This is a genomic window from Ensifer adhaerens (genome assembly GCF_002940685.1).
Lineage (GTDB): Bacteria > Pseudomonadota > Alphaproteobacteria > Rhizobiales > Rhizobiaceae > Ensifer > Ensifer adhaerens_E.
Window position 1 is genome coordinate 171,831 of the sequence record NZ_PNFP01000011.1, and the last position, 56,140, is coordinate 227,970.

Annotated in this window: 52 protein-coding genes (1 of these 52 running past the window's edge); 33 read left to right on the forward strand and 19 right to left on the reverse strand. The window is 62.9% G+C overall.

The features are described 5' to 3' along the window. Positions 1 to 326 precede the first annotated feature (326 nt). The 8 genes from C1A35_RS21670 to C1A35_RS21705 all read left to right on the forward strand — a co-directional run bounded on the left by C1A35_RS21670 (position 327) and on the right by C1A35_RS21705 (position 9,446). Positions 327 to 1,889, forward strand: coding sequence for an ABC transporter substrate-binding protein (locus tag C1A35_RS21670; protein ID WP_104666320.1), 1,563 nt, complete (start codon positions 327 to 329; stop codon positions 1,887 to 1,889). Positions 1,890 to 1,947: 58 nt separating this feature from the next. Then, a complete protein-coding gene (locus C1A35_RS21675; RefSeq protein ID WP_104666321.1) occupies positions 1,948 to 2,919 on the forward strand; it encodes an ABC transporter permease in 972 nt (323 codons plus the stop codon). 10 nt (positions 2,920 to 2,929) lie between these two features. Continuing rightward, positions 2,930 to 3,880, forward strand: a complete 951-nt coding sequence (locus C1A35_RS21680) for an ABC transporter permease (protein WP_104666322.1) — start codon at positions 2,930 to 2,932, stop codon at positions 3,878 to 3,880. A 3-nt stretch (positions 3,881 to 3,883) separates the two neighbouring features. Beyond that, positions 3,884 to 5,077, forward strand: coding sequence for an amidohydrolase family protein (locus C1A35_RS21685; RefSeq protein ID WP_104666450.1), 1,194 nt, complete (start codon positions 3,884 to 3,886; stop codon positions 5,075 to 5,077). After that, the gene (locus C1A35_RS21690) at positions 5,074 to 6,558 is read left to right on the forward strand and encodes an amidohydrolase family protein (RefSeq protein WP_104666323.1); all 1,485 of its coding nucleotides are present in this window, start codon (positions 5,074 to 5,076) and stop codon (positions 6,556 to 6,558) included. The genes C1A35_RS21685 and C1A35_RS21690 overlap by 4 nt, the downstream gene beginning before the upstream one ends. Further along, complete coding sequence (locus tag C1A35_RS21695) at positions 6,555 to 7,541, forward strand: ABC transporter ATP-binding protein (protein ID WP_104666324.1); 987 nt, start codon at positions 6,555 to 6,557, stop codon at positions 7,539 to 7,541. The genes C1A35_RS21690 and C1A35_RS21695 overlap by 4 nt, the downstream gene beginning before the upstream one ends. After that, on the forward strand, positions 7,538 to 8,518 hold the full coding sequence (locus tag C1A35_RS21700; RefSeq protein ID WP_234822939.1) for an ABC transporter ATP-binding protein: 981 nt from the start codon (positions 7,538 to 7,540) through the stop codon (positions 8,516 to 8,518). The genes C1A35_RS21695 and C1A35_RS21700 overlap by 4 nt, the downstream gene beginning before the upstream one ends. Positions 8,519 to 8,798: 280 nt before the next feature. After that, a complete protein-coding gene (locus C1A35_RS21705) occupies positions 8,799 to 9,446 on the forward strand; it encodes a YceH family protein (RefSeq protein WP_104666326.1) in 648 nt (215 codons plus the stop codon). 66 nt (positions 9,447 to 9,512) lie between these two features. Here the strand turns inward: C1A35_RS21705 and C1A35_RS21710 are convergent, their stop codons facing one another. Beyond that, entirely contained in the window at positions 9,513 to 10,244 is a 732-nt protein-coding gene (locus tag C1A35_RS21710; protein ID WP_104666327.1) for an aspartate/glutamate racemase family protein, read from the reverse strand. A 3-nt stretch (positions 10,245 to 10,247) separates the two neighbouring features. Beyond that, a complete protein-coding gene (locus tag C1A35_RS21715; protein WP_104666328.1) occupies positions 10,248 to 10,892 on the reverse strand; it encodes a flavin reductase family protein in 645 nt (214 codons plus the stop codon). A gap of 191 nt (positions 10,893 to 11,083) precedes the next feature. Between C1A35_RS21715 and C1A35_RS21720 the strand changes: the two genes are divergently transcribed. Further along, positions 11,084 to 11,770, forward strand: a complete 687-nt coding sequence (locus C1A35_RS21720; RefSeq protein WP_104666329.1) for a GntR family transcriptional regulator — start codon at positions 11,084 to 11,086, stop codon at positions 11,768 to 11,770. Positions 11,771 to 11,839: 69 nt separating this feature from the next. Then, on the forward strand, positions 11,840 to 12,667 hold the full coding sequence (locus tag C1A35_RS21725; RefSeq protein WP_104666330.1) for a bifunctional allantoicase/(S)-ureidoglycine aminohydrolase: 828 nt from the start codon (positions 11,840 to 11,842) through the stop codon (positions 12,665 to 12,667). A gap of 133 nt (positions 12,668 to 12,800) precedes the next feature. On the opposite strand, the gene C1A35_RS21730 is transcribed toward C1A35_RS21725, so the two are convergent. Then, the gene (locus C1A35_RS21730) at positions 12,801 to 14,609 is read right to left on the reverse strand and encodes an ABC transporter ATP-binding protein/permease (RefSeq protein ID WP_104666331.1); all 1,809 of its coding nucleotides are present in this window, start codon (positions 14,607 to 14,609) and stop codon (positions 12,801 to 12,803) included. A gap of 237 nt (positions 14,610 to 14,846) precedes the next feature. Here C1A35_RS21730 and C1A35_RS21735 point away from each other — a divergent pair, with 237 nt between their 5' ends. Together C1A35_RS21735 and C1A35_RS21740 are read left to right on the forward strand one after the other, a co-directional pair. Further along, on the forward strand, positions 14,847 to 15,701 hold the full coding sequence (locus C1A35_RS21735) for a class I SAM-dependent methyltransferase (protein WP_104666332.1): 855 nt from the start codon (positions 14,847 to 14,849) through the stop codon (positions 15,699 to 15,701). Between the two features lie 25 nt (positions 15,702 to 15,726). Further along, a complete protein-coding gene (locus C1A35_RS21740; RefSeq protein ID WP_104666333.1) occupies positions 15,727 to 17,205 on the forward strand; it encodes a pyridoxal phosphate-dependent decarboxylase family protein in 1,479 nt (492 codons plus the stop codon). Between the two features lie 26 nt (positions 17,206 to 17,231). On the opposite strand, the gene C1A35_RS21745 is transcribed toward C1A35_RS21740, so the two are convergent. Further along, positions 17,232 to 18,530 (reverse strand): S41 family peptidase, encoded by a 1,299-nt coding sequence (locus C1A35_RS21745; RefSeq protein ID WP_104666451.1) that lies wholly within the window; start codon positions 18,528 to 18,530, stop codon positions 17,232 to 17,234. A 236-nt stretch (positions 18,531 to 18,766) separates the two neighbouring features. Here C1A35_RS21745 and cmoA point away from each other — a divergent pair, with 236 nt between their 5' ends. The 5 genes from cmoA (at position 18,767) to C1A35_RS21770 (ending at position 22,914) form a co-directional block, all read left to right on the forward strand. Continuing rightward, positions 18,767 to 19,534, forward strand: coding sequence for a carboxy-S-adenosyl-L-methionine synthase CmoA (gene cmoA / locus C1A35_RS21750; protein ID WP_104666334.1), 768 nt, complete (start codon positions 18,767 to 18,769; stop codon positions 19,532 to 19,534). Positions 19,535 to 19,546: 12 nt separating this feature from the next. After that, positions 19,547 to 20,281 (forward strand): methyltransferase family protein, encoded by a 735-nt coding sequence (locus tag C1A35_RS21755; RefSeq protein ID WP_104666335.1) that lies wholly within the window; start codon positions 19,547 to 19,549, stop codon positions 20,279 to 20,281. A 139-nt stretch (positions 20,282 to 20,420) separates the two neighbouring features. After that, positions 20,421 to 21,074 (forward strand): response regulator transcription factor, encoded by a 654-nt coding sequence (locus tag C1A35_RS21760; protein ID WP_104666452.1) that lies wholly within the window; start codon positions 20,421 to 20,423, stop codon positions 21,072 to 21,074. Between the two features lie 22 nt (positions 21,075 to 21,096). After that, positions 21,097 to 22,395 (forward strand): ATP-binding protein, encoded by a 1,299-nt coding sequence (locus C1A35_RS21765; protein ID WP_440271550.1) that lies wholly within the window; start codon positions 21,097 to 21,099, stop codon positions 22,393 to 22,395. A gap of 114 nt (positions 22,396 to 22,509) precedes the next feature. After that, positions 22,510 to 22,914, forward strand: coding sequence for a VOC family protein (locus C1A35_RS21770; protein ID WP_104666337.1), 405 nt, complete (start codon positions 22,510 to 22,512; stop codon positions 22,912 to 22,914). Between the two features lie 83 nt (positions 22,915 to 22,997). Here C1A35_RS21770 and C1A35_RS21775 read toward each other — a convergent pair whose 3' ends face one another. Continuing rightward, complete coding sequence (locus C1A35_RS21775; protein WP_104666338.1) at positions 22,998 to 24,323, reverse strand: MFS transporter; 1,326 nt, start codon at positions 24,321 to 24,323, stop codon at positions 22,998 to 23,000. A 294-nt stretch (positions 24,324 to 24,617) separates the two neighbouring features. Between C1A35_RS21775 and cyoA the strand changes: the two genes are divergently transcribed. The 7 genes from cyoA to C1A35_RS21810 all read left to right on the forward strand — a co-directional run bounded on the left by cyoA (position 24,618) and on the right by C1A35_RS21810 (position 32,998). Next, positions 24,618 to 25,736: a ubiquinol oxidase subunit II gene (cyoA, locus tag C1A35_RS21780; protein WP_199772993.1), complete on the forward strand. Its 1,119-nt coding sequence runs from the start codon at positions 24,618 to 24,620 to the stop codon at positions 25,734 to 25,736. Positions 25,737 to 25,816: 80 nt separating this feature from the next. After that, positions 25,817 to 27,820 carry a cytochrome o ubiquinol oxidase subunit I gene (gene cyoB, locus C1A35_RS21785; RefSeq protein ID WP_104666340.1) on the forward strand — a complete coding sequence of 668 codons (2,004 nt, stop codon included), beginning with the start codon at positions 25,817 to 25,819 and terminating at the stop codon, positions 27,818 to 27,820. Between the two features lie 4 nt (positions 27,821 to 27,824). Continuing rightward, positions 27,825 to 28,445 carry a cytochrome o ubiquinol oxidase subunit III gene (gene cyoC, locus C1A35_RS21790; protein ID WP_104666341.1) on the forward strand — a complete coding sequence of 207 codons (621 nt, stop codon included), beginning with the start codon at positions 27,825 to 27,827 and terminating at the stop codon, positions 28,443 to 28,445. Further along, positions 28,442 to 28,846 (forward strand): cytochrome o ubiquinol oxidase subunit IV, encoded by a 405-nt coding sequence (gene cyoD / locus C1A35_RS21795; protein WP_104666342.1) that lies wholly within the window; start codon positions 28,442 to 28,444, stop codon positions 28,844 to 28,846. Before cyoC ends, cyoD begins: the two co-directional genes overlap by 4 nt. Positions 28,847 to 28,866: 20 nt before the next feature. After that, positions 28,867 to 29,610, forward strand: coding sequence for an SURF1 family protein (locus C1A35_RS21800; RefSeq protein WP_104666343.1), 744 nt, complete (start codon positions 28,867 to 28,869; stop codon positions 29,608 to 29,610). Between the two features lie 124 nt (positions 29,611 to 29,734). Next, positions 29,735 to 30,619: a helix-turn-helix domain-containing protein gene (locus tag C1A35_RS21805; protein ID WP_104666344.1), complete on the forward strand. Its 885-nt coding sequence runs from the start codon at positions 29,735 to 29,737 to the stop codon at positions 30,617 to 30,619. 174 nt (positions 30,620 to 30,793) lie between these two features. Continuing rightward, on the forward strand, positions 30,794 to 32,998 hold the full coding sequence (locus tag C1A35_RS21810; RefSeq protein ID WP_104666345.1) for a TonB-dependent siderophore receptor: 2,205 nt from the start codon (positions 30,794 to 30,796) through the stop codon (positions 32,996 to 32,998). A 218-nt stretch (positions 32,999 to 33,216) separates the two neighbouring features. On the opposite strand, the gene C1A35_RS21815 is transcribed toward C1A35_RS21810, so the two are convergent. From C1A35_RS21815 to C1A35_RS21825, 3 genes are all read right to left on the reverse strand, one after another. Then, on the reverse strand, positions 33,217 to 33,699 hold the full coding sequence (locus C1A35_RS21815) for a GlcG/HbpS family heme-binding protein (RefSeq protein ID WP_104666346.1): 483 nt from the start codon (positions 33,697 to 33,699) through the stop codon (positions 33,217 to 33,219). A gap of 88 nt (positions 33,700 to 33,787) precedes the next feature. Further along, positions 33,788 to 34,396 (reverse strand): response regulator transcription factor, encoded by a 609-nt coding sequence (locus tag C1A35_RS21820; protein WP_104666347.1) that lies wholly within the window; start codon positions 34,394 to 34,396, stop codon positions 33,788 to 33,790. Beyond that, positions 34,393 to 35,592, reverse strand: coding sequence for a sensor histidine kinase (locus tag C1A35_RS21825; RefSeq protein WP_234822940.1), 1,200 nt, complete (start codon positions 35,590 to 35,592; stop codon positions 34,393 to 34,395). Before C1A35_RS21825 ends, C1A35_RS21820 begins: the two co-directional genes overlap by 4 nt. 153 nt (positions 35,593 to 35,745) lie before the next feature. Here C1A35_RS21825 and C1A35_RS36765 point away from each other — a divergent pair, with 153 nt between their 5' ends. Next, entirely contained in the window at positions 35,746 to 35,898 is a 153-nt protein-coding gene (locus tag C1A35_RS36765; protein ID WP_234822941.1) for a hypothetical protein, read from the forward strand. Between the two features lie 204 nt (positions 35,899 to 36,102). On the opposite strand, the gene C1A35_RS21830 is transcribed toward C1A35_RS36765, so the two are convergent. From C1A35_RS21830 to C1A35_RS21840, 3 genes are all read right to left on the reverse strand, one after another. After that, positions 36,103 to 36,564: a MaoC family dehydratase gene (locus C1A35_RS21830; protein WP_104666349.1), complete on the reverse strand. Its 462-nt coding sequence runs from the start codon at positions 36,562 to 36,564 to the stop codon at positions 36,103 to 36,105. A gap of 30 nt (positions 36,565 to 36,594) precedes the next feature. After that, a complete protein-coding gene (locus tag C1A35_RS21835; RefSeq protein WP_104666350.1) occupies positions 36,595 to 38,187 on the reverse strand; it encodes a DHA2 family efflux MFS transporter permease subunit in 1,593 nt (530 codons plus the stop codon). Positions 38,188 to 38,259: 72 nt separating this feature from the next. Further along, positions 38,260 to 39,462 (reverse strand): HlyD family secretion protein, encoded by a 1,203-nt coding sequence (locus C1A35_RS21840; RefSeq protein WP_104666351.1) that lies wholly within the window; start codon positions 39,460 to 39,462, stop codon positions 38,260 to 38,262. A gap of 233 nt (positions 39,463 to 39,695) precedes the next feature. On the opposite strand from C1A35_RS21840, the gene C1A35_RS21845 reads away from it, so the two are divergent. From C1A35_RS21845 to C1A35_RS21855, 3 genes are all read left to right on the forward strand, one after another. Beyond that, a complete protein-coding gene (locus C1A35_RS21845; RefSeq protein WP_104666352.1) occupies positions 39,696 to 40,205 on the forward strand; it encodes an RNA polymerase sigma factor in 510 nt (169 codons plus the stop codon). 108 nt (positions 40,206 to 40,313) lie between these two features. Beyond that, positions 40,314 to 41,297, forward strand: a complete 984-nt coding sequence (locus tag C1A35_RS21850; RefSeq protein WP_158665123.1) for a FecR family protein — start codon at positions 40,314 to 40,316, stop codon at positions 41,295 to 41,297. A gap of 424 nt (positions 41,298 to 41,721) precedes the next feature. Next, positions 41,722 to 44,046, forward strand: a complete 2,325-nt coding sequence (locus tag C1A35_RS21855) for a TonB-dependent receptor domain-containing protein (RefSeq protein ID WP_158665124.1) — start codon at positions 41,722 to 41,724, stop codon at positions 44,044 to 44,046. A gap of 21 nt (positions 44,047 to 44,067) precedes the next feature. Here the strand turns inward: C1A35_RS21855 and C1A35_RS21860 are convergent, their stop codons facing one another. Next, positions 44,068 to 44,964, reverse strand: a complete 897-nt coding sequence (locus C1A35_RS21860) for a LysR family transcriptional regulator (protein WP_104666355.1) — start codon at positions 44,962 to 44,964, stop codon at positions 44,068 to 44,070. A 116-nt stretch (positions 44,965 to 45,080) separates the two neighbouring features. Between C1A35_RS21860 and C1A35_RS21865 the strand changes: the two genes are divergently transcribed. Both C1A35_RS21865 and C1A35_RS21870 read left to right on the forward strand, forming a co-directional pair. Further along, positions 45,081 to 46,067 (forward strand): cyclase family protein, encoded by a 987-nt coding sequence (locus C1A35_RS21865; protein ID WP_104666453.1) that lies wholly within the window; start codon positions 45,081 to 45,083, stop codon positions 46,065 to 46,067. Positions 46,068 to 46,263: 196 nt separating this feature from the next. Continuing rightward, positions 46,264 to 46,875 (forward strand): NUDIX domain-containing protein, encoded by a 612-nt coding sequence (locus tag C1A35_RS21870; protein ID WP_104666356.1) that lies wholly within the window; start codon positions 46,264 to 46,266, stop codon positions 46,873 to 46,875. A 78-nt stretch (positions 46,876 to 46,953) separates the two neighbouring features. Here C1A35_RS21870 and ilvD read toward each other — a convergent pair whose 3' ends face one another. Next, positions 46,954 to 48,627: a dihydroxy-acid dehydratase gene (gene ilvD / locus C1A35_RS21875; protein WP_104666357.1), complete on the reverse strand. Its 1,674-nt coding sequence runs from the start codon at positions 48,625 to 48,627 to the stop codon at positions 46,954 to 46,956. Positions 48,628 to 48,721: 94 nt separating this feature from the next. On the opposite strand from ilvD, the gene C1A35_RS21880 reads away from it, so the two are divergent. After that, on the forward strand, positions 48,722 to 49,642 hold the full coding sequence (locus C1A35_RS21880; protein ID WP_104666454.1) for a LysR substrate-binding domain-containing protein: 921 nt from the start codon (positions 48,722 to 48,724) through the stop codon (positions 49,640 to 49,642). Between the two features lie 81 nt (positions 49,643 to 49,723). Here the strand turns inward: C1A35_RS21880 and ubiV are convergent, their stop codons facing one another. Genes ubiV through ubiT form a run of 3 tightly spaced genes read right to left on the reverse strand, consistent with a single transcriptional unit; the run spans position 49,724 to position 52,156 of the window. Next, entirely contained in the window at positions 49,724 to 50,650 is a 927-nt protein-coding gene (ubiV, locus tag C1A35_RS21885; protein WP_440271552.1) for a ubiquinone anaerobic biosynthesis protein UbiV, read from the reverse strand. A 19-nt stretch (positions 50,651 to 50,669) separates the two neighbouring features. Beyond that, on the reverse strand, positions 50,670 to 51,647 hold the full coding sequence (gene ubiU, locus C1A35_RS21890; protein WP_104666359.1) for a ubiquinone anaerobic biosynthesis protein UbiU: 978 nt from the start codon (positions 51,645 to 51,647) through the stop codon (positions 50,670 to 50,672). Further along, positions 51,638 to 52,156 carry a ubiquinone anaerobic biosynthesis accessory factor UbiT gene (gene ubiT / locus C1A35_RS21895; RefSeq protein ID WP_104666360.1) on the reverse strand — a complete coding sequence of 173 codons (519 nt, stop codon included), beginning with the start codon at positions 52,154 to 52,156 and terminating at the stop codon, positions 51,638 to 51,640. The genes ubiU and ubiT overlap by 10 nt, the downstream gene beginning before the upstream one ends. 115 nt (positions 52,157 to 52,271) lie before the next feature. Here ubiT and C1A35_RS21900 point away from each other — a divergent pair, with 115 nt between their 5' ends. Then, entirely contained in the window at positions 52,272 to 53,783 is a 1,512-nt protein-coding gene (locus tag C1A35_RS21900) for a UbiD family decarboxylase (protein WP_104666361.1), read from the forward strand. Next, a complete protein-coding gene (locus C1A35_RS21905; RefSeq protein ID WP_104666362.1) occupies positions 53,780 to 54,370 on the forward strand; it encodes a UbiX family flavin prenyltransferase in 591 nt (196 codons plus the stop codon). The genes C1A35_RS21900 and C1A35_RS21905 overlap by 4 nt, the downstream gene beginning before the upstream one ends. A gap of 1 nt (position 54,371) precedes the next feature. Here C1A35_RS21905 and C1A35_RS21910 read toward each other — a convergent pair whose 3' ends face one another. The 3 genes from C1A35_RS21910 to C1A35_RS21920 form a co-directional block, all read right to left on the reverse strand. Beyond that, on the reverse strand, positions 54,372 to 55,061 hold the full coding sequence (locus C1A35_RS21910; protein WP_104666363.1) for an NnrU family protein: 690 nt from the start codon (positions 55,059 to 55,061) through the stop codon (positions 54,372 to 54,374). Between the two features lie 10 nt (positions 55,062 to 55,071). Further along, complete coding sequence (locus tag C1A35_RS21915; RefSeq protein ID WP_104666364.1) at positions 55,072 to 55,500, reverse strand: hemerythrin domain-containing protein; 429 nt, start codon at positions 55,498 to 55,500, stop codon at positions 55,072 to 55,074. 239 nt (positions 55,501 to 55,739) lie between these two features. Beyond that, positions 55,740 to 56,140, reverse strand: the 3' portion of a protein-coding gene (locus C1A35_RS21920; RefSeq protein ID WP_104666365.1) for a DUF1326 domain-containing protein. 289 nt of this gene lie beyond the right edge of the window; only the last 401 of its 690 coding nucleotides appear in the window; its start codon lies off the right edge, out of view; the stop codon is at positions 55,740 to 55,742.

A 56,140-nucleotide genomic window follows, 5' to 3' on the forward strand; every position in this document is an offset into this window, starting at 1 on the left:
CGCTCCGATGGGATAAAGACCGATGGTTTTTGACGAATCCCGCTTGCACGTGGCCGCGGACGAGACTGCGCGCGCGGTTTGGGGCTGCGAATCTCCACGTTCTAGCCGCCTTATGGTTGTGGCTGATCCCCCGAATCTCCATACGCATTCTTTGACTTTAAGCCCGCGTTTTGGTGGTCGTATGCGACTTCGAACATTTATGCATACAAAATTGTCGACAAAATAGTTGACATTGTCGCCGACAGCTTCAAATCTAGGGTGGCTTGCTCACGGGTGGGCGAGGGCGCCGGGATATGGCGACTTATGAGAAAACTAAAGGGAACGACATGAAACTGAGAAAGCATCTCCTTGCGGGGTTGGCATTTGCCTTTCTCGCATCCTCCGCATCCGCCGAGACGCTGCGCTGGGGTAGCCCGCGGGATATCTTCTCGCTCGACCCCTATTCCTATGGCAGCACCTCGAACCTGGCCTTCCTCAATCACGTCTATGAGGGCCTGACCCGCTATACGCCCGAGTTCAAGGTCGAGCCGGCGCTCGCCACCAGCTGGGAGATGGTCAAGGACAAGGTCTGGCGCTTCCACCTGCGCAAGGGCGTGAAGTTCCAAAACGGCGCCGATTTCACTGCCGACGACGTCGTTGCCTCCATGGCCCGCGTCAGCCATCCGACCTCGCCGCTGCGCGGCAACATTCCGGCCTATGTCTCGACCACCAAGGTCGACGACTACACGGTCGACATCGAAGTCAATTCGCCGAACCCGCTGTTCCTCAACGACATGACCAACATCTTCATGTTCGACAAGGACTGGCTGGTCGACAACAAGTCGGAGCTTCCGACCGACGTCGGCGCCAAGGTCGAGGGCTTTGCCACCTACAACACCAACGGCACGGGTCCGTTCAAAGTCGAATCCCGCGTACCCGACAGCAAGACCGTCCTCATCAAGAACGACGGCTGGTGGGATACGCCGAAGCACAATCTCGACCGAATCGAATTCATGCCGATCACCTCGGCCGCCACGCGCGTCGCCGCGCTGCTGTCGGGCGAAATCGACCTCACCGATGGCGCTCCCGTACAGGATCTTGAGCGCTTGAAAAGCTCCCCGGACATCAAGGTTGTCGAGCGTACGGACCTGCGCACGGTGCACATGGTCTTCAACCGCCACGAGACCTTCGCGGACGGTCGTGAAAACTTCTTCAACAACATCAAGGTGCGCCAGGCGATCGACCATGCGATCGACCGTCAGCTGATCTTCAAGCGGGTGATGCGCGGCAAGTCGCATGTCGCCGGCACCATGGTCGCCCCTGAGATCCCCGGCTACAGCGCCGAGCTCGACGTGCCGACCGCCTACGATCCGGAACTCTCCAAGAAGCTGCTTGAAGAAGCCGGCGCCGTCGGCAAGGAGTTCACGCTCGTCTGCATGAACGACGAGAGCGTCAACGAGGAAGACGTGTGCAGCGCGCTGGTCTCGATGCTGTCGCGCGTCGGTCTGAAGCCGACCCTCGACATCGGCCCGCGCGCCGTGCAGGCGCCGAAGCGCGCCGGCGGCAAGTCCGACGCCTACATGATCGGCTGGGCCAACGAGCCGACGCTCGATGCCTATTCGATCCTGGTTCAGGTTCTCTCCACCCGCGAAGGGGCGGCCGGCGTCGCCAACTATGGCGGCTGGTCCTACCCGGCACTCGACGCCATGGTGAAGAAGGCGGCGCTCGAGATGGATCACGACAAGCGTCTGGCGATCGAAACCGAGGCGCTGAAGTTCGCCAAGGATGAGGTGATCATGATCCCGTTGCACCAGCAGCCGATGGCCTGGGCAATGTCGAATAACGTCACGGATGTGACCATTCGGGCCGACAACAAGCCGCGTCACTGGCTGACCCGTATCGGCGATTGAGTTTTCTTGCCCCGGCAGAGCGCGCTTTGCCGGGGCTCCTCATTCAGCGAGAAACCCAATGATTGTCTTTCTCATCAAGCGGCTGGCCAATGCCGTGCTGGTCATGCTCGCCGTCGCGCTGCTTGCCTTCCTGATCTTCCGCTTTGCCGGCGATCCGGTCGAGTTGATGGCCAACGAGCAGATGTCGCAGGCCGACCGTATCGAGTTGCGCGAAAAGCTCGGGCTCAACGATTCGTTCCTCACCCAGTTCGGTCGCTTCGTCGGCAACGCCGCCCAGGGCGACTTCGGCATCAGCTACCGCAACGGCCAGGACGTGATGAAGCTGATTGCCGAACGCTTCCCGGCGACGATGGAGCTGGCGCTGGTCGCAACCGTCCTCTCGCTCCTCATCGGTATTCCGCTTGGCGTCATCACCGCCATCCACCGAGGGCGATGGTATTCCGAGGGGTTGCAATTCATCAGCATCATCGGCGTCTCCTTGCCGAGCTTTGTCGTCGGCATCCTGCTGATCCTCGTCTTTGCCGTGACGCTCGGCCTCGTGCCCGCCTTCGGGCGCGGTGACGTGGTGCAGCTCGGCTGGTGGAGCACCGGCCTGCTGACGCCCTCCGGTCGCGCATCGCTGCTTCTGCCGTCTCTGGCGCTCGCGCTCTACCAGATCACGCTGGTCATGCGTCTCGTGCGGGCCGAAATGATGGAAGTGCTGCGCTCGGACTTCGTCAAGTTCGCACGCGCTCGCGGCGTGCCGCGGTGGCGGATCTATTTCCGCCATGCGCTCAGGAACTGTCTGATGCCGGTCGTCACCATGACGGCGATGAATTTCGGCTCGCTGATCGCCTTCGCGCTGATCACCGAAACGGTGTTCCAGTGGCCGGGCATGGGCATGCTCTTCATCCAGGCGGTGACCTTCCTCGATATGCCTGTCATGGCGGGGTATCTCTGCATCGTCTCCTTCATCTTCGTCACGCTCAATACGCTCGTCGATATCGCCTATGCGGTCATCGATCCGCGGTTGCGCGACGCAACCCGCTGAGGTCGTTGCCATGACAGATCACGTCCAGCAGACCACACCGGCACGCAAGCCTTCGCGGCTTGCACGCTGGCGCCAGAGCGATCTCTGGTGGTCCTTCACCCACAAGCCTTCGGCAATCATCGGCGCGGTCATCCTCACCTTCCTGATCGTGACCGCCTTCTCCGCGCCGCTGATCGCGCCGCAGAACCCCTTCGATCCGGCCCAGCTCGAGCTCTGGAACTCCGAGCTGCCGCCGATCTGGGAGGCCGATGGCCAATGGCCCTACGTGCTCGGCACCGACACGCAAGGCCGCGACATGCTCTCGGCCATCCTCTACGGTTCGCGCATCTCCATCCTGATCGGCGTCGCCTCGGTCGTGCTTTCGCTCGCCGTGGGCCTGAGCCTCGGTCTCGTCGCCGGCTATTTCGGACGCTTCATCGACAACTTCCTGATGCGCATCGGTGACGTGCTCCTGTCGATCCCGACCATCCTCATCGCCATCCTCGTCAGCGCCGTCGCTCGCCAGATGCTGCCGCCGGAACTGCGGGACGTCGGCTCTGCCGCCGTTCTGGTGCTGGCGATCACGCTCAGCGCCTGGGTGCAATATGCCCGCACCGTGCGCGCCCAGACGATCGTCGAGCGCGGCAAGGAATATGTGCAGGCGGCGCGCCTCCTGAAAACGCCGGCGCGGCGCATCATGCTGAAGCACATCCTGCCGAACACGCTGACGCCGATTCTGGTCGCCGCGACCTTGAACTTCGGCATGGCGATCCTGACGGAAGCAACGCTGTCGTTCCTCGGTATCGGCATGCCGCCGAGCCAGCCGAGCCTTGGAACGCTGATCCGTCTCGGCAACCAGTTCCTGTTTTCGGGCGTATGGTGGGTCGTGCTCTTCCCCGTCGTCCAGCTTTGCCTTCTCGTGGTCTCGGTCAACCTGCTCGGTGACTGGCTGCGCGATGCGCTCAATCCGAAATTGAGGTGAATGATGTCCAATCTCCTGATCCGTAACGTCAGGCCTAACGCCGGCGAAGCGACCGACATTCTCGTGCGCGACGGCAAGATCGCCGCCTTCGGCAAGGGACTTTCCGCCGAAGGTGTGGCGACGGAAGACGGCAATGGCCATATCCTGATCTCCGGTCTTATCGAGGCGCATACGCATCTCGACAAGTCGGTCTGGGGCATGCCCTGGCACGTCAACGCCAAGATTGCGACGCTGCGCGAACGCATCGATTTCGAACGCGAAAAGCGGCTCGAAATCGGCATTGATCCACACCGCCAGTCCATGCGCCAGGCAATCATGCTTGCCGCCAATGGCGCCAGCCATATCCGCAGCCATGTCGACATCGACACCACCCACGGCTTGCGCCTGATGGAAGGCATCATCGAGACCCGCAAGGCACTCAAGGACGTCATCGATATCGAGATCGTCGCCTTCCCGCAGTCGGGTCTTGTCACCCGTCCGGGCACCGTTGAACTGCTCGACCAGGCTCTGAGCAATGGCGCGGAAGTCCTTGGCGGCATTGATCCCTGCGGCATCGATCGCGACCCGAAGGGCCATCTCGATGCAATCTTCGGCCTTGCCGAAAAACATGGAAAGCCGATCGACATTCACCTGCATGAGCAGGGCGAACTCGGCGCCTTCAGCATGGAGATGATGTTCGAGCGCATTCGCACGCTCGGCATGCAGGGAAAAGTCGCGATCAGCCACGCCTTTGCGCTTGGCGCACCGGACTATCTGCGCGTCGGCGGCCTGATCGAACAGATCGCCGAACTCGATATCCGTATCGTGACGACCGGCTCGCCGTCCTCGACCGTGCCGTCGATCCTTCGTCTGAAGGATGCCGGTGTGAAGGTTGCTGCCGGCTGCGACGGCATCCGCGACACCTGGGGTCCGTGGGGCCAGCCCGATATGATGGATCGAGCCCGCATCCTCGGCATGAAGAACGGCTTGCGCCGCGACATCGATCTCGAACATGCGCTTTACGTCTGCTCCAAGGGCGGCGCCGACGTCATGGATATCAAGGGCTATGGCCTCGATGTCGGCTGTGACGCCGACTTCACGCTTTTGACCGGCGAGACACTGGCGCATGCCGTCGTCGACGTCGCGCCGCGACCGCTGGTCGTCAAGCGCGGCCGCGTCGTCGCCCGCAACGGCGTTGCGGAGGTGGCGATCCCATGACCAACATCAAGGACCTGACACTCGGTGAGCGCGCCGAAGGACGCACGCTTCTGACGGCGCAATGGGTGCTCGGGCACCGTGACGGTTCGCACCGGCTGATCCCGAACGGCGAAGTCGTCATCGAGGGCGGCACGCTGCTCTATGTCGGGCCGCGTTTCGAGGGAGAGGTGGCACGCCGCATCGATCTCGGCGCTGCCATGATCAGCCCCGGGCTCATCGACCTCGATGCGCTCTCCGATCTCGACACAACGATCCTTGCGATCGACCATCAGCCCGGTTGGGCCAAGGGTCGCGTCTGGCCGTTGAGCTACATCGAGCGTGGCCCCTATGAAATGTACACTGAGGAGGAACTGGCGTTCCAGAAGCGCTTCGCCTTCGCGCAGCTCCTCTTGAACGGCATCACCACCGCAGCGCCGATCGCCTCGCTCTTTTACCGCGAGTGGGGCGAGACCGTTGCTGAATTCGCCGCCGCGTCGGACGCGGCAGGCGATCTCGGCCTGCGCGTCTATCTGAGCCCGGCCTATCGGGCCGGCGGCATGATGGTCACGGCGCCGGGGCAGCTCGAAGCAATCTTCGACGAGGCAAGGGGCCTCAAAGGGCTCGACGACGCGATCGGCTTCATCCGCGGGCATGACGGTCGTCATGGTGGCCTGGTGAAGGGCCTGCTGGCCCCGGACCGGGTGGAGACCTGCACCGAGAAACTGCTGGTGCGCACCGCCGATGCGGCGCGCGACCTCGACTGCCCGATCCGGCTTCATGCCGCACAGGGTACGATGGAGGTCGACACCGTCCGCCGCCTGCATGGCAAGACGGCGCCGGAATGGCTGGCGAGTTTCGGTTTCTTGAGCGATCGGCTGATCGCCCCGCATGCGACGCAGGCGACCGACAACGATCTGCGGCTCTATGCCGAAAACGGCGTCAGCATCGTGCACTGCCCGCTGGTTTCGGCCCGCGGCGGCAGCACGCTCAACTCGTTCCGCTCGGTGAAAGCCCGCGGCGTCAACATTGCCATGGGCACTGACACGACGCCGCCCGACATGCTGATGAACCTGCTGGTTGGTTTGATTGCGGCTCGTGTGGTCGAAGGCGATCCATCCGCCGTCAGCTGCGCTGATCTCTTCGACGCCGCAACACTTGGCGGCGCCAAGGCGCTTGGTCGCTCGGATCTCGGTCGCCTGGAAGCGGGCGCCCGCGCCGATATCGCCGTCTTCGACCTCATGGATCATCACATGGCGCCGGCGATCGATCCGATCACGACGCTTGTCGTCGGCGGATCGGGACGCGTCACCAAGGCGGTCTTCGTCGACGGCCGCCTCTCGATGCGCGATGGCGAGGTTGCCGGCTTCGACATGAACGAAGCGCGCGCGAAGGCGCAGGTCCAGTTCGATGGCCTGATCGCCAAGTATCCGGAACGGAGCTTCGGCCACCCGCCGGTCAGCGAGATCTTCCCGCCAAGCTACCCATTGGAGGTGCAGCGATGACAGAGCATCTATCATCGGCCGTGCTCGACGTGCGCGGTCTCTGTGTCGAGTTTCCTGGCCGCCATGGAACGGTACAGGCGCTATCCGACGTTTCGCTCAGCATCCGCCCCGGCGAAATCCTCGGTGTCGTCGGTGAATCCGGCGCCGGCAAGTCGATGACCGGCCTCGCCGTTCAGGGTCTTCTCGAGCCGCCGGGCCGTATTTCCGGCGGCGAGGTCTGGCTCGGCGGCCGCCGCATCGACCAGCTCGACGACAAGCAGATGCAGCAGGTGCGGGGCCGGCAGATCGGCGCGATCTTCCAGGATCCGCTGACCTCGCTCAATCCGCTCTTTACCGTCGGCGCGCAGCTTGTCGAGACCATCCGCCTTCATCTGAAGCTTTCCAAGGCCGACGCCAAGGCGCGCGCCATCCAGCTCCTGAAGGAAGTCGGCATTCCGGCGCCTGAGGCACGCTATGATCACTATCCGCATCAATTCTCCGGTGGCATGCGCCAGCGCGTCGTCATCGCCCTGGCGCTCGCCGCGGAGCCGAAGCTGATCATCGCCGACGAGCCGACGACGGCGCTCGACGTCTCTATCCAGGCACAGATCACTTCGCTGCTTCGCCGTCTCTGTGATGATCACGGAACCGCGGTCATGCTCGTCACCCACGACATGGGTGTGATTGCCGAGACGGCCGACAGGGTGGCGGTGATGTATGCCGGGCGACTCGTCGAGATCGGCCCGGTCGCCGAGGTTCTGAAGAACGCCCGTCACCCGTATACGCGCGGCCTGATGGGCTCGATCCCGGCGCTTGGCCGCCGTGTCGAGCGGCTGAACCAGATCGACGGTTCGATGCCGCGGCTGAACGCCATCCCCGCCGGATGCGCCTTCAACCCGCGCTGCCCGGAGGCGGGGCCGCGCTGCCGCAAGGACCGCCCCGAACCGGCCCCGGTCGGGACCGGCGTCGCCGCATGCTGGCTCAATGCAGGAGGAGTGCTATGAGTGATGCCCTGACGGTCAACGACCTGACCTGCAATTTCGACGTATCGGCCCCCTGGCTCAACCGCGTCATCGAGCGCAAGCCGCGGCAGTTTGTCCGTGCGGTGGATGACATCAGCTTCACCGTGCCGATGGGCGGCTGTTTGAGCCTTGTCGGTGAATCCGGTTGCGGCAAGTCGACGGTGGCGCGGCTGGTCACCGGGCTCTATCGCGCCAGCGAAGGCGAGGTGCGGTTTGCACCGGGCAAGAACGGCGAGCCGCTCTCGGCCCAAATGATTTTCCAGGATCCCTATGCCAGCCTCAATCCGCGCTGGCGGGTGCGCAACATCATTGCCGAGCCGCTGCGCGAGCTGAAGCTGCGCAACTCCGAAGCCGAAATCATGGAACGCGTCGGTGAACTGCTGACGATCGTCGGCCTTGCGCCTTCCGACGGCGCGAAGTTCCCGCACGAGTTTTCGGGCGGCCAGCGTCAGCGCATCTCGATCGCACGCGCCCTTGCCGGCGAGCCGGAGTTTCTCGTCTGCGACGAGCCGACCTCGGCGCTCGACGTGTCGGTCCAGGCACAGATCCTCAATCTGATGCGCAAGCTGCAGGACGAGATGGGGCTCACCTATCTGTTCATCAGCCACGACATGAGCGTGGTTCGACATATGTCGGACCGGATTGCGGTGATGTATCTCGGACGCATCGTCGAGGAGGCCGACACCGAGACGCTCTTTGCCAATCCGCGGCATCCCTATACCCAGCTGCTTTTGGAGACGATCCCGGACATCACCCACCCGAAGCGTGGACGCAGCATTGCGGCGAGCGAGGTGCCGAGCCCGCTGAACCCGCCGTCCGGCTGCACCTTTCATCCCCGCTGCCCCTTTGCCGATACCCGCTGCAAGAGCGAGCGGCCGGAGATGCGCAGCTTCGCTGACGGTTCGCGTGCCGCCTGCCACCGCATCGAAGAGACGGTGAAGGCAATCAACGCAGCGTAACGCCAACCTCTTTCCCTGAAGACTTGGGCTCCGTGTCATACCAGTCGCGGAGCCTCTTTTTTGCCGCCGGCGATTTCAGTATCTGCGCCAGGCAATTCGCATGCCCCTTCGCATCGCTGTCGTGAGGCAAATGCTAGGCTGCTAACCGGAATTCAACGAAATAGACCGATGACCATTCCCGGGCTCCAGCACTCACGTTAGGGTAGGGGCCAATGGTCGGACGCTTCCCGCTCGGGACATCCGACCGGGATCGAAATGCGTTGATTTGAAGAGTTGGCTTATGAACACGACCTCCGACACCGATTTCCCCATCCTCAATGCCGTTGAAGCCCGCGTTCTCGGATGCCTGATCGAGAAGAAGGAAACGACGCCAGACGTCTATCCGTTGACGCTCAATTCGGCCCATTCGGCCGCCAACCAGAAGACAGCGCGCGATCCCGTCATGGCGCTCGAGCAGGTCGAGATCCACCGCGCGCTCTCGTCGCTGGGGCAAAAGGGATTGGTCCGGCAGGCGTTTGCGTCTCGGGTCGAGCGCTATGAGCACCTCGCAGCCAATCGCTTTTCGCTGACGTCGCCGCAGATCGTCGTGCTTGGCCTGCTTCTTCTTCGCGGCCCGCAGACGGCCTACGAACTCTGGGCGCGCAGCGAACGCATGGCGCGGTTCTCGTCGGTCGAGGAGCTGAAGGACAATCTGGATCTGATGATGGGCCGCCGGCCGCCGCTCATCGTTCAGTTGAACCGGGGGGCCGGCCAGCGCGAGGACCGCTTCGCGCATTTGTTGTGTGGTGAAGTCGAGCAGCCTGCCGAAAGGGCTGTCGTGTCGTCGGCGCCGAGCGGTTCGGCTGTGTCGGCCCTGGAAGAACGACTGGAAGTGCTTGAGCGGAAGGTGGCGACGCTCGAGGAGCAGCTTGACGCCCTGACGCGCTGACAGCGCGGCTCCGGAGAGAAAATATCCCGGGCGCCATGTACGCCCGGTGACATCGCATGGCTTGGCCTAGCCGGCGTCGACCAGCCGGCAGGCCGGCGCGTCCTTGATGCGCGGATAGTCGTAGGCACCCACCTTCGAGGTGGCATAACCGCCGCCGACCAGCGCTTCGGCAATTTTCACCGCCGCGGTCACGCCATCGATCACAGGCATGCCGGTGCGCGCCTTCAGGCGATCGCAGAGTTCGGACATGCCGGCACAGCCGAGGATAATCGCTTCCGCACCATCCTCCTGGCGTGCCTTCAGGATTTCCTGCACCAGCATTTCCTCGGTGTGCTCAAGGTCGTCTTCCAGCGCCAGCACCGGCATGTCGACCGAGCGCACCTTGCGGCAACGATGGCCGGCACCGTAGGCCTCCGCCAGGTCCTCGATGATCGGCACCGACCGGGGCAGGGTGGTGATGATGGTGAAGCGGGTCGCGATGTTCATCGCCACCTGCACGGCCGCCTGACAGATGCCGATGACAGGGCCGCGGGCGATCTCGCGCGCAGCGCCAAGTCCGGGATCGTCGAAGCAGGCGATGACATAGGCATCGATGCCGCGCGTTTCGCCCTTGCGGATTTCCGCGAGCATCGCCGGCACTGCCATCGCTTCATCCGCATGGCCTTCGATGCTGGCCGGGCTCGATGCCGGGTTGATCGATTCGAGCTGGGTGTCGGCTGCAGCGACGCGCTCGGCGCTGCGATGTGCCTGTTCCGTCATCGAGCGGGTGGAGTTCGGATTGATCAGCAGGATGCGCATGGATCAGCTCGTCTTCCGCATGGCGTTTGCAACGGGGGCATAGGCGGTGATGTCCGGCGTCGGCATGACGAACTGCCGGTCGGAGGTGATGTAGTTGTTTGCGTGCAGCCGTGCGATCGGCTGGTATTGCGATGGGTCGACATAGCGGCCTTCCTCGTCGAGGCAGTCCTTGCGCACGTGCATGTGCACGACCTCGCCGAGAACGATGACGCGGCGATCGTACTCGATCAGCCGCTCGACGCGGCATTCCATCGAACAGGGCGACTCGACGATGCGCCGGGCGCCGACCTTGGCGCTGTCGGCCGCCGTCAGCCCGGCGATTGCCACTTCGTCGACGTCAGGCTCGAACGACAGGCCGCAGACCAGCATCTGGTCGGCGATTGCCATGTCCACCATGTTGACGACGAACTCGTTGGTGCGCCGAATATTGGCGACCGTGTCCTTCTCTTCCCCGTTCGGGCGCGTCTGGATGCCGAGAATGACGATCGGCGGGTCGTGCGAGAAGACGTTGAAGAAGCTCATCGGCGCGGCATTGTCCTGTCCGCTCGGCGAGAGCGTCGAAACCAGCGCGATCGGTCGCGGACCGATGAAGTTCGTCAGCAGGCGGTAGCGGTCCTGGGCCGGCAGTTCAGTGAAATCGAAGTCCATCGGAGCTCTCAATTGGCGCCGCGGGCCGGTTTTACGCCGGTCGCACGGTCGTGTTTAAGCGGTTGCCATTGCACATCAAGTTGCGGTACACAATATTGTCTACAATTTTGTAGTCAATATCTAACTGCAGCGGATGGAATTGACTTTGAGCGCCGCACGGCGAGAGTAAGCGAACGGCTAAGGGAGATTTCATGTACAACGCGGACGAAGCCGCCGGTGCTCCGACGGCGATCATTTGCGAGAAGATCTGGCTTGCGATTGCAGAGCGTCGGCTGCGGCCGGGGACGCGATTGAAGGAAGAACAACTTGCCGAAATATTCTCCGTCAGCAGAGCGCGCATTCGTCAGGCACTGACCGCGCTTGAGCGCGACGGGCTGGTGACGATCATGCCGAACCGGGGCGCCTTCGTCTCCGAGCCTTCGGTGGACGAGGCGCGCGATGTCTTCGTCGCCCGCCGGGCGATCGAGCAGCGTGTCGTCGAGCGGCTTTGCGAGCGCGCCAATCCCAAGGATATCGTGCGGCTGCGCGCCCATATCGAAGAAGAGCGCATTGCCGGGCGATCGGGCAATCTCTCTGATATCGTTCGGCTTTCCGGCGGTTTTCACCTGTTGCTTGCGGAACTGTCGGGCTCCGCCTTTCTCTTTGGCATCCTGCGCGACCTTGTCTCCCGCACCTCGCTGATCACCGCGATGTACCGATCGAACCACCTGCACAATTGCGGGCCGGACGAGCATCTGGCCGTGGTCGAACACATCGCCTCGCGCGATGTGACAAGGGCGATCAAGGAGATGGCCGAGCACCTGAACCACGTCGAAGCGGAGCTGGATCTGGACGAGGAAAAAGACCAGCCCCGCGATCTTCGCACCGCATTGCTTTGATGCCGCGTGCGCGACCCATTGCACCGCACTTTTGAGGAGGCGGTGCCTGCCAGCAGACTGAAGGAAGATATGACCAACCGTAGTTACTATGCGCCGCATGGCGGCAACCCGCCACAAACCCAGCTCCTTTCGGATCGCGCAGTCTTCACCGAAGCCTATGCGGTGATTCCGAAGGGGACGATGATGGACATCGTCACCAGCTATCTGCCGTTCTGGGATAAGACCCGGCTGTGGATATTGTCCCGGCCGCTCTCCGGTTTTGCTGAAACATTTTCACAATATATCATGGAAATCGCTCCGGGCGGCGGTAGCGACCGACCTGAACTCGACGCCGGCGCCGAGGGCGCGATCTTCGTCGTCGAGGGCGAATTGACCATCACGCTCGACGGCAAGGCGCACAAGCTGCAGCCGGGCGGCTTCGCCTTCATTCCGCCGGCGAGCGACTGGACGGTTCGCAACGGAAGTGAGTCTCACGTTCGTTTCCATTGGGTGCGCAAGGCCTACGAATATGTCGACGGTCTGCCCGCACCGGAAGCCTTCTTTACCAACGAAGCCGAAATCACCCCGTCGCCGATGCCGGGCACCGACGGCAAATGGGCGACAACGCGCTTCGTCGACCCGGCCGATCTGCGCCACGACATGCATATGACGATCGTCACCTTCGAGCCCGGTGCGATCATTCCCTTCGCCGAGACACACGTGATGGAGCATGGCCTCTACGTGCTCGAAGGCAAGGCGGTCTATCGCCTCAACCAGGACTGGGTCGAAGTCGAGGCCGGCGATTACATGTGGCTACGCGCCTTCTGCCCGCAGGCCTGCTACGCCGGCGGTCCGGGCAAGTTCCGCTACCTGCTCTACAAGGACGTGAACCGCCACATGAAGCTGAAGTCACGCTGAGCAGTTCACCTTAGGTCAGGCAAAACCGCGCATTCCAGGGAATGCGCGGTTTTTCTTTGTTTTCCGCCGGATAAGGCCGTTTCCGCATGCCGGCTCTCAAAGCTTCGTGGTTTGCCGATCGTGGACCGGACAATCAATCCACGAGCTGCGGATCGGCCGGCTGCAGGCTGCGCGGCTGGAGACGCCTGAGTGTGTTGCCGGTCGGGTTCTTGTCGAGGTGCAGCACGCGGGTGAAGAAGTCGTTGCCACGTTCGGTGCGACCGATGTTGACGATCGCGACCCCCTGGAGCTCGTCGTCCAGGAATTTCAGCACGCGCTGGTAAGCATCGTCCTCGAGGGTGTCGAGCGCCTCGTCGATGATCAGCCAGCGCGGCTTGTGCAGGCTCAGGCGGGCAATGGCGAGCAGACGCTGCTCGGCCTCGCTGAGGTTCATCTGCTTTCGCGCATCCTGATCGAGCCGGCCGCTCAGCCGCCCAAGGCCGACCTTGGAGAGAACCGCGGCCAGCTCCCCCTTGCTGTAGCTGTCGGGTGCGCTTGGATAGGCGAGCACTTCGCCGAGCGTGCCCGGCGGGAAGTAGGGCGATTTCGGCACGAAGGCGAGACCGTCATCGACCGGCAGCGCGATGCGGCCGTGCCCCCAGGGCCACAAGCCGGCGATCGCGCGGAAGAACGGCGCCTTTTCGACCTCGGGCGCGCCGGTGACGAGCACGCGCTCGCCGGGATCTATGGTGACGGAAGGCTCGCGAAGCTGGATGCAGCCGGTGGGCGAGACGATCTCGATATTGTCGAAGCTCATCTGAGGCGTATCGGAGGTCCTGAAGTCGATGCGCTTGTCGCCCTCGTGCCGCTCGTCGGTCATCAACAGCGCCGAGCGGAAGGCGGCGACGCGCAGCAGCGTGGCACGCCAGTCGGCGATCGCGCCGATATTGTCGACGAACCAGCGCAGCGACGCATGTACCTGGTTGAAGGCGCCGACAGCCATCATCAGCCCGCCGAAGCTCAGGTCACCGGCGAAATAGACCGGTGCGGCGATGACGATCGGCGCAACGACGGTGATCCAGCCATAGCCGCCGGTCACCCATGTCAGACGGGTCACCGCGCGCAACAGGCCGTAGCTGATCTCGAGCACCGAGGCGAGATCGCGCTGCAACCGCTTCTTCTCGTTGGCCTCGCCGGACGAAAGCGAGACGGCTTCGATATGTTCGTTGACGCGCATCAGCGAAAAGCGCAGCGCAGCCTCCCGGGCGTAATGCTCGCCGTTGAGTGCCACCAGGGGGCGGCCGACGAGCCAGCTCAGCCAGGAGGCCGTGCCCGCATAGAGGATCGCGGCCCAGACCATGTAGCCGGGAACGGCGAAGGCGTAGCCTGAGACATGGAAGACGAAACCGTCAGACAGCGACCACAGCACGCCGATGAAGCTCACCAGCAAGATGCCGGATTGGAAGAGGCCGATCGAAAGTCCCGCGGAAAGATCGGTCAGGTGGCGCGCGTCCTCATGGATGCGCTGGTCCGGGTTGATGCCGATCGCTCCCGCGTTTGCCAGCCGAAACGCGCGCGTCGGGCGCATCCATTCGGCAATCAGGTCCTCGGTCAGGCCCTCGCGCAAGCGCAGCTTGATGACCTGGCCGAGCCACGTTTGCAGAACATTGAGAACGAGGAGGACGCCGGCGATCTGGGCGAAGACGACGAGCTGATGGAGAAAGGCCGGCAGGTCGCGTCGCTCGAGCGTGTCGTAGAATGGCTTGTACCATCGATTGAGGATGATCTGCCCGAAAGCCGTCACGACGATGACAACGATGATGCTTATGCTCAGCAAGATGATCTTGTTGCGCAGCGGCGAGGCCATGAAGGCCCGATGCATCATCCGCAATTGATCACCGAGGGATTGTTCGTCGTTGGGTTCTATCCGGCCGCTATTTACGCCGTTCGTCCGGTTCGACATCGGTGCGAATCTCTCCTTCCCGGTCTCCTCAAGTAGAATATAGCCTGCCTTACCCTCTCTCCCTAACGCGGATTGTCTGAGCCCACATGTAACCGCGGTCACAGCGCTGATCGCAAAATTCGTGACAATGCGGCACGCTGCCCGAATTGTGGTGGGAAAGTTGATTTGTAACCTGCCGCGGAGCGTTCATAGTTTCGTGAGCGAGGGCTAAAGCACGACACCGAGGGAGGAACCTGCATGTCGGCGCATCTCGATCAAATCCGCGATCAGCAAAGAGAGACCTGGGACCGCTTCTCGGCCGGCTGGAAGAAGTGGGACGCGCTCGTGCTTGGCTGGCTGGCGCCCTTCGGCGTGGCAATGATCCGTCAGGCGGCCATCAAGGATGGCGATCAGGTGCTTGACGTTGCCGCCGGAACGGGCGAGCCAGGACTGACAGTGGCGGCGTCGATCCCGAAGGGTCGCGTGACCGTCACCGATCTTTCGGAGCGCATGCTGCAGGTGGCGGCGGAAAACGCCGGCCATCGCGGCCTCACCAATTTCGAAACCAGGGCCTGCGACGCCGGCGCCTTGCCCTTCTCGGACGCGACATTCGACGCTGTTCTCTGCCGGTTCGGTTTCATGTTCTTTCCGGATGTGGCGGCGGCAGCCCAGCAGTTGACGCGGGTCGCAAAGCCTCACGCGCGCGTTTGCGCTGCCGTGTGGGGCGCACCGGAAAAGAACGCCTGGGCAACGACGATCATGGCGACGATCGCCCGCCACGTGGACATGCCGAAACCGCCGGCAGGCGCGCCCGGCCTGTTTCGGTGCGCGCCTGCGGGCCTGATGAAGGCGGTCTTCGAGGATGCGGGCTTGCGCGATGTCCGCGAGAAGGAGGTCACCACCACGATGGTCCATGAGACGCCGGAGGACTACTGGGCGTTCATGACCGAGATCGCCGCACCCGTGGTGGCCGGATTGGCGCAAGCGGACGATCAGGCCCGCACCCGCATCCGCGAGGAGGTGCTCGATCTGGCCGGCCAGGCAATCCGTGCCGGAAAGGTGGAGTTGCGCGCGACCGCGACCATCATCGTGGGCACGCGCCCGTCGCGCTAGGGAACGATGGGGAGGGGAGGCTTCCATGGACAAGCAGTCGGTAACATCCGGCAGGCTGGAAGAAACGCTCGACCCTGAAGACTGGGGCGAGTTGCGGGCCCTGTCGCATCGCATCGTGGACGACGCAATCGATTATCTGAGCCGCGTGCGGGAGCGGCCGGCATGGCGCAACATGCCGGAACCGGTGCGCGAAAGCTTCACGGCTCCCCTCCCCAGAACGGCAAGGCCGCTTGACGAGATCTACGCACAGGTCGTCGAAAACGTGCTCGGCTACCCCATGGGCAACATCCACCCGCGCTTCTGGGCCTGGTATATGGGCTCGGGCAATTTCACCGGTGCGCTCGGCGAGTTTCTCGCGGCAATTCAGGGCTCCAATGTTGGCGGCGGCAATCATGCTGCAGCGCTTATGGACCAGCAGGTCGTCAATTGGTGCAAGGAGATGCTGGGGTTCCCGGCATCGGCCAGCGGCACGCTCGTCAGCGGCGGCTCGGTTGCCAACATCATCGGTCTCAACGTGGCTCGCAACGTCAAGGCCGGCATCGATGTTCGCGAACATGGCATCGGGGAGCAGCCACTCTGCTTCTATGGCTCCGATCAGATCCATAGCTGCCACCGCAAGGCGGTGGAACTGTTCGGCCTCGGCGACCGGGCGCTGCGGCGCATTGCATCGGATGGCGAACTTCGCATCGACATCGCGGCATTGCGCCAAGCGATTGCCAGTGACCGCGCATCCGGTCGGCTTCCGGCTTGCATCATCGCAAATGCCGGCACGGTGAACACGGGCGCCATCGATGACCTCGAAGCCCTTGTCGATCTCGCTGCGGAACAGGACCTCTGGCTGCACGTCGATGGCTGCATCGGCGCCTTGATCCGGATCGCGCCGGAGAATGCCTGGCGCGTCGCAGGCATCGAGAAGGCGCATTCGATCGCACTCGATCCGCACAAATGGCTGCACGCGCCCTTCGAAGCGGGCTGCGTTCTCGTGCGCGACGCCGCCGCGCACCGCGGCACCTTCGCGGTCACGCCCGAGTATCTGGAGACGATGGTTCGTGGTCTCGCCTCTGCCCCCTGGCTCTATGACTACGGGCTGCAGACCTCGCGCGGTTTTCGAGCCTTGAAGATCTGGATGTCGCTGATGGAGCATGGCGTGGAGAAGTTCGGTCGCCTCGTCGACCAGAACATCGCGCAGGGGCACTATCTGAGCCGCCTGATCGAGGCCGAGCCGCAACTCGAACTCGTGGCACCGACCAACATCAACATCGTCTGCTTCCGCTTCCGCGCGGTCGACATGCCGGCCGAACGGTTGAAGGCCCTGAACACCGAAATCATGCTCCGGCTCCAGGACGACGGGACCGCCGTTATCTCCGACACGACCGTGCACGGCCAGCACTGTCTGCGCGTGGCCATCAACAATCATCGCACGCAACGAAAGGACCTGGAGCTTTTTCTGGCGGAGGTTGTCAGGCTGGGGCAGGAAATTGTCGCAGAGGGCGACGCTGCTTGAGACCATATTGGCGCGCGGCGGAAGCGCTACCGGGTGGTGGCGGGCTCGTGCTGGGACGCGGACTGCCGGCCCTTTCCGGCCTCGAGCATTCGGACCATCTCGGCGATCGCCGCTTCCCGTTGCGGATCCTTGCCCGCCGCGTAGGCGAGGGGGAAAGGCACTGCCCGATCCGGTTCGATGCCGATCCCTTCCAGGCGCAGATCGTCTGCGATGATCGCATCCGAAACCGCCAGCTCCAGCAGGCTGTCATCAGGCAGGACGTAGGCGCGTCCTGCGAGCAGTGCGCCGGCGGTGCGCTCGCCGATCAGGGGTATGGCATTCTGCCGAAGCGTATAGGCAAACAGTTCGAGGCCGCTGCGCGTGCCCCTGTCGATCAGCGCGACGACCGGCCTTTGCCATCGGAAATTGGCAAGTGTGGCTTCGCCACGGCGGGGCACGAGCCGGAACGTCGGCGTGCCACCGACCAGGAACTCGGCTGCATCCGCGGGCCCGCCGCCCCAGCGGCCGCGCAGATCGACGACGAGGCCTTCCGCATCCCTCAGGCGACCGCTCGATAGCGCCGCGGCGACGCGGTCGAGCCCGTCTCGCGTGGAAAGCGTCCACAGCCGGACATAGCCGATCTTCCGGCCACCCGTTTCGATGAGCGCGATACTTTCTTCGATCGCCCGTTCGAACATCGGCAGCGGTCGCAGACGCTCGACCGGAACCCGCAGCGACAATGGCTCGCCGTCGCGATGCCGTCTAAGCCGGATGTCGACCGTCTGACCGACCTTGTCGTCAAACGATCCGATTTCCCGATAGGCCAGCCCGTCGACCGAGAGGATCTCGTCGCCGACGAGCAGGCCGGCCTTCTTCGCTGCCGATCCGTCATAGACGTCACTGACGAAACGGTGTCCGTTCTCGACGGTCGTCACCATCCCGATGCCCGGATAGCGGGCCGCACCGTCTGGTGGAAAGAGCCGACGCATGTCGTCCCGAATGGCGAAGCGGAAGATGTCGGCGAGTTCGAAGTAGTCGATCGTGTCGGCCTTGAAGCGTCCGGTGTGCGAAACCCTAAGACTGGCGAGGACCGACGCGATCGCCGCATCGATGCCGGGATCCGTCCCCGTCTTGGATCTTGCCGTCGCTCCTTGATCGATCTCGGTCCGAACTGCCGCGTTGAAGCGCTCGAGCGCGCGGCCATCATAGAAGTTCGCATTCACCAATTCGATCACGCGGTCGAAGATCGGCTGGCCGGAGCGCGGCAGCTCGGCTGCCCGCGTCGCGGTCGCCATCGACATGGCGAGGATGACGATCAACGCTTTCCCACCCAAACGCGCACACATGATTGCTGCTCCGGTTTCGCGCCGACGATTATCGACAAAAGCGCGTGCACCTGCCGGCAAAATCCCGTGATCGCGCCGTGATGCGGTGACGAGCGCTGCAATCTGCGCAACCGCCGCCGCCAAGCCTTTCAGGTTCATGTCAGGTTCGGGTGGCTTGTGTGGCCGCATCGAACGCTCCGGGGACAGAGGCGATTAGCCTCTCCCTGGCGTGCCTCGGACAAGAAAGGAAAGTGTGAATGGTTGGCAAGGCCCCACACCTACACGTGCACGACAACAGCCACCGCAGAGATGAAGTTTTCGCTGCACCGGACCAGAACGTCGGCGATTTCGCCTTCAATGCCACGGTTGCGGCCGTCTTTGACGACATGGTCAGCCGGTCGGTTCCCTACTACGGCGAAATCCAGCGGATGGTCTGCGAACTCGCCAGCGACTTTGCCGAAGCCGATACCAATCTCTACGATATCGGTTGCTCCACGGCGACAACGCTGCTCGGGCTCGACGCCATGGTTGACCCTGCCGTGCGCTTCGTCGGTATCGACAACGCCCCCGACATGATCGAGAAGGCGAAGGAAAAGATCGTCCAGGCAAATTCCAACCGAGCGATCGACCTGAGGGGAGGCGACCTTCACCAGGGCATCGAGATCCACAATGCCAGCGTCGTCCTGATGCTCTTAACGCTGCAGTTCGTGCGCCCGCTCTACCGCGAGCGCGTCATGCGCTCGATCTATGATGGGCTGAACGAACGCGGCGCTCTGCTGCTCGTCGAAAAGCTGACCAGCGAGAATTCGACGTTCAACCGACTGTTCATCGAGCATTATTACGACTTCAAGCGCCGCAACGGCTATTCCGAGATCGAGATCGCCAAGAAGCGCGAAGCGCTTGAAAACGTCCTTATCCCCTACCGCCTGGAGGAAAATTTCCAGCTGCTCAGGGAAGTGGGCTTCCGCAGCGTCGAAGTGTTTTTCCGCTGGTACAATTTCTGCGGCATTGTCGCCATCAAGTAGGACGGACCGACCATGATCGCGATCGGCAATTTTCTCTTCCGCTTCCGCAACCAGCTGTTTCCGGCTGCTATCGTGGTCTTGTTCCTGCTGATGCCGCCGGCGGCACTCGTGTTGGACAACCCGGTGCTGACCCTCGCCAAGGATGCGGCCGCGATCCTCATCATCCTGGCCGGCCTGGCGCTGCGCGCGACGGTGGTTGGCTACAAATACATCCAGCGCGGCGGCCTGAAGAAAAAGGTCTACGCCAAGGACCTCGTGACCGAGGGCATGTTCGGCGTTTGCCGGAACCCGCTTTATGTCGGAAACATGCTGCTTTACACCGGCATCTTCCTGCTGCACGGCAATCCGTTGCTCATTGTGGCCGGCGTCAGCCTCTTTGCCTTCATGTACCAGTGTATCGTCTATGCGGAGGAAGCCTTTCTGCTTCGCACCTTCGGGGAAGCCTATCGGGCCTATTGCCGCGACGTCCCGCGCTGGATGCTGCGCCTTTCAAACTTCAGTCAGTCCACGGAAGGCATGACGTTCAACATCCGGCGTGTCGTCGGCAAGGACTATTCCACCGTCTCGGCAGCGATGATCGCGATCCTTGCGACGGAGATGTACAAGTTAGCAACCTACGAACCGTCAGGCCGGAATACCGGCGTGCTCGTCGTGCTCGGCGGCGCGATGGCGCTGGTCGGGATCGCGACGGCGGTAATCAGCTACAAGAAGAGGCGCGGAGCCTTTCGCGATCCGGTCGCCTCCTGAAATCCTCTCTTTTTTGCGCCTCGAAGGCGGCGGCCGGGGATGGACCGCCGTGGCCGCAGTTCCCCTCACGGCCGCTCAAGGACTTGACGCCCATCCCCGATCGACCATAGGCAAGGACGAACAAGTGTCCGGTGATATCTTGAGAGTCCTATTAGTCGAAGACGATCAGGTTCTGGGGGAGGCGCTGCGCGACCATGTCGCCGCCGTCGGCCATGCGGTCGACTGGTTCAAGCGGATCCTCGATGCCGTGGCGGCAACCGATACGGTATCCTACGGACTGATCCTGCTCGATCTCCGATTGCCCGATGGCGAGGGGTTGACTCTTCTGCGCTCGCTGCGCGCACGCGGCGACGGCACGCCGGTGATCATTCTGACGGCTCACGACCAGATTTCCGATCGGATCGAGGGCCTGAACAGTGGAGCCGACGACTATCTCGTCAAGCCTTTCGATCTCAACGAGCTGACGGCCCGCATGCTGGCTGTTTCCAGGCGCTACACGGGCAATGCCACGCCGATGCTCAAGCTGCCCGGCATCGAGATTGACCAGGTTCACCGCAGGATCGCCGTCAATGGCGACAGTCAGAGCCTCAGTGCCCGGGAGTGGGCCGTTCTCGACAAGCTGGTGGCTCATCCGGGCGCGCTCGTATCCAAGGCGCAGCTTCACGACGCGCTCTACGCCTTCGGTGCCGAGATCGAGAGCAATACGGTCGAGGTCTATATCAGCCGATTGCGCAAGAAGATCGGTTCCGACCGGATCGAGACCGTGCGCGGCCTCGGCTACTGCTTCAGGTGATGGCATGGCCGACAGGAGAAGCATGACACGCAGACTGGCCATTGCGCTCACCAGCGTCGTTGCCCTGTTCTGGTTCGTCGCGCTCGGGCTTGGCGTCTACGTGATGCGGGACGAGTTCACCGAGATTTTCGACAGCGGCGTGCAGGAAACCGCGGAACGCCTGTTGCAGATCGTGGCGGACGAGGCGGCGAGGGACCCGCCCGATGGCTTGTCCCAGGCGTCGGTTGTGGCGCCCGCGCTCAACTCGCAATACCTCACCTACCAGGTCCGCGATCGCGATGGCCGCATGCTGTTTAACGACGGCGCGCCGGAACCCTTCGCCGTTCCGCTTGCAACCGGTTTCTCGCAGACCCCGACCCATCGGATCTACACGGCCGGAACGAGCGACGGCTCGCTCTACGTGCAGGTTGCCGACGCGATCGAACATCGCACCGAAGCCCTCATGGAAGGCGGGACCGCGCTGCTCCTGCCGCTCTTGGTCCTGATACCGGGCAGCATCCTTGCGATCGTCTTCGTCGTCCGCAGCACGCTGTCGCCCGTCGCACAACTGCGCGACGATATCCTGAGCAAGGACAGTGGCAACCTGGCGCCGATCGACGAGGCGTCGCTGCCGCGCGAGCTGCGGGCGATCGCGCGCTCCGTGAACCTGCTCTTGGCACGGCTCAAGGCAGGGCTTGAGGCGGAGCGCGAATTCACGTCGAACAGTGCTCACGAACTGAGGACCCCGATTGCCGGCGCGCTCGCGCAAACCCAACGGCTGGCGAGCGAGGTGCCTCAGGCGTTTCAGCCGCGAACCGCTCAGATCGAACGTGCACTCGTGCATCTGAGCCGGCTTGCCGAGAAGCTGCTGCAGATGTCGCGCGCCGAGGCGGAGATTGCCATCTCGGACGAGCAGCACGATCTGTTGCCGGTGTTGATGGTGGTCATGCAGGATCTGGAACGATCGGCGCTCGGCGCCAACCGGCTGAAGGTCGAGGTCGACGAGGGCACTGTTCTCGAACGCCCGATCCGCGCGGATGCGTTTGCCATCGTGCTGCGCAATCTCCTGGAAAACGCCCTGGTCCACAGCCCGCCGGGCAGCCGCGTCGATATCCATGTCGATCCGATGGGCATTCGCGTCACGAACGAGAGTGCTGTTGTCGGCGAAGACGTGCTTGCGAATCTGACGAAGCGCTTCGTCCGTGGTCCGACCGAAGCCTCCGGCTCCGGGCTCGGCCTTGCGATCGTTGAGCGGCTGGTCGAGCAAATGCACGGGCAATTGCATATAGCTTCACCGGCGCGGGGCATGACGCAGGGATTTGAGGTCGAGGTCCGCCTCTGATCGCCGCAGATACAAGGCAGGCCAAAACTCTCCGTCGCGATCGTGAAAACCATTGCCTTCGGCGCTGCTTGCTGGATCATGCGCAGCCTTGCCGCCAATGGAGTTGAGAATCGCATGAACCAATCGCTCGCGCACATTGCCCTGGTCGTTCGCGACTACGACGAAGCGATAGATTTCTACGTCAACACGCTGGGTTTCACGCTTGTCGAGGATACGTATCAGCCGGAGCAGGACAAGCGATGGGTCGTGGTCAAGCCCGTCGGCGACGGCAACACGTCCTTGCTTCTCGCCCGCGCCTCGACGACCCACCAGCAGGATTACATCGGTGATCAGGCCGGCGGCAGGGTCTTCCTGTTCCTGCGCACCGACGATTTCTGGCGGGATTACAACAGGTATGTCGAACGCGGCGTCGAATTCGTGAGGGAGCCGAAGGAAGCGCCGTACGGCATCGTCGCCGTCTTCAGGGATCTCTATGGAAACCTCTGGGATCTCGTCCAGTTCGCCGATGCCCGCGGCTGAACAACCGTAATCGCGATCACGGCGACGAGATGACAGACAAACGATCGGGGCGCCGAAGCCGGCGCCCCGATCGCATCTTGTCTTTACTGCTGGTCGAGTGCCCGCGTCAGGCTGAGTGCTGCAATCGTGCAGATCGCACCTGAAATCAGGTAACCGCCGATGAAGATGATGCCGAAGCTGCTGGCAAGGCCAAGTGCGACGAGCGGCGCGAAGGCGGCGCCGAGGAGCCAGGCGAGGTCCGAGGTCAGCGCCGCACCCGTGTATCGGTAGTACTTCGTGAAGCGCGAGGACACGGCGCCCGAGGCCTGGCCGAAGGTGAGGCCGAGAACGGCAAAGCCGATCAGGATGTAGGCATCCTGCCCGGCTCCGCCGGCGTCGAGAAGGAAGGGTGCGGAGAAACTGAAGATCGCGATCAGGGTTGCACCGAACATCAGTTCGTTGCGGCGGCCGACGCGGTCGGCGATCACGCCCGACACGACAATGCCGATCGCACCGACGGCCGCGCCTGCGACCTGGACCAGCAGGAACCGGGCGGCCGACTGCCCCCCGTTGAGGATGACCCAGCTGAGCGGGAAGATCGTCACCAGGTGGAACATCGCGAAGCTCGCCAGAGGCACAAAAGCGCCGAGCACCACGTCCAGCGCGTGTTTGCTCAGCATCTCGAACACCGGCCGAGCCTGCAGTTCCTGCGCTTCCATGGCAGCGCCGAACTCCTTGCTGGCGACGATGCGAAGACGCGCGAACAGCGCCACGACGTTGATCGCAAAGGCGACGAAGAACGGATAGCGCCAGCCCCAGGAGAGGAAATCCTCCTCGGAAAGATTGGCAACGAAGTAGCAGAAGATGATGCTGGCGAGGGCGAAGCCGATGGGGGCTCCGAGCTGCGGGATCATCGCATACCAGCCCCGTCGGTTCGGCGGAGCGTTAAGGTTCAGCAGCGACGCCAGGCCGTCCCAGGCGCCACCAAGGGCAAAGCCCTGTCCCAGCCGGAAGAGGGCCAGAAGCGCCACCGCCCAGTATCCGATCGTCTCATACCCCGGCAGGAAGGCGATCGACGCGGTTGAACCGCCGAGAATGACGAGCGCGATGGTCAGCTTGGTGCCGCGCCCGTAGTTGCGGTCGATCCACATGAACACGAAGGAGCCGACCGGGCGGGCGAGGAAAGCGAGCGGGAACAGTGCGAAGGACATCAGCGTCGCAGTGACCGCATTGGGGGCGAACGGGAAGATCAGTTTCGGGAAAACGAGGATCGAGCCGAGGCCGTAGACGAAGAAATCGAAGAATTCGGAGGTTCGTCCGATGACCACCCCGATGGCGATGCTGCCGGGGGAGAGCGGCTTGTCGTCCTCGTGAATGCGACGTGCATCCCGCTCGAGACCAGACGATGTTGGGTTAGCGACCGAAACCATGAATTTCTCCGACGAACGAACGTCTTGTCGTTAGAGTGTTGACCAATTGGCGTCTGATATCAAGAATGCCGTGCACGTACATGCGCACATGCCTCATTCGAGTTCGTGCCTAACGTTCGCTGGAACAGCCGGTATCGAACCGACGAGAAGCCTTTGCGCCCGTACAAACGCGCATAGAGCGATAAGGCCGTCACTGCACTGCGGCAAAATGCTGCGCTGCGACGATCGACCTCAGTTCCATGCGCGATCATGCCCGAGTAATGCCGACTAGACAAAACGCAAGTTGAGGCCGCAATGCCGAAGCCATTCAGTTTAGCCGGACAATCGATGATTGCCGTCCTGTTGCTCACCGTTCTCACGGGATGCAACATGGTGGTCATGTCGCCATCCGGCGATATCGCCGCGCAGCAGCGGGATCTGATCGTTATCTCGACGGTCCTGATGCTGCTGATCATCGTTCCGGTCCTTTTCCTGACCCTTTTCTTCGCCTGGCGCTATCGTCAGTCGAACACTGCCGCCAAATATGACCCGGAATGGCATCACTCCACCGGTCTAGAAGTCATCATCTGGTCGGCGCCGCTCGCCATCATCATCGCACTCGGCGCGATCACCTGGGTCAGCACCCACAAGCTCGACCCCTATCGACCGCTCGATCGGATCGATGCGGCGCGCCCGGTCACCGAAGAGATGAAGCCGATCACCGTCGAGGTCGTCGCCCTCGACTGGAAGTGGCTGTTCTTCTATCCGGAATACGGCATCGCCACGGTCAACGAGATGGCGGCACCCGTCGACGTGCCGATCAACTTCAAGATCACAGCCTCGTCGGTCATGAACTCCTTCTACGTTCCAGCGCTTGCCGGCATGATCTACGCCATGCCCGGAATGCAGACCAAGCTGCACGCCGTCATCAACAAGGCAGGTGAATACGAAGGCCTTTCGTCCAACTACAGCGGCGACGGCTTCTCGCACATGCGCTTCAAGTTCCACGGCGTGGATCAGGCCGGTTTTGACGCCTGGGTTGCCCGGGTGAAGCAGAACGGCACGATGCTCAACCGCGACGCCTACCTGAAGCTCGAAAAGCCGAGCGCGAAGGAGCCGGTGCGCTACTACGCTGCCGTCGAGGACGGCCTCTATGAAGCCGTGCTCAACATGTGTGTTCGCGAAGGCCAGATGTGCATGAAGGATATGATGCACATCGACATGATGGGCGGAGCCGGCGTCGAAAGCCATGAGAACCGCGCCAAGCTCGAGCATGACAACCGCCACGCGGGCGGCGTGACCGAAGCGGCCGCACCGGCTGCGACCTTCCCCGAGACCGGCAATCCCGCCAAGAGCGAGGAGCCGGCAGAGGGCGTCAAGGAAGGGCAGCCGGCGGCTGAGCCCATGAACCACGACATGCACAAGACGCACTAGGACTTTCGCGCGCTCGCAGGCTTCGATCCAGCGAGCGCCAGGGCCCTTCGGGCCGCAATTCGAGACATATTGGAAGACCCATGTTTGGTGACACCAGCCTCACGCAATTCATCTTCGGGCGGCTTACCTGGGAAGCGATCCCCTATCACGAGCCGATCCTCGTCGTGACCTTCGCGGCCGTGGCCGTGGGCGGCCTCGCGATCCTCGCGCTGATCACGAAGTACAAGCTCTGGGGCTATCTCTGGCACGAGTGGTTCACGTCGGTCGATCACAAGAAGATCGGCATCATGTACATCATCCTGGCGATCGTCATGCTTCTGCGCGGCTTCGCCGACGCGATCATGATGCGCCTGCAGCAGGCGATCGCCTTCAACGGCAACGAGGGCTACCTCAACCCGCACCACTACGACCAGATCTTCACGGCGCATGGCGTGATCATGATCTTCTTCGTGGCCATGCCTTTCGTCACCGGCTTCATGAACTACGTCGTGCCGCTGCAGATCGGCGCGCGCGACGTCTCGTTCCCGTTCCTCAACAATTTCTCGTTCTGGATGACGACGGGCGGCGCGATCATCATCATGATGTCGCTGTTCGTAGGTGAATTCGCGCGCACCGGCTGGCTCGCCTATCCGCCGCTTTCGGGAGCGGACTACAGCCCCGGCGTGGGCGTCGACTATTACATCTGGGGGCTACAGGTGGCGGGCGTCGGGACGACCTTGTCCGGTATCAACCTGATCGCCACCATCGTGAAGATGCGCGCGCCCGGCATGACCTTCATGAAGATGCCGGTCTTCACCTGGACCTCGCTCTGCACCAACATCCTGATCGTCGCGACCTTCCCGATCCTGACGGCAACGCTCGCGCTCTTGTCGCTCGACCGCTACCTCGGCTTCAACTTCTTCACCAATGACCTTGGTGGCAATCCGATGATGTATATCAACCTCATCTGGATCTGGGGCCATCCGGAAGTCTACATCCTGATCCTGCCGGCCTTCGGCATCTTCTCCGAGGTCGTCGCCACCTTCTGCGGCAAGCGCCTGTTCGGCTACACCTCGATGGTCTACGCCACCTGCGTGATCATGATCCTCTCCTACCTGGTGTGGCTGCACCACTTCTTCACCATGGGTTCCGGCGCGTCGGTCAACGCCTTCTTCGGCATCACCACGATGATCATCTCGATCCCGACCGGCGCGAAGATGTTCAACTGGCTCTTCACCATGTATCGCGGGCGCATCCGCTACGAACTGCCCATGCTGTGGACCATCGGCTTCATGGTCACCTTCGTTATCGGCGGCATGACCGGCGTCATGCTGGCGATCCCGCCGGCCGACTTCGTGCTGCACAATTCGCTGTTCCTGATTGCCCACTTCCACAACGTCATCATTGGAGGCGTGCTCTTCGGGTTGATGGCCGGCGTCGTCTACTGGTGGCCGAAGGCTTTCGGCTACAAGCTCGATTACTTCTGGGGCGCGATGAGCTTCTGGTTCTGGCAGATCGGCTTCTTCTTCGCCTTCATGCCGCTCTACGTGCTCGGCCTGATGGGGGTTACCCGCCGCGTCAGCCAGTTCGAGGACCCATCGCTGCAGATCTGGTTCATCATCGCCGCCTTCGGCGCCGTCCTGATCGCACTCGGCATCGCGTCCTTCATCATCCAGCTGATCGTCAGCTTCCTGCGCCGCGAGCGACTGCGCGAAACGTCGGGCGATGCCTGGGATGGCCGCACGCTGGAATGGTCGACCTCGTCGCCGCCGCCGGACTACAACTTCGCCTTCACGCCCGTCGTGCACGACCATGACAGCTGGTACGACATGAAGAACCGGGGTTATGAGCGCCCGCTCGAAGGCTTCAAGGCGATCCACATGCCGAAGAACACCGGCACGGGCATCATTCTCTCCGGCATCAGCGTCGTGCTCGCCTTCGCCTTGATCTGGTACATCTGGTGGCTGGCCGCGGTCTCCTTCATCGCCCTGCTCGCCGTCGCCATCGGCCATACCTTCAACTACAACCGTGATTTCTTCATTCCCGCGGAAACTGTCGCGGCGACCGAAGACGCACGCTCGAAGCTGCTTGCGGAACGGACCTGAGACGATGAGCCAAACCCAAGTCCAAGAAACAGAAAAGCCGCAGTTCTACCTGACGGAAGAGCATCATCCGGAACACAGCACCATGCTGGGTTTCTGGCTCTACCTGATGAGCGACTGCCTGATCTTTGCCGTGCTGTTCGCTACGCATGGCGTTGTCGGCCGCAACTACGCGGCAGGGCCATCACCGGCCGACCTGTTCGACCTTGGCCTCGTCGCGTTCAACACGGCGATGCTGCTGCTCTCGTCGATCACCTATGGTTTTGCGATGCTCCAGATGGAGCGCAACGCCAAGATGGAAACGCTGTTCTGGCTTGGCGTCACCGGCGTGTTCGGCGCGATCTTCCTCGCAGTGGAGCTTTATGAATTCTATCACTTGCTGCACGAGGGCGCCGGTCCGACGCGTTCGGCCTTCCTGTCCTCGTTCTTCACGCTGGTCGGTACGCACGGGCTGCACGTCACCTTCGGCATCATCTGGCTGATCACGCTGATGGTGCAGGTCAAGAAACATGGATTGAACCCGGAAAACCGCCGCCGCCTGATGTGCCTTTCCATGTTCTGGCACTTCCTCGACGTCATCTGGATCGGCGTCTTCTCCTTCGTCTATCTGTTGGGAGTACTCGGATGAGTTCGCAGCATCCTGGCCACGAAAGCGCGTTCGAGCCCCACCACGCGCACAGCCACCCGGGCGACGCAGCCGGCCACGGCTCGTTCAAGAGCTATATGACCGGCTTCATCCTGTCGGTGATCCTGACGGCCATTCCCTTCTGGCTAGTGATGGGCGGCGTGCTCGACAGCAAGTTGCTGACCGCCGTGCTCGTCATGGGCATTGGCGTCGTGCAGATCGTCGTGCACGTCATCTACTTCCTGCACATGAACGCCCGCTCCGAAGGCGGCTGGACGCTGATGGCGCTGATCTTCACGATCATCATCGTCGGCATCGCGCTCGCCGGTTCGCTCTGGGTCATGCATCACCTCAATACCAACATGATGCCGATGACCCACGAAATGATGAAGAACATGCCCTGAGCGGGGCGGGCAGACGCGAAATGACCGCTGGCCATGACGTGAAAGGGGAGGGTGCGAAGGCGTCCTCCCGCGCCCGGTTCCTTCTGACCGGCGCGCTCCTGTTTCTCGGCATCGTATTCGTGGCGCTCGGGACATGGCAGGTCCAGCGGCTCTTCTGGAAGCTCGACCTCATCGGGCGCGTCGATGCGCGCGTGCATGCCGAAGCGGTCCCGGCCCCGGCGTCGCCGGACTGGCAGGGCATTACCCGCGAGAAGGACGAGTATCGCCGGGTCCGCGCGACAGGCACCTTCGGCCATGACAAATCGGTACTGGTCCAGGCTGTAACGGAGCGGGGGGCCGGTTTCTGGGTCCTGACGCCGATGCGGCTTGAAGACGAGACGACGGTTCTCGTCAATCGCGGTTTCGTGCCCACTGACCGGCGCGAGCGGGCGGCCCGCGCCGAAGGCGAAGCGGCCGGAACCACAGAGATCATCGGGCTCCTGCGCATCAGTGAGCCGGGCGGCGCTTTTCTTCGTTCCAACGATGCGGCCGGCGATCGCTGGTTCTCGCGCGACGTGGCCGCGATCGCCACGGCAAAAGGGCTGACGAACGTCGCGCCGTATTTCATCGATGCCGATGCGACACCAAATCCCGGTGGCCTGCCGATCGGCGGCCTCACGGTTGTCAGCTTTCGGAACAGCCACCTCGTCTACGTCCTGACCTGGTTTGCGCTTGCGATCATGAGCGCCGGGGGCGCGTGGCTCGTCTGGCGGCGGGTCGCATAAACATTCACCGCTGCCCGCTGATCCGCCGTGTTGTTGGGGCTTCCGTTGAACATTAAAGATGAGTAATAGAGGAAGGAATTAGCGAGAGGCGTCGCCTCGTCCCTTCAGCATTGGATACGCGTCGATGTCGTTTCAACCGCGGATGCAGAACAAGATTTCCGGGTTCAAGGTGATCGGCGGACTGCATCGGCGGCAATGGAACGGGATTATCGCCGATGTCTGGGATGTCGAATGCGAGGCGAGGGCTGGCGGCCACTACCTGTCGGACGATCCACGCATGTTCATCGTGCTTGACGCCCAGGGCGGCAGCCGCTGCAATGTCAGGCTTTCGCCGGATGGGCGTGGCTCGGTAGAGAACGCGCGCCAGCAGGCGCTTTCCTACATTCCCGCGGGCATGGAAATCTGGGCCGATATGGTCGATGTCAGCCACATCCGCCACCTCGACCTGCATTTCAACCTCGAAATCCTCAGCCGGCGGCTGGCGGAGGATCTCGATGCGGGCCGCTGCGACACGCCGCGGCTGATGTTTCACGACGAGCGCTTTCTGCAGCTCGCGCAACTGATCGCCGCCGAATGCGTCAATCCGCAGCCCTTGCACGATCTTTACGGCGACGGGCTGACGGTTGCGCTGTTCATCGACCTGATGAAACTCAACCGTTCGGATGCCCGAAAACGCAGCCCGCTCGCCACCTGGCAGCTCCGCCGCGCCGTCGACTACATCGACGAGAACTGGGGTCGCAACATTCGCCTTGAGGAACTGGCGTCCCTTGCCGGACTGTCGCAGTCGCACTTCAGCCACGCCTTCAAGGCCTCGACCGGCATGGCGCCGCACCAGTGGCAGACCAATGCGCGGATCGAGCGGGCCAAGCAGCTTTTGCTGAAGAACGAGGCATCGCTGACGGCAGTTGCAGCCGAGACCGGCTTCTCCGACCAGGCACACTTCACCCGGGTCTTCCGCAAGGTCGTGGGCGCGACTCCGGCCTCGTGGAAGCGCAGCCGATTGAGCTGAGCAAGTTCCATCCCGAAGAGCGGTTGTTCACTCGGAATAGCCCAGAAACGTTCAATTCTCGCGGATCGCGACAAGAGTTGCCGGAATAGTTGATATAAATACTCATCTTATTAGAGGGTATAGATCGCGTCGCCTGGAAGGCCCCGCGGTGGATCGGCGCGAGACGACGGACAGATGAAGGCAAAAGGTAAGGCAGTACGGTTGGCGGAATGGCTGGCAGGTGGGGTCGCTGGCATTGCGGTCCTGGCCGCCGGTGCGGCGATGGCGCAGGATGCGCCTGCCACGCGGTTGGAAACGATCGAGGCGACCGGCACCAGGGCCGAAGATGATGCGACCGGTCCGGTCGAGGGTTATGTCGCCAAGGCGACCACGACCGGCTCGAAATCCGCAACCGCGATCGCGGAAATCCCGCAGAGCGTTTCCGTCGTCGGGCGCGAGGAGCTTGATGACCGCGGCGTCGTCAACAAGGTCGACGAAGCGCTGCGCTATACGCCGGGTGTGATGGCCGAGCCCTTCGGTGTCGATCCCGATACCGACTGGTTCTACATCCGTGGTTTCGACGCGACGCAGACGGGTGTCTTCCTCGATGGCCTGAACCTCTTTTCCTACGGCTTCGGCGGGTTCCAGATCGATCCCTTCATGCTGGAGCGGGTCGAAGTGCTGAAAGGTCCAGCCTCGGTGCTTTATGGCGGCGCCAATCCGGGCGGCATCGTCAGCCTCATCAGCAAGCGGCCGACGGAAGAGAGCTCCACCTATGTCGAGACCGGTATCAACAACAACGGCAATGCCTTCCTCGGCATTGACGTCAACCGGCCGCTGGACGATGCGATCAACTACCGCGTCACCGGCAAGGTATCCGGCGGCAACAATTACACCGATCATTCGGAGGATCTGCGTGGCTTCATCCTGCCGCAGATCACCTATCAGCCCGACGATTCGACCAGCCTGACTGTCTACGGGTTGCTGCAGGGCCTCGATCAGGTCCATACCGGCGGCGGTTTCCTGCCCTATGAAGGCTCGGTCGTCGATGCGTCCTTCGGCAAGATCGATCGCAAGGCCTTCTTCGGCGAACCCGACATCGATACCGGCACCTATGTCCAGCAGATGCTCGGCTACGAATTCAAACACGAGTTCGACAGCGGTTGGCAGTTCAGCCAGAACCTGCGCTACGGCCACCTCTACAAGCATGAGAACGGCCCTTATACCTACGGCTATTACGATCCGAGCCTTCCCTTCCCGGTTTCGACCAAGCCAGCAACTTCGGACAACAAGCTCTATCGCCTCGGCTTCGAGGCGACGTCGAAGGTGGATACCTTCGCCGTGGACAACCGCGTTGAAGGTGAGTTCGAGACGGGAGCGCTCGAGCATAGCCTGCTCGTTGGTCTCGACTACAAGTTCTTCCGGCTGGACCACGTCCAGGCGTCGTCGGCAGGAACGCCTATCAGCGCCACCGATCCGGTCTATGGCGCTCCGCAACCCGCCAACGCCATCTACATCAACCAGGTGATCACGCAGCAGCAGATCGGCGTCTACGCGCAGGACCAGATCCGCTTCGGCGACGGCTGGCTCGCAACGCTCAACGGCCGCTACGACTATGTCGATACCGGGACCGACAACGGGCCGACCTTCTGGGCGCCGACCCAGAATTCGAGCTTCGACTATAGCGAGGGTGCGCTTAGCGGTCGCGCCGGGCTTGCCTATGAGTTCGACAACGGCCTGACACCCTATCTCAGCGTCGCGACCTTCTTCAATCCGGTCGTGGCGGTGACGGCAACCGGCAACACCAAGCCGGAGGAGGGCGAGCAGTTCGAGGCCGGGATCAAGTACGAACCAACCTTCTTCGATGGCGTGTTGACGGCGTCCATCTACCAACTGACCAAACGCAACGCGCTCGTCACCGATCCATGGACGAGCCTCTCCACCCAGACGGGCGAAGTGCGGTCCCGCGGCATAGAGTTCGAGGGTAAGGTCAATCTCAACGAGAGCTGGAAGCTGATCGCGGGCCTCGATTTCATGGATATCGAGGTGACCGAGGACGCAGACCGGGCGCTTATCGGCAAGTCACCCTATCTCGTGCCCGACGCGCAGGCCTCGCTGTGGGTCGATTATACCGTGCAGCAGGGGGCGCTCGAAGGCGTCAGCCTTGGCGCCGGCGTGCGCTACCGCGGCGAAAGCTGGGCGGATAAGGAGAACACGGCGAAAGTACCGGCATCGACGGTCTTCGACGCCGCCTTGCGCTACGAAAAGGACGGCTGGGGCGCTGCCCTCAACGTCACCAACCTGTTCGACAAGGAATACGTCAGCGGCTGCAGCGGCCTGCTCGTCTGCGGATATGGCGACGCGCGCACGGTCACGCTCAAGCTCAGCAAGACCTGGTGAGACCGTTCGGCTGATCGATGTCGGTCGCACTGGCCGCCTCGACCGGCCAAAAAGCAAACATGCGCTCGACCCGTGCCGGGAAGCGCCCTGTTTTTAACCCGGAGTGCCGCCATCGCGCGCCAAGGGCGCGGACGACTGAGAGCTCTCGAAACGGGTAGTGGCCTTTAAATGGAGAGGCCTGCCGCCTTTTCAAGGGCGGGAGCCTCCCTTAGAGCGAATTACTTCGCGCCGATCGCGGCAAGGCCGGCGTTTGCGCAGTTTGCGTCAACGTCGCCCGACGGCGCGCCGCCGACACCGATGCCGCCGACGAGCGCCTTGCCGAACTTGATCGGCACGCCGCCGGCCTGGATCACCATGCGTGCGTCCATGTCGCGAAGGCCTTCGTTGGCGGGCTTCGACGCGATGAACTCGCCGAGGCCGGCCGTGTCACGGCCCATGGCGGCCGAGGTGAAGGCCTTGCCCTGTGCGCTGTTGCCGGTGTGCGGGCCGGAATTGTCGGCCTTCAACACCACCTTGGTCGAACCGTCACGTGCAACGACCGCGACGCTGACATTGTGGCCTTCGGCGGCGCATGCCTTCAGCGCAGCGTCAGCAGCCTTCACGGCCATCTCGAGCGGCAGGTAAGCGGCGGTCGGAAGCTCCTGCGCGGTGGCGGCGACGGGAGCGAGAAGAGCTGCTGCAAGCACGATATTGCGGATCATCAATCGGTTCCTTTCCTGTTGATATGGAAAGGTTATTGCGGTTCGCCGCCCGCCGGTATTCGTAGCTCTTCCGTCACCATCCGTAGTTCTACGGAGTTTGCGTTCCTTCGAGCCAGATGCGGGTCATCTCCGCCTGCGAGGTGCTGCCAAGCTTGGCGCCGATCGCCGCACGATGGCTTTCCACCGTTCGCGGCGACAGGCCGAGCCCTTCGGCGATCTGGCGGGTGGTAAAACCTGCGGCGATGCGATCGAGGACCTCGCGCTCGCGCTGCGTGAGCGCTGCCAGGAGGGCAAGCGTTTCCGCTTTTTCCGCCCGCGCCTGCATCGCGCGAACCAGCATTTCCTGCCCCTTGTGGATCGCGTCGATCAGATCCTGCTCGTCGATGGGTTTCGAGAGAAAGTCTATGGCGCCGTTGCGGAAGGCGCGCCGGCAGGCCTCGATATCGCCGTGGCCGGAGATGACGATCGTCGGCCAGTCCACCCCGCTTTCGCGGAGCTTTTCCTGCAGCTTCAGTCCGGAGATGGCCGGCATGCGGATGTCGAGGATAAGGCAGCCTGGCTCAAGGCGCGACAACTGCCCGAGAAACGCCTGCGGATCGGCGAAGGGGATGACCTTGATGCCGACCGTCGAGAGCAGCAGGCCAAGCGCGCGGCGAACCGCATCGTCATCGTCGACGAGATAGACGGGAACGGTCATGCTGTCTCTTCCTGTCGGGCTCGCGCCTTGGGCAAGGTCACCCGGAAAGTGGCGCCGCCATCGCCGGCCACCAATGCGATCTCACCGCCGGCGCGTTCCACCAGGCGTTGGCTGAGGGCCAGGCCAAGCCCCGTGCCGCCAGCCCGTGTCGTCATGAACGGGGTAAAAAGGCGAGGGCGCAAGGTTTCGGGAATGCCCGGACCGTTGTCCACGACATCGAAGACCACCGAGGCATCCTCTTCCTTCAAGGTCACGGCCACGTGGGGGCTTTCGCCTCCGTGCTCGTCGAGTGCTTCCATCGCATTGCGCACCAGATTGAAGGCGACCTGTTCGATTTCGACCGGGTCGCCAACAACCGACACAGGCGTTTCCGGAAGGTGAAATTCAAGCTGGATGCGCCGCGACAGGGCGTCCTGCTCCAGCAACGCCTCGACATTGCCGAGCGCTCGGCGGAGGTCAAAGGCGCTGGAAGGCGTCGCGTGCGGCTGCGACCAGTTGCGGAACCGTTCCAGAATGCCGGAGGCCCGGCGCGCCTGGCTTACGGTGTCGTCGAGAACGGAGGCGAGTGCGGCATGGTTCCCTTGGTTGAGCAGGCGGCGCCCGGCCTGCGCCTGGGCGAGGATCGCGGTCAGGGGCTGGGTCAATTCGTGGGCCATACCGCTCGCCATCTCTCCGAGCGCATTGACGCGCGAGGCGTGTGTGAGCCGTGAATCGAGCGCGCTCAGCCGCGCCTGCTGCTCTGCCGTGCGGGTCCGCGCCCGTTGGCGCAAGGCCGCCAGCCCCGCGAGATAGGCAAACGTGAGGGCAACGAATGTCAGGCCGGTCTGCACCGGCGGAAACATATCCGAGAGACCGATATCCATACCGGTTTCCAGCAACAGCGGTTGCGACACGCTGCTGAGCGGTCTGGAAAAGCGGATGGCATCGGGCAGTGCAGTCGGCTGAAGCAGGTTGTGTCCGTCCGGCAGCGAAAGCCGGACGGCTGTGCTCGACCGCGTCCAGAACGGCCCGCCGTCGCCGATCAGCTTGCCGGCGTCGATGGCGAGCATCAGCCCATAACGAGCCTCGTCGGTATTGGGGCTGCGCTTGACCATCATGTAATGGTCGGGGCGCTGCGGATGGGGCAGAAGCGCGATCCGGCCATCGGAGGCCTTGGCCGCCGCGCGAATGCTCTCGGCTGTCGCTGCATCGAGCACCGCTGTCCCGATCGTCTCCGCTCCTGGCTCCAGGGGGACGAGTTGGACTTCGTCGATGCGGGGATAGAAGCGGGTAATCGTGCGCGCGACATCGAGGAAGAGGTCGTGGCGACGCCCTTCGGAGGCAACCGCTACGGCCGATAGCGCGGTCAGATGGGCATCGTGCTGATCGGCGCGCTGGGAGGCCAGCCCATGGAGTACGGTGCTTTCCTGCTCCAGTTCGGCAACCAGGGTCTGTCGCTCACGGGTGCCGAGGGCCGCTGCCCCGACAAGCAGGAGAAGGCACCAGAGGGCAACAAGGTATAAGGGCCGCTCAAGAAACGGACGGTGGTTCGGTAGCATTGATCATTCTTGTCATTTGCAGGCTTGCTTGCACAGCTTTCTATCGTGCTGTTGTCCGGGCCGGTAGCGCGCGACGCGCCAGCCGGGAAAATACGATCCTGACAACGGAAAATCCAGAGCGCCCGGCGCAGAATGCCCGAGTGCGGTCGACGGGCGCTGACAGCGATTTCAGTCTGGCTTGCGCGCGACCACGAGTTTCGCCTTGAGGATCTGGACTACTTCGTTGTGCTGGTTGATCGTCTGGCTGACGACGACGGCGATGCCGCGGTCGGGTTTCGAGCGGGACGGAATGATCTCGATCACCTCGCTTTCGACATGCAGGGTATCGCCGGGCCGGGTTGGGGCCGGCCAATTGATGTCTCCGCCGGCGCCGATGAGGCCGCCGAAAAAGGGGAGGCCGGTCTCCACGTTCAGCCGCATCGTGATCGCCGCCGTGTGCCACCCGCTTGCAGCCAGACCCTTGAAGAGCGTGTCCCTGGCGGCGGCCTCGTCCAGATGAAACGGCTGCGGGTCGAACTGCGCGGCGAAAGCCTTGATCTGCTGCTCGTCGATCGTGTGCGTCGCGCTGGCAAAGCGCTGTCCGACGTGAAGATCCTCCAGGTAGAGACGATCCGGTCTGGAACCTTGCATGGGCCTTCCTCCTTCCATCGTGCCGTCGTGTTAGTGGGCGCCACCTGCACCCGCACCGCCAAGCTGGATCTTTCGGGTGAAGAGCAGCGCGATGGCGGCGAGCGCCAAGACGATGCCGATCACCGCGAAGGTATCGCTGAAACCCAGGATAAGCGCCTGCCGGCGGACTGTAGCACCGATCGCGGCAATCGCCTTGTGCTGTGCTACGGCGGCATCGGTGACGCCATGTGCCATGAAATGCCGCGTCAGGTCGCCGATCCGGTCGCGGACCTCGTCGCGATAGACGGTTACGGACTGACCGATGATGTTCGAGTGAAACTGCTCACGCTTGGTCAGGACAGTCGAAAGGGTTGCCGTGCCGACGGCACCGCCAAGGTTGCGCAGCATGTTCGACAGGCCCGAGGCGGCGGCTGCGTCGCTTGGGGCAATGCCCGCGGTGGTGATCACCGTGATCGGCGTCAGCACCAGCGCCTGGCCGATCGCACGGACGATATTCGGAACGAAGAACTGGTCGCCGGCGCTGTCGAGCGACAGCGTCGTGTTCATGAAACAGCTGGCCGCGAAGATGCTGATGCCGACGAAACCGATGTAGCGCACGTCGAACCGCTTCATCAGCGCCGGCACGAGCGGGATGATGAGGAGCTGGGGCAAGCCCGTCCAGGCGAGCACGAGGCCGATCTGCTCGGCATTGTAGCGCTGCACCTGCCCGAGATACTGGGGAAGGATGTAGACCGTGCCGAACAGTGCCACGCCGACCAGCACGTTGACGAGAACGCCGACCCCGAAATTGCGCTGCTTGAGCAGGCGCAGCTGTACGAGCGGCTTTTCGACCTTGAGCTCGATGATGACGAAGGCGATCAGGAAGGCCGCCGCCGTCAGGGCAAGCTTGACGATGAATGGCGACTGGAACCAGTCGTCCTTGTTGCCTTCCTCAAGAACGGTCTGCAGTGCCGAAAGGCCGATGGCCATGGTGACGATGCCGGCCCAATCGCCCTCCTTGAGCAAGGACAATTGCATCGGCTTCTTCTCGAGGGTGAAATAGAGCGCGACCACCATCACCAGGCTCGGCGGAGCGTTGACGAAGAAGATCGACTGCCAGCCGTAATTCTCGGTGAGATAGCCGCCGATCGTCGGGCCGATGGCCGGGGCGAAGGTGACCGAGAGCGCAAACAGGGCCAGCCCGAGGGGTTGCTGTGCCTTGGGCAACCGGGTCAGCACCATGGTGAAGGCCATCGGAATGAGCACGCCGCCGGCAAAGCCCTGCAGGCTGCGCAAGGCGATCATCGAGCCGAGATCATGGGCAAAGGCACAGGCTGCCGAAAACAGGGGAAAAAGGATGGCGTTCGCCAGCATGTAGCGCCGGAACGAGAAGACGCGGCTCAAATAGTCCGTGAGCGGGATCACGACGATCTCGCCGATGAGGTAGGAAGTCGAAATCCAGGCGCCGTTGTCGACGCCCGTGCCGATGCCGCCTTCGATATCGAGCAGCGAGGCGTTGGTGATCTGAATGTTGAGGATCGCCATGAAGGCGCCGATCAGGCCGGCAAGCACGGCGATCCAGGCCGTCGAGCTCGCCTTGTCGGGGGAGGTCGCTGCGGGCTTCGGCACGCCGGGCGAAACCATGGGTATCGTGGTGGTGGTGGACATTGCATCCTCCTGCCAGCCCTTGGGGCCGGGACCGGCGTTTGAGCGCCCTCAATTTGTGCTTACCGACACGGCGGCCACCGCTGTTCCTGCGGTCCTGGTGTCGATCGTCGGGTAGACGGACATGCCTGGACGCAACACCACGTCCAGCGGACTGTTGCGGTCGAGCACGATTTTTACGGGGATACGCTGCACCACCTTGGTGAAGTTGCCCGTCGCGTTGTCGGGCGGCAGGAGCGCAAATTCCTGGCCACTTGCCGGCGATATGCTGTCGACATGGCCCTCGAAAACCTGACCAGGGAACATGTCCACTTCGATCGCCACCGTCTGCCCGGGAACCACATCGGCGAGCTGTGTTTCCTTGTAGTTGGCGACGATATAGGCCGCATGTGTCGGCACGACTGCCATGAGCTGCGTTCCGGCCTGCACGTACTGGCCGACGCGCAAGGTGCGGTTGCCGATCACGCCTTCAATCGGTGCTGCGAGCGCGGTGTAGGAGAGGTTGAGTTCGGCCTGGTGTTCGGCCGCCCTGGCGCTGTCGAGCGCGGCCTTCGCCTGTGCAACTTCGGCCTTGATCACATCGAGTTGCTTGACCGCGCTTGCGAGCGCGGCTGTGTCGCGGGTTACTGCCGCGCGCGCCGCGGCGATCCGCGAGGCAGCCTGCTGTGCGTTCTGCAAGGTGCCGAAGCCTTGTCTTGCGAGTTCCGAATAGCGTTTGTCGTCCTGCTCGGCGAAGGTCTGGTCGGCCTTGTCGGCCTCGACCGTCGCCTTTGCCGAATCGATCACGGATTGCTGCGCCACGAGAGCCGACCGCTTGTTCGCGATGTTGGCTTCGGCGGCTTCGACGCCGGCCCGCGCCTGTTCGAGGCTCACCTTGAAATCGCGGTCGTCGATGCGGGCGAGAACCTGTCCTGCCTTGACTGGTTGGTTGTCGGCGACCAGCACCGCGGCGATATGGCCCGAGATCTTCGGGGCGATCGTCGTACTGTCCGCCTTCACATAGGCGTCGTCGGTCGACACCTCGAAGCGGCCCGTCGTCCAGTAGGCCCAGCCGAAGTCGGCCGCGCCGGCGACGGCGGCGATGGCAACGGACGCAAAAAGCAGATTGCGAAGCCAGCGCCTGTGGGCGCCCTGCGGGTTTGTGGCCACCGCGCTCGGGATGACGGGCAGCGTCCGCTGCGCGTCCATGCCGGGCACGGCCTCCATCGTTTCCACGGGCTTGGCATTTTCGATGCTGAAGGACTGCTGGCTCATTTTCCGGTTCCTTTCACCGGTGTGGCGCGCGTCGAAGCGAATGTGCGGACCAATAAGGAAACTAATTCGTTTCCAAAATATTCGTGCCTCCGACCCCTGTCAAACGAATTAGGAAAGTTTGAGTATTCCATATTCCGGAGTGTCACTCAGGTAACATGATTGCAATTGTCATGTTTTGAAACTATGAGGCGATCGGCATCGAGGGCGCCCGCCCATTCTTCAAGCGGCCGAGCATGAACCAGGAACACTACGATGATTGGCTTTCTCTATACGCTGCACAGCGCAAGCCGCTCGTCGACTACGCCACCAAGCTGACGGGCCTGCGCGACGTGGCAGAAGATCTGGTGCAGGAAGCCTTTGCCATCTGCTTGTCGAAAAATGACCGCAACTACACGATCACCAAGGCGTTTCTCTACACCGTGGTGCGCAATCTCGTGCGCAATCGCCACCGGCACATGGCGGTGCGCAAGGCCGGGCATCCGGACGACGTTCCCTGGTGGGCGAGGCATCAATGGATTGCCACGCCGGAGGCGCAGGTGATCATTCTTGATCGCGCCAGGCTGGCCGCGCGCGCCATCGAAGACCTGCCGCCGCGGACGCGGGAGGTGGTCGAGCTCTACCGGTTCGACGGTCTCACGCTTCAGCAGACCGCTGCACAGCTCGGCATGTCCGTTGCAACGGCGCACCGGCTGCTGAAGGAAGGAATGGCGAGCCTGTGGGACCAACTGGATTTTAGTACATAGAACAGCCCGATACACTGCAGCGACGACATGTCGATGCATTTCCAACCAAGCTTCGATGCAACGGGCACTTGCAGCCGCCCTCAACAATCAGGTCCGGACGATCGACCGATGATGCGCAGGAAGACAGAAGACGATGCCGGCGGCCTCAAGGATGAGGCAATCGAATGGATGATCCGGCTCAACGAGTCACCGGAAACGCCGGCGCTGAAGAGGGAACTGGACGCGTGGCGCGGTCAATCGCCCGCGCATGCCGCCGCCTGGGAGAAGGCCTGTCTCCTGTGGGTCGCGATGGGGGAGGCGCCGGCGTTTTCCGAACCGGCTGAGGTCGAGGCTGCTCCCGCCGCAGGGCGCGCGCCGCGTGGCCGCAGGTGGCCGGTTCGCGCGTTCGCGAGCGCGGCTGCCGTGTTCTGCCTTCTCGTTATGCTCGGCCCTGCGATGCTGTTGCGCATGGAGGCCGACTACCGCACGGGCACGGCCGAAATCAGGGAGGTCAATTTGCCGGATGGCAGTCGCGTGACGCTCGGACCCGACAGCGCCATCGCCTCGGACTTTGCGCCCGGAACGCGCGAGCTGCGGTTGCTCGCAGGAGAGATCTTTCTGGACGTTGCCCATGACGGCTCCAGGCCCTTTCGCGTGACCTCGCGCGACCTCGGCGTGCAGGTGCTCGGAACGGCTTTCAACGTTCGCGTCGACGGCGAGGGCACCGAGATCGGCCTCGAACGGGGCTCGGTGCGCGCCAGCGGCGCGGTTGCCGGCCACGCGGTTGACGAGACGCTTGCACCGGGCGATCTCCTTGCGGTCGACCGCCAGACAGGCGAAACGCGACGACAGGAAGCTGCGCTGGATGCGATCGGCGCCTGGCGCACGAAGCGCCTTGTCGTGACGGACGCGACGATCGGCTCGGTCGTTGAACAGATCGGCCGCTACCACCCGGCCCTTATCGTGATTGCCGACCCGAGGTTCGCGGGCCTGCGGGTGACGGGGATCTTCAATCTGACCGATCCGGACAAGGCGCTGGTCGCGCTCGTCGCACCGCACGGGGGCAAGGTTCGGCAGATCTCGCCCTATGCCCGCGTGATCACCGGCTTCTAAGAAACCTTCTTTTAATAATCAAGTTTTTTTCCCGTTCAGGTCGAATTCACGAAAAAAATCGTCTCGGCAGGTGTTCCACTTCCGAAGGCGCGTCGTTCGAGCGCTTCCTACGGGAGAGAACTTGCAAATGGCATTCGAGGTATTTCACAGCAAGAGAGCAAGCGGGCGCGAAGGAGGGAGGAGCGCCCTCCTCCTTGCCTCCACCGCGATAGCCCTGGCTATCGCCGTTGCTCCTGAAGCGCTCGCACAATCCGGGTCTGCGGCTTCAGCATCGGTTGCACAGAACGACATTCGGAGTTTCGACATTCCCTCCCAAGCGCTCCAAGGCGCGCTCGCACTCTTCAATCTCCAATCCGGCGTACAGGTCTCCCACGCCGCCGGAGCCATCCCGGCGGGGATCAGGGCGAACGCGGTTTCCGGTCGCATGACCTCTTCCGAAGCCTTGGCGCGGCTGTTGAGCGGAACCGGCGTCAGCCATCGCTTTATCGCTACCGATGCGGTTGTGATCGGCACGGCCCAGTCTTCCGCCGTCCCCGCTGCCGATGGCGCAACCATGCTCGATCCCATCGTGGCAACAGGGACGCCGAAGGGCGGAAAGTCGACCTATTCGACCCCAAGCGAATACTACGTCGTCGATGCCGAAATGCTCGAACGCGTGCCGGTCACCAGCCCGGGCGACATACTCAAAGGTGTTCCGGGCGTGCTCGCGAGCAACAACCGCTCCTCGACGGCCATCGAGCCGATGATCCGCGGCACGCAAGGGGCGGGCCGTGTCGCCCTTATCGTCGACGGCGTCGAAAACTCCTCGCACACCTATAAGGGCTACGCCGGCAATGCGCAGAATTTCTACATCGATCCCGATTTCATCAGCGGCTACACGGTCGACAAGGCGTCGTCACGCACCGGCAGCGCAGCGATCGGCGGCACCATCGAGATGCGTACGGTCGAGGCCGATGACCTGATCTTCGGCGACAAGAACTGGGGCGTGCGCACCCAGGTGGGGCTCGGCAGCAACGCCGACGACGGCAGCCGCTACGATGTTTGCACGCAGGCGGCGCACCAACCGCCGCATTGCCTGCGGCCGCAAGCGTTCAAGTTCGACCCGGCCTTGCGCAAGGGCATTCCGGACCACGACTATTCGGCAAGCACGGCCCTCGGGTGGCGCCCCAACGATATCCTGTCCTTCGTCCTTGCCTATTCGCATCGCGAGGCCGGAAACTACAGCGCCGGCAGCACCGGCTCGCTGATGCGAAAGTACTCCATACCCGGCTGGCCCGAACTGCCCGTCGAGCCGATCACGTCCTATGATCCCGGCGACGAGGTCTTCGGTACCTACAAGGAAAGCGACAACTACCTGTTCAAGGCCAGGGCCGAGTTGGAAGACGGCCATGAACTGTCCTTTGTGTTCAGCCGCATGGACATCTGGAACGGCAGCATCCGCAGCGCCGGAACGATTGCCGGTGGTTTCGATCCCTATTATCACCCCGCAACCACCAAGCAGAACAACATCGGCTTCGAGCATCGCTGGAATCCGGAAGAGGGCGGTCTGATCGACCTGCGCACCAAGGTCTGGACCGGCAAGGTCGAGGAGCACCGTTTCGCGACCGGTCTGTCCCGCGAAACCAAAAATCACGGCTTTACGATTTCGAACACCAGCCATTTCACGTTGGCTGACCTCGACGCACAATTGGATGTCGGGGTTCATGGTGCCCGCGAGGACCTCAAGGGCGAGCGCGGCCCGTTTCTGGGTGGCTTCAGTGGCGACTGGCAGTTTGCGGAGGGCCGGATGGACCGCCTTGCCGCGTTTTCGACGCTCGGCGTGGACCTGACGTCGTGGCTGCGGGTCGAAGGCGGCCTGCGCAACGATCGCTCGCACTTCAGCCGCGAACTGCCGAAGCCGCTGCCGATGAACGACAGCGGCGTTGCCGAGGCACGCTATTCCGCAACGACGGGCCATCTGCGTGCAGCGTTCGATCTGCCCTGGGAAGGCGCTGCCGGCTACATGGGATACAGCGAGGGGTGGCGGTCTCCCTCGATGCGCGAAATCGGGCTGATGAACTCCAATCCGGATGGCTCCGCCATTCGCCCCGAGCGCAAGCGCTCCCTTGAGTTCGGCGCCAGCTACGCCGGCAACGACGTCTTTCGCAATGGCGATTTCCTCGGAGCAAAGCTCGGTTACTTCGACAACCGCTACACCGATTACATCACCGGCAACGGCTTCATGCCGGGCTATGCCAACATGCCGAGCCTGACGCACCGCGGACTGGAACTGTCGCTGCGTTACGATGCGACCCGGTTCTATGCGGAGTACGGCCTGACGCATTATCTGGAGGCAAAGATCTGCGGCATGCCGCAACTTCCCTCTCTCAACGACAGCGTCGGCTGCGGTGGCGGTTATGGTGCGCTCGGAGATCTCATCGGTGTCCATGCGGTCCCGAAGAACCTGCACAATCTGACCCTCGGCGCGCGCTTCCTCGACGAGGCGCTCGACGTCGGCATGCGGGTCACGCACGCGACCGACACGGCTTTCGAACTCGAGTCCATCGGCGGCGCCAACGTCGACAATTTTGCGCCGCCCTTCACCACGGTCGACCTCTACGCGAAGCACAAGATCAATGATTGGGTGCAATTGGCGATGAGCGTCGAAAACCTGACGGACCGCTTCTATCTGGATGCGGCAACCGGGGCGGCGAATGCCGTTCCGGCGCCGGGGCGCACGTTCCGCGTGAACCTCACGACCCGGTTCTGAAACTGCCGCAGGCCGGGTTCGCTAAAGCTCGGCCTGCCGGATCTCGCTTGCAAGAAATTCGGTGAAGACCTTGACCTTCGGCAACAGCAGACGGTTGGTGGGATAGACCGCGTAGATGCCGCGCTCGGCGAGCTTGTGGCCGGGCAGGATCTGGCGAAGCTTGCCGTCGGCAAGCAATGGTTTGGCGATGAAGGAGGGTAGCACGCCAATGCCGATGCCCGCCTGGATCATCTCGCTCAGCATCAGGCTGTTGTCGGCAACGAAGCGCGCGGGCAGGTCGATCACGGCGGTGCCATCCGGCCCCTCCAGCCGCCAGCTGCCGGGCTGGTCGGCCAGGCGGTAGGTCAGGCAGTGGTGGCCCTTGAGATCGGCAACCGTCTCGGGCGTGCCGTTGTCTGCCAGATAGGCCGGGGCGGCGCAGATGATCTGCCCGATATCGCCGAGCCGCCGGGCAATCAGCGACGAATCCGTGAGCGCGGCGCGCACGCGGATGGAAACGTCGAAGCCCTCCGAAACGACGTCCAGCACGTGGTCGTCGAGCGTCATGTCGACCTTCAATTGCGGATGCAGCGACATGAAGCGCGCGAGCATGGGCGCAAGCACGGTCAGCCCGAAGGACAGGGGCGCGTTGAGCCGGAGCCGGCCGTTGATCTCGCCGGCTTCGCCCGAGGTGGTGCGTTCCAGATTGTCGAGCTCGTCGAGAAGCCTGCAGCATTCGGAAAAGTAGGCGCGTCCGTTTTCCGACAGGCTCATGCGCCGGGTCGTGCGCACGATGAGGACGGCACCGAGGCGCTCTTCCAGTTGCCGAATCTGCTTGCTGATCGAGGCGTTCGATTGTCCGAGTTCCTCGGCCGCCTTGCTGAAGCTTTGGAGCTCGATGACGCGCCGGAAGGAACGCATGGCAGCCAGCAGATCCATATTTTCTCCAGAGTGAATTATGTTTTCCGGATATCGCTGATTATTCGCGCAAACGCCAGCAATAAGGTGAGCCCAGCTTCCTGATGTCGATGGAAGACCAGAAGAAGGAGTTCATCATGTTCAAAACAGCAGCTCTCGAGCGTGCCCTGGTCGTGTCTCTTGTGGCGGGCCTGTTCGGTAGCACCGCCTTCGCACAGGAGGTCGGCAAGAGCCCATGGGGACCGAAGGACGAGATCGGGCGCCTCAACCTGATCACGCCCGAATCACGGGCTGCCATTCTGTCGCGGATCGAAGGGAGCAAGTCCTACGATCTCGCAGTCGAGTACTTCATCGGCATGCCCAGCTGGGAGGCGGCCGGAGATCCGCCCTACCAGATGTGGATGACGCACACGCCGCAGGGCACCGTGGTTTCCGACCCGATGAAGGTCGGCAAGGAAATGAACGCCCATGTCAGCTATTCGGGCTCGGCCGTTTCGATGTACGCGCACATGGGAACGCATATCGATGCGCTCAATCATTTCGGCCTGAACGGCAAGATCTGGAATGGCTATGCGGCGGCCGACCACCTTGGGGACCAGGGCTGGAATGTGACCGGGGCGGAGAAGCTGCCACCGATCGTTGCGCGCGGCGTGATGATCGACGTCGCGGCCGCCAAAGGCATGCAGATGCTTCCCGACAACTATCGGATCACCCGCAAGGATCTCGAGGAAGCGCTGAAAATCCAGGGCGTGACGCTGGCGCAGGGCGATGTGGCCCTGATCCGCACCGGGCGCATGCAGAACTACGAGGACAAGTCCGCCTACATGAGCAACCCTCCGGGCCTCGGCATCGATGCGGCGAAGTTCCTGGTCGAAGAGGGCGGCGCCATGGTGGTGGGCGCCGATAACCTGAGCTTCGAGGCCTTCCCGGCTGAGACCGAGAACAACTACATCCCGGTTCACACCTATCTGCTCGCGCAACAGGGTGCGCCGATCATCGAACTCATCAATCTTGAACAACTGTCCAGGGACCGGGTCTACGAGTTTGCCTTCGTCGGCGCGTCCCTGAAGTTCCGCGGTGCGGACGCAGCGCCGATCCGGCCGGTGGCGTTCCCGCTGCGATAGGATGGCGACGGAGTCCGTCCGCTGCAGTCGATGGCTCCAGATGCCGCAGGATCCTCCTGCGGCATCTTTGCCGTTGCGAATGCCGGGTAGCCAATCGAATGGATTGCACGAAAATCGTTGACATTGCACGAATGTGCACGATATTGCCGCCACAACGGCTGCGATCCACCCTGGACGCCTGGCCATGGAGGGCACGATGAGCATTGCGCACCGCATCCGGGTCGAGGATGTCACCATCCTCGCGGACGACTGGTACGTCCTGAAGAAGACCACATTTTCCTTCCGGCGCGGCGACGGAAGCTGGCAACGGCAGTCGCGGGAGACCTACGATCGCGGCAACGGTGCGACGATCCTGCTCTACGATCCCATCCGGCGCACGGTGATCCTGACCCGCCAGTTCCGCTACCCGGCCTTCGTCAACGGCCATGACGACCTCCTCATCGAGGCGCCGGCGGGGCTGCTCGACAATGCCGAACCGGAGGCCCGAATCCGGGCGGAAACGGAGGAGGAAACCGGTTTTCGGGTGCGCGACGTGCGGCAGGTGTTCGACGCCTTCATGAGCCCCGGCTCGGTGACGGAGCGCCTGCATTTCTTCGTCGGCGAATACCAGCCCGGCGACCGGACCTCGCCAGGCGGCGGTAACGAAGATGAAGGGGAGGATATTTCAGTCCTCGAAATTGGCATCGACGAGGCGCTTGCCATGATCGGCTCCGGCGCCATCCGTGATGGCAAGACGATCATGCTGTTGCAATACGCCGCCTTGAACCTGTTCTCCAACCGGATACTGGGAGACGCCTTTGCAGATTGAGCCTGCAACGCCTGTCGGCATTGGCATCGAGCGTCCATGGCGCGCCCCTCCACCTGCTCTCGAACCCGTGCTGCAATGTCAGCCCGTGACCGCACCTTCGCTGGCCGGGCGCACCAGGGCCGCATATTTTGCCAGCACGCCCCGCCGATAGCGCGGCTCCGGCTGCCGCCACTTTGCCCGCCGTCGCTCGATTTCGTCTTCCGGCAGATCAAGCTGCAGGAGCCGCTTTCCCGCGTCGATGGTGATCTGGTCACCTTCCTCGACGAGCGCGATGGTCCCGCCTTCGAAAGCTTCCGGAGAGACGTGACCGACGACCATGCCCCATGTGCCGCCGGAAAACCGCCCGTCGGTGACGAGGCCGACGCTCTCTCCGAGACCGCGCCCGATGATCGCTGATGTCGGGGCGAGCATTTCCGGCATGCCCGGTCCGCCCTTGGGGCCGAGATAACGAAGGACGAGGATGTCACCGGGCCTTATGCTGTCGGAGAGAATGGCGTCCATGGCGGACTGCTCGTCCTCAAACACCCGCGCCGGGCCGGTCATGACAGTGCGCTTGAGCCCACTGATCTTCGCGACAGCCCCGCCTTCGGCGAGATTGCCCTTGAGGATTGCGAGATGCCCCTCGCGATAAAGCGGTGCGCTGAGCGGTCGGATGACATCCTGCTCAGCGTGCGGCCCATCCGGCACCTGCGAGAGTTCTTCCCCGAGGGGCCGGCCGGTTATCGTAAGACAATCACCGTGCAGCAGGCCCGCGTTCAACAACAGTTTCAGGACCTGCGGCACGCCGCCGGCCTTGTGGAGGTCAACGGCCATGTAGCGGCCGGATGGCTTGAGGTCGCAGATCACCGGAACCCGGCGACGCACGCGCTCGAAATCCTCCAACGTCCAGTCGATCTCCGCCGCATGTGCGATCGCCAGGTAGTGCAGCACGGCATTGGTAGAGCCACCCGTCGCCATGACCAGTGCCACTGCATTTTCAATCGACTGCCGCGTGACGATGTCACGCGGCCTGATGCCCTTCTTCACGGCATCCACCAGGACGCGTGCCGACTCGATGGTGCTGTCGATCTTCTCCCGGTCGGGATTGGCCATGTTCGACGAGTAAAGCAGGGACATGCCGAGCGCTTCGAACGAGGAACTCATCGTGTTGGCCGTGTACATGCCGCCGCAGGATCCGGTCGTGGGACAGGCATTGCGTTCTATGCCTTCGAAATCCTCCGTGCTCATCTGCCCTGCCATGTAGGCGCCAACCGCTTCGAATGCCGAAACGACCGAGAGGCTCTGGCCCTTCCAGAGACCGGGCTTTATCGTGCCCCCATAGACATAGATGGCCGGAACATTGGCGCGCAGTATGCCGATCATGCCGCCCGGCATGTTCTTGTCGCAGCCGCCGAGCACCAGAACGCCATCCATCCATTGGCCCTGCACGGTAGTCTCGACGCAGTCGGCAATCACCTCACGCGAGACGAGGGAATATTTCATGCCCTCCGTTCCCATCGACATGCCATCCGAAATCGTCGGCGTGCCGAATATCTGTGGGTTGGCTCCGGCAGCCTTGATCGCGGCTACGGCGGCGTCCGCGAGCGGCTGCAGCCCGGCATTGCAGGGGGTGATCGTCGAGTGGCCATTGGCAACGCCGATCATCGGCTTGTCGAAGTCGGCCTTCTCGTATCCGAGTGCATAGTACATCGCCCGGTTCGGCGAACGGGCGATGCCTTCGGTGATCTGTTTGGAGCGTTGGTTGTGCATCATGGCCTCCCGAAATCGAGACCACCCTACTGGCGTGTGAAAGAGTTGTGAAATATATTTCTAACGCCAAATTAGGTCGACAGACATATCAATGAACATGGACCTGAGACAGATTCGCCAATTCGTAGCCGTTGCCGAGGAACTTCATTTCGGCCGCGCCGCCGAACGCCTCAACATGACGCAACCGCCGCTCAGTCAAGCGATCCGGGCTCTGGAAAGAGAACTCGGATTGCGGCTTTTTGATCGGACCAAACGCCAGGTGATGCTGACGATCCTCGGCGAACAGTGGCTTGCGCATGCCCGGCGCGTTCTGGCCGAGGCGACGGCTCTGCCTGATATCGCGAGAAAGCTTGCGCGCGGCGAAATGGGGCTTTTGCGCCTGTCCTTCGTCAGTACCGTCGACTATAGCCTGCTGCCAGCCGTCGTCAGCCGCTTTCGGGCTGCCTATCCAAACGTCGAGCTCTCTCTGCGTGAAGCAACAAGCGACCTGCAGATCGATGCGCTGCTGAGGAGCGAAGTCGATGTCGGCATCGTCATCGCGCCCCCATCCAGTTCGCTGAGCCAAACCCTGACCTATCGTCCGATCCTTCGTGAACCGCTGGTTGCCGCGGTTCCGTCATCCTGGATCGTCGAAAGGCGCGACGGCTTTAGCGACGGGATGCTCGAGCCCGCCGCGTTCTTCGCGGCGCCACTCATCCTCTTTCCACGGCGGTCCGCTCCGATCTTTCACGACCTCGTTTCAGGCTATTTCGCCGAGCATCGCGCGGCCTTCTGCGTCTTCCAGGAGGCTATACAGATGCAGACGATCATCGGACTGGTTGCCTCCGGAATGGGTGTCGCATTGGTTCCGCACTCCATGACCCGGCTGCAGCGAGAAGGGGTGACCTATCTGCCGCTTTCCGGGCGCGTCCCAACAGTGGAAACGGGCTTGCTTTGGCGCACCAATGAGCGGAACCCGGCATGCGCAAACTTTCTCGCCGTTGCCGGCGAGTTTCATCAGCCTGCGCAAGCGCTGTAACCGACAGGCGCGAAATCAGCGAGGATCTTGCGACCGACGCAATTCAAAAATGCTGGGCGATCGCAGTTCCCTGTCGGCTCGCTATTTTGCTTCCGCGCCGGTTTCTGCGGATATCCATGCCGCTCCGATCTGACCGTGGTGGAAGCCATTGGAAAACGGCTTGTTTGGGTAGATGCCGGCAAGTGCCGCCTGTGCCTCACGCGGCGAGCGCGTCCCGGCAATGATATCATCGAAGAGGAGGGCCACCGCTGCCATGTCGCAATCCTGTGGAGACAACCGGATGCGGGACACGCCCGCCGCCGCAAGTTCCGGCAGCTCCTGGATGAGCGCCTGGCAGGTGTGCGACATCGTCTGCACGCCGTTGAGCGCCAGGAAGGGTTGTCGATCGAGCGTCTCGACGGTCAGGCCGTCAGGGTCTTCGCGGCAGATGAACTGGCAATTGTCCTTGATCAGTCCCTTGGAGCGGGCATGGGCGCAGCGCGCCGAAATGGCCAGTGGCACGCGGCCGAAGGCAAAGACCTCGAAACCGACGCCGGGGTTCTCGGTCACGATTCCGCGCACCGATGCCATCGGCAGTTCCGGCGGCAGACAGATGCTCGTCGCTCCTCTTGATGCCAACAGCCTTGCCGTGGCGCCGTTGTAGACATTGACCAGTGGTCCGACGGAATGCGGTCTGCCGGCGAGCAGATGCAACGCGGAAAGGTCATTGGCCTCGATCGGATGGCAACTGTCGCGCACCAGCCCGCGCACGAGCTGGCTTTCGCGTTCAAGCGTCACCAGCGCCAGCGAAGTGAGGCTCACCTGCTTGCCGGCATTCTCCAGCCGTTCGATGACCTCTGCGACATGCGGCTCGATGAAATGCAGCCGCTTCGAACAGACGGCTTCGCCGATCGTGACATGGCCGATCGGCGCCTCGTCGGCGATGCGGAAGTAGAAGTCGCGCCATTTGGGGCCATCCCAGAGATAATAGACCGGGCCGAGGCTCAAGGCGGGTTTGGATGGGTTCATAGAAGTGGTCATGGGCCGATTACCTCCACCGCTTTTCATAGGCGCCCGTCGTCGTCTTCTGGCCTTCGCTGAGCGCCTTCAGTCGCGATACCAGCGCGGGTCGCTCGGCGGCGCCCGCGGTCAAGGCCCGCCGCATGACCGAGACGACCTCGGCGACATACGCCTTGCCGCGCTGCCGGCCCTCGATCTTCAGCGCGCTGACGCCGGCTGCACGCAGCGCTTCGATATGGTCCATCACGTCGAGCGAAACCGGATCCTCGAAGGCGTAGCCGCGCTCCTCGGCAATGTCGAAGCGCCCCTTGCAGAGCGTCGGATAGCCGGCGGCCTCGCCGGCGGGGAAGCGGTTGATGGTGTAATCGCCGAGCTCGGACACAAGTTCGCGCCCGTCCTGCCGATAGCGCACATGGCTTGCGGGTGAGCAGACACCGTTCATGTTGGGCGACTTGCCGGTGGCGTAGGAGGAGAGCGAACAGCGCCCCTCGGCCATGACGCAGAGACCGCCGAAGGCGAAAACCTCGATCTCGCAATCGATCTGCTTGGCGAGGCGGGCAATGTCGGCAATCGTCAGCGTGCGCGGCAGCACGACACGTTTTGCCGCGAAGGTCTCGACGAGGAAGCGCACGGCATCGGCATTGGAGGCGGAAGCCTGCACGGAAACATGCAGCCGCTGCTGCGGATGACGTTCGACCGCATAGGCCATCAATCCGAAGTCGGCGAGGATAACGGCGTCGGCGCCGAGCGCGACGGCATCGTCCACGGCCTGGTGCCAGAGCTGCTCCTGGCCGGCGCGCATGAAGGTATTGATCGCGACGAAGGTCATCACCTTGCGCCCCCTGGCATAGGCAATGGCTGTGCGGAGTTCGTCGCGGGAGAAGTTCAGCCCAGGAAAATTGCGAGCGTTGGTCTCGTCGCGAAAGCCGCAATAGACCGCGTCGGCGCCGGCATCGACGGCTTCGCGAAAGGCGGCCGGCGTGCCGGCGGGGCAGATCAGTTCCATCGGGGAGCCTCCTCCTTGGAGACGCGGGCAAGCGCGCGTTCGCGGATCTGCTCCGCGGCGCGGCGCACGAGCGGTGCGAGCGGACCGCTCATGTCAGCGAGATCGCGGGGTAGATCGATTTCGCAATCGTCGAGGGCGTTGCGCAGCGCCAGCATCGCCTCCATGTCGCCGCTGACCGTGAGATCGCGCGAGAAGAAGACGGCGTCGCCGTCGATGCGACCTTCGAGCAGCGCCAGAAGCAGCACGAGTTCGCCCTCCATCAAGGCGTCCGAAGCCGGCGCGCTCGCCTTGCGATGCACGGAGATGCGTGGCACGGCCGGCTCGACGAGAAAGCCGATCGGCAGGTCCGACGGCAGGAAGGCGTAGCGCTTGGCGGCGTGGTCCGCGAGGCGATCGAAGAGACCAGGGTGGGTCTCGATCACACGGGCAAAGACCCGTCGCACCACGGTTTCGATGGCGATGATGGGAACGAAGCTGAGGGGGGCGGTGATCGCGAGCGGAAGGGGCATTTGCTACCTGTTGAGCGACGGAATCGGACGATGCGCCGCATGCTAGTCGGCCGTCGCGGGCGGTTGTTTGCGCCACGTCAAAGACAACGGCCATTCGCCGCCACACACAGGCTCCATGAACAGGACCTTCCGCCCGTCCAAGGGCTTTGCAACGCTTCAGGATTTTGTCGAAACGCTCGAGCGCGACGGCGACCTGAAGCGCATATCGCGCCCGGTTTCGCTGATGCACGAGGTGACCGAGATCCACCGTCGCGTGCTTACGGCCGACGGGCCGGCGCTGCTCTTCGAACGGCCGGTCGATGCCACAGGTGCCGAACAGCCGATGCCGCTTCTGACCAATCTCTTCGGGTCGGAACGCCGGATCGAGCGCAGTTTTGGCCTTGTGCCGGGCGGGCTCGACGCGCTTGCCGGTGAACTGGCTGACTTGCGCGATCCGAGAGCGCCGCAGTCGCTGCGCGATGCCTGGGATCGGCTGCCGCTGCTGAGGTCGGCAATGTACATGCGGCCGCGCAAGGTGACGCGCGCGCTTTGCCAGGAGATCGTTTGGCGCGGCCAGGAAGTCGACCTCGGACGCCTGCCGGTTCAGTGGTGCTGGCCGGGCGAACCGGCGCCGCTCATCACGTGGCCGCTGGTAATCACCCGTGCGCCGGATGATCCGCTGGATGTCAATGTCGGCATCTACCGCATGCAGGTCCTGGGTCCCGATCGTGCCATCGTCAGGTGGCTTGCCCACCGCGGCGGCGCCCGCCACCATCGTCTGTGGCAACGCAAGGGCGAGGATATGCCGATCGCGGTCGTTATCGGCGCTGATCCGGCAACGATCCTTGCCGCAGTCATGCCGTTGCCCGACGGGTTGAGCGAACTGAATTTCTCTGGCCTGCTCCGGCGTGGCAGGACGCAGCTCGTCAACGCCAAGACCGTGCCGCTTTCGGTCCCGGCCAATGCCGAGATCGTGCTGGAAGGCACCGTCTCAGCGTTGGAAACGGCGGAGGAGGGGCCCTACGGAGATCATACCGGCTACTACAATTCGGTGGAGCGGTTCCCGGTCATGCACCTGTCGGCCATCACCATGCGCCGCAATCCGCTCTATCTCTCGACCTATACCGGCCGGCCGCCGGACGAGCCCTCGCGGCTCGGAGAGGCGATGAACAGGCTGTTCGTGCCGCTCGTTCGCAAGCAGTTTCCGGAGATAACCGACCTCTTTCTGCCGCCTGAAGCCTGCTCTTACAGGGCGATGGTCGTCTCGATCGACAAGCGTTACCCGGGTCAGGCCAAGCGCGTGATGATGGGGCTCTGGTCGATGCTGCCGCAGTTCAGCTACACCAAGCTGATCATCGCCGTCGATCCGGATATCGACGTGCGCAACTGGCCCGACGTGATGTGGGCGCTTGCGACCCGCTTCGATGCCGGCCGCGATGTGACCGTGATCGAGGGCACGCCGATCGACTATCTCGACTTCGCCTCGCCGCGCGCGGGCCTCGGCGGCAAGCTCGGGCTCGACGCCACCAACAAGATCGGCAGCGAAACCGTTCGCGAATGGGGGCGGGTGCTGGAAATGTCAGGGGAGGTTGTCGGTCGGATCGATGCGATCTGGGCCGGTCTCGGGCTCGGGGGGCTGACACCATGACCCCGGCGAAGGTCGTCCTTGGCGTTACCGGCGCGTCGGGCGCTGCGATCGCCGTGCGCATTGCCGAACGCCTTGCCGCAATCGAAAGTGTCGAACTGCATCTCGTCCTGTCGCCGGCGGCGCACCGCACGCTCGCGCACGAGGTGGGTGCAGACGCGCTTCCATCCCTGTTACGTCTGGCCGCGCGGGCCTATGACCATGCCGATATCGGCGCGACGATCGCGAGCGGGTCGTTTTCGACGGCTGGCATGATCGTGGCGCCGTGCTCGATGCGCACGCTCGCCGCGATCTCTGCCGGCATGGCCGACAATCTCGTGGTTCGCGCGGCCGACGTGCATCTCAAGGAGCGGCGTCGATTGGTGCTGATGGCACGTGAGACGCCACTGCATCTCGGACACCTGCGCAATATGTGCGCCGTCACCGAAATGGGGGCGATCATCATGCCGCCGGTACCGGCCTTCTACCATCGCCCGGACACCGTCGCGGCCATCGTCGACCATCTGGCGGCCCGGGCGATCGACCTCCTGGCGCTGCCGATTGCACCGCTGGCAAGGGCCTGGCAGGGCGAAGAGCAGAAATCACCGTGATCTAGAGGGCGGTCGCCTGAAGCAGCGGGTCGGCGTCGAAGAGAACTTCGTGACCGCCGAGCAGCAGCCAGACGGCGATCGCGACGGTGGCGAAGGCGGCGATGATCATCACCGGGTCGATGCGCAAGCGGGCTTCGCCGCGGATGATCGCGGCGAAGGGCCAGACCGACGTGCCCTTGGAGGCCGTCTGCCAACCATCCCCGAGGCGCCGGCGGGCGCGTTTTTCGAGCATGAAGAACCCGCCGATGGAAAACAGCGCGAAGCCGCCGAAAAGAACGAGCGCGCGCAGATCGCCATTGGGCACGATGTGACCGGCGGCCCAGAGCAGGAAGCCCCAGAGCACCGGGTGACGGGTAATCGTCACGATAGCGCCCGGCCGCTCGTTTCCCTGGTAGATCGAGATCGACAAGGCGTTCTCGCTGAAGAGGCCGGCGAGCACGAAAAAGATGCCAAATGGCGCCAGAACGAAGGTCACCCAGGCCTGCCACGCCGCCGGTTCCCAGAGTGGAATGAAATCGAGCTGAAGGGCCGCGTGAAAGACGAATCCGAGGGCGAGCACGGACAGAAGCGAATAGAGAGCGAAATAGGTCGAACGGCCGAGCCGGTCGATCAGCCCCTGGCGCAGGGCCGGCCAGGCCGGCACCAGATGGAGCAGCAGGAAGATGGCGAAGGCGAAAAGAAAATAGGTCATGTCTGTCGTCTCACGCATGGCGCCAGAGAAGCAGGCGCTCCGTTGCCACATGGCGGCGAACGGTTTCGAAGAAGCCTCGCAACATATAGCCGATCGCGTCCCAACTGAGCGATGCCCTGTTGTCGAGCACGGCCTTCAGCACCCGCACCAGCTCGACCGCGGCGCGATCGTCCTGCTCATGCTCGGCGCGCAGCCGTGCGATCAGGCCGTCGCGATCACCGTCCGTCCGCTGATCTTCGACCGCGGGAAACAGGATCATTTCCTCCAGCGCATGGACGCGCCTGAGCTTTTCCGGCAACTCCGCCATGATTACCCGGCAGCTTGTCATGTCGATGCGGCGCGGGATCGAATCGGCAAGCGTCTCGAGGCGGTCGCACAGAGACAGAAGCTCGCGGTAAGCCTGTCCCAGTTCGTGGTGTTCCGAAAATTGCTGCTGCATCGATCCGCTCCGTTGAGTGTCGCTTCGCACTACACCCGCCGGCCACGGTCCTCTTTGACATTTCTCAAAGTCTTCGGCGCGACCGGTCGCGAGGTTGCGTCCGAACTCATCAAGTTTGCCGGATTTAGATCAAGGGCGGCCCAGCGCGGTGCGAACCGTAGCGCCTAAACGTTGGCGTATCGGCGCTTGCGAGACCGGGACTCGGCCATAGCCCTTCGCGGGATTTAGGCCGATTGTCGTCATGCACGGGAGGTGGAACTCATGCGTTCAAGCCATGCGGTGAGCCGCGATCTTTCGCGAACCAAACCATGCTGGTTGAAGTGGTGAACACAAAAATGCGCCCACGAATCTTCAAACGCCATTTCCATGTCCCCGGTGATCGCGGTGGTTCCTAGCCCGATCTCGGCATAGGTAAACTCGAAGCTGCCGCTCGGACGCGCCATCGCAATGTGGAACGGTTGACCAGTGAACTCGTTGATCATCGGCCGGCCGTTGCTGCGCATGACGCCGGGGATATCCACTCTGGCGGTTCTCAACTCCAGGTCCGCTTCAAGATCAATCGGCAGGAACAATGTCCGGCAGAATTCCGAACATGTCGATGCGAAGACGGAGAAGAGATTGCTCAACGGGTCGCCGGCCT

Coding starts and splice junctions, on each gene's coding strand:
- C1A35_RS21850 (WP_158665123.1), top strand. CDS start 40,314: ATGATGCGCAGGAAGACAGAAGACGATGCCGGCGGCCTCAAGGATGAG.
- C1A35_RS21680 (WP_104666322.1), top strand. CDS start 2,930: ATGACAGATCACGTCCAGCAGACCACACCGGCACGCAAGCCTTCGCGG.
- C1A35_RS21695 (WP_104666324.1), top strand. CDS start 6,555: ATGACAGAGCATCTATCATCGGCCGTGCTCGACGTGCGCGGTCTCTGT.
- C1A35_RS21800 (WP_104666343.1), top strand. CDS start 28,867: ATGACCGCTGGCCATGACGTGAAAGGGGAGGGTGCGAAGGCGTCCTCC.
- C1A35_RS21765 (WP_440271550.1), top strand. CDS start 21,097: ATGACACGCAGACTGGCCATTGCGCTCACCAGCGTCGTTGCCCTGTTC.
- C1A35_RS21770 (WP_104666337.1), top strand. CDS start 22,510: ATGAACCAATCGCTCGCGCACATTGCCCTGGTCGTTCGCGACTACGAC.
- C1A35_RS21845 (WP_104666352.1), top strand. CDS start 39,696: ATGAACCAGGAACACTACGATGATTGGCTTTCTCTATACGCTGCACAG.
- C1A35_RS21730 (WP_104666331.1), bottom strand. CDS start 14,609: ATGTCGAACCGGACGAACGGCGTAAATAGCGGCCGGATAGAACCCAAC.
- C1A35_RS21915 (WP_104666364.1), bottom strand. CDS start 55,500: ATGCAGCAGCAATTTTCGGAACACCACGAACTGGGACAGGCTTACCGC.
- C1A35_RS21745 (WP_104666451.1), bottom strand. CDS start 18,530: ATGTGTGCGCGTTTGGGTGGGAAAGCGTTGATCGTCATCCTCGCCATG.
- C1A35_RS21705 (WP_104666326.1), top strand. CDS start 8,799: ATGAACACGACCTCCGACACCGATTTCCCCATCCTCAATGCCGTTGAA.
- C1A35_RS21855 (WP_158665124.1), top strand. CDS start 41,722: ATGACCTCTTCCGAAGCCTTGGCGCGGCTGTTGAGCGGAACCGGCGTC.
- C1A35_RS21740 (WP_104666333.1), top strand. CDS start 15,727: ATGGACAAGCAGTCGGTAACATCCGGCAGGCTGGAAGAAACGCTCGAC.
- C1A35_RS21715 (WP_104666328.1), bottom strand. CDS start 10,892: ATGGACTTCGATTTCACTGAACTGCCGGCCCAGGACCGCTACCGCCTG.
- C1A35_RS21720 (WP_104666329.1), top strand. CDS start 11,084: ATGTACAACGCGGACGAAGCCGCCGGTGCTCCGACGGCGATCATTTGC.
- C1A35_RS21840 (WP_104666351.1), bottom strand. CDS start 39,462: ATGAGCCAGCAGTCCTTCAGCATCGAAAATGCCAAGCCCGTGGAAACG.
- cyoA (WP_199772993.1), top strand. CDS start 24,618: ATGCCGAAGCCATTCAGTTTAGCCGGACAATCGATGATTGCCGTCCTG.
- C1A35_RS21860 (WP_104666355.1), bottom strand. CDS start 44,964: ATGGATCTGCTGGCTGCCATGCGTTCCTTCCGGCGCGTCATCGAGCTC.
- C1A35_RS21900 (WP_104666361.1), top strand. CDS start 52,272: ATGAACAGGACCTTCCGCCCGTCCAAGGGCTTTGCAACGCTTCAGGAT.
- cyoD (WP_104666342.1), top strand. CDS start 28,442: ATGAGTTCGCAGCATCCTGGCCACGAAAGCGCGTTCGAGCCCCACCAC.
- C1A35_RS36765 (WP_234822941.1), top strand. CDS start 35,746: ATGGGCATCGTGCTGATCGGCGCGCTGGGAGGCCAGCCCATGGAGTAC.
- C1A35_RS21830 (WP_104666349.1), bottom strand. CDS start 36,564: ATGCAAGGTTCCAGACCGGATCGTCTCTACCTGGAGGATCTTCACGTC.
- C1A35_RS21775 (WP_104666338.1), bottom strand. CDS start 24,323: ATGGTTTCGGTCGCTAACCCAACATCGTCTGGTCTCGAGCGGGATGCA.
- cyoC (WP_104666341.1), top strand. CDS start 27,825: ATGAGCCAAACCCAAGTCCAAGAAACAGAAAAGCCGCAGTTCTACCTG.
- ubiU (WP_104666359.1), bottom strand. CDS start 51,647: ATGGAACTGATCTGCCCCGCCGGCACGCCGGCCGCCTTTCGCGAAGCC.
- C1A35_RS21820 (WP_104666347.1), bottom strand. CDS start 34,396: ATGACCGTTCCCGTCTATCTCGTCGACGATGACGATGCGGTTCGCCGC.
- C1A35_RS21870 (WP_104666356.1), top strand. CDS start 46,264: ATGAGCATTGCGCACCGCATCCGGGTCGAGGATGTCACCATCCTCGCG.
- C1A35_RS21735 (WP_104666332.1), top strand. CDS start 14,847: ATGTCGGCGCATCTCGATCAAATCCGCGATCAGCAAAGAGAGACCTGG.
- C1A35_RS21810 (WP_104666345.1), top strand. CDS start 30,794: ATGAAGGCAAAAGGTAAGGCAGTACGGTTGGCGGAATGGCTGGCAGGT.
- C1A35_RS21880 (WP_104666454.1), top strand. CDS start 48,722: ATGGACCTGAGACAGATTCGCCAATTCGTAGCCGTTGCCGAGGAACTT.
- C1A35_RS21755 (WP_104666335.1), top strand. CDS start 19,547: ATGATCGCGATCGGCAATTTTCTCTTCCGCTTCCGCAACCAGCTGTTT.
- C1A35_RS21725 (WP_104666330.1), top strand. CDS start 11,840: ATGACCAACCGTAGTTACTATGCGCCGCATGGCGGCAACCCGCCACAA.
- C1A35_RS21675 (WP_104666321.1), top strand. CDS start 1,948: ATGATTGTCTTTCTCATCAAGCGGCTGGCCAATGCCGTGCTGGTCATG.
- cmoA (WP_104666334.1), top strand. CDS start 18,767: ATGGTTGGCAAGGCCCCACACCTACACGTGCACGACAACAGCCACCGC.
- C1A35_RS21710 (WP_104666327.1), bottom strand. CDS start 10,244: ATGCGCATCCTGCTGATCAATCCGAACTCCACCCGCTCGATGACGGAA.
- C1A35_RS21690 (WP_104666323.1), top strand. CDS start 5,074: ATGACCAACATCAAGGACCTGACACTCGGTGAGCGCGCCGAAGGACGC.
- C1A35_RS21670 (WP_104666320.1), top strand. CDS start 327: ATGAAACTGAGAAAGCATCTCCTTGCGGGGTTGGCATTTGCCTTTCTC.
- ilvD (WP_104666357.1), bottom strand. CDS start 48,627: ATGATGCACAACCAACGCTCCAAACAGATCACCGAAGGCATCGCCCGT.
- C1A35_RS21910 (WP_104666363.1), bottom strand. CDS start 55,061: ATGACCTATTTTCTTTTCGCCTTCGCCATCTTCCTGCTGCTCCATCTG.
- cyoB (WP_104666340.1), top strand. CDS start 25,817: ATGTTTGGTGACACCAGCCTCACGCAATTCATCTTCGGGCGGCTTACC.
- C1A35_RS21865 (WP_104666453.1), top strand. CDS start 45,081: ATGTTCAAAACAGCAGCTCTCGAGCGTGCCCTGGTCGTGTCTCTTGTG.
- ubiT (WP_104666360.1), bottom strand. CDS start 52,156: ATGCCCCTTCCGCTCGCGATCACCGCCCCCCTCAGCTTCGTTCCCATC.
- C1A35_RS21805 (WP_104666344.1), top strand. CDS start 29,735: ATGTCGTTTCAACCGCGGATGCAGAACAAGATTTCCGGGTTCAAGGTG.
- C1A35_RS21815 (WP_104666346.1), bottom strand. CDS start 33,699: ATGATCCGCAATATCGTGCTTGCAGCAGCTCTTCTCGCTCCCGTCGCC.
- C1A35_RS21905 (WP_104666362.1), top strand. CDS start 53,780: ATGACCCCGGCGAAGGTCGTCCTTGGCGTTACCGGCGCGTCGGGCGCT.
- C1A35_RS21685 (WP_104666450.1), top strand. CDS start 3,884: ATGTCCAATCTCCTGATCCGTAACGTCAGGCCTAACGCCGGCGAAGCG.
- C1A35_RS21835 (WP_104666350.1), bottom strand. CDS start 38,187: ATGGTTTCGCCCGGCGTGCCGAAGCCCGCAGCGACCTCCCCCGACAAG.
- C1A35_RS21700 (WP_234822939.1), top strand. CDS start 7,538: ATGAGTGATGCCCTGACGGTCAACGACCTGACCTGCAATTTCGACGTA.
- ubiV (WP_440271552.1), bottom strand. CDS start 50,650: ATGAACCCATCCAAACCCGCCTTGAGCCTCGGCCCGGTCTATTATCTC.